The 56444-nt window shown below is 68.1% G+C and carries 51 protein-coding genes (2 of these 51 cut by a window edge); 27 read left to right on the top strand and 24 right to left on the bottom strand.

Annotation, left to right across the window (positions count from 1 at the left end; genetic code table 11):
* From IE209_RS21705 to IE209_RS21675, 7 genes are all read left to right on the top strand, one after another.
* A protein-coding gene (locus IE209_RS21705; RefSeq protein ID WP_189688993.1) for a TolC family protein crosses the window boundary here: on the top strand, positions 1-698 show its 3' portion. Its footprint begins 589 nt before the window's first position; only the last 698 of its 1287 coding nucleotides appear in the window; its start codon lies off the left edge, out of view; it ends in the stop codon at positions 696-698.
* Positions 699-706: 8 nt separating this feature from the next.
* Positions 707-2044, top strand: coding sequence for an efflux RND transporter periplasmic adaptor subunit (locus IE209_RS21700; RefSeq protein ID WP_189688992.1), 1338 nt, complete (start codon positions 707-709; stop codon positions 2042-2044).
* Between the two features lie 13 nt (positions 2045-2057).
* Positions 2058-5261: an efflux RND transporter permease subunit gene (locus IE209_RS21695; protein ID WP_189688991.1), complete on the top strand. Its 3204-nt coding sequence runs from the start codon at positions 2058-2060 to the stop codon at positions 5259-5261.
* A 48-nt stretch (positions 5262-5309) separates the two neighbouring features.
* A complete protein-coding gene (locus IE209_RS21690) occupies positions 5310-6335 on the top strand; it encodes a glycosyltransferase family 2 protein (protein ID WP_189688990.1) in 1026 nt (341 codons plus the stop codon).
* Complete coding sequence (locus IE209_RS21685) at positions 6322-7752, top strand: ArnT family glycosyltransferase (protein ID WP_229882988.1); 1431 nt, start codon at positions 6322-6324, stop codon at positions 7750-7752. The genes IE209_RS21690 and IE209_RS21685 overlap by 14 nt, the downstream gene beginning before the upstream one ends.
* Positions 7753-7975: 223 nt before the next feature.
* Positions 7976-9439 (top strand): phospholipase D-like domain-containing protein, encoded by a 1464-nt coding sequence (locus tag IE209_RS21680; protein ID WP_189688989.1) that lies wholly within the window; start codon positions 7976-7978, stop codon positions 9437-9439.
* A 36-nt stretch (positions 9440-9475) separates the two neighbouring features.
* On the top strand, positions 9476-10078 hold the full coding sequence (locus IE209_RS21675; RefSeq protein ID WP_189688988.1) for a DedA family protein: 603 nt from the start codon (positions 9476-9478) through the stop codon (positions 10076-10078).
* 284 nt (positions 10079-10362) lie between these two features.
* Here the strand turns inward: IE209_RS21675 and IE209_RS21670 are convergent, their stop codons facing one another.
* Both IE209_RS21670 and IE209_RS21665 read right to left on the bottom strand, forming a co-directional pair.
* Positions 10363-11037 (bottom strand): winged helix-turn-helix domain-containing protein, encoded by a 675-nt coding sequence (locus tag IE209_RS21670; RefSeq protein WP_189688987.1) that lies wholly within the window; start codon positions 11035-11037, stop codon positions 10363-10365.
* A 43-nt stretch (positions 11038-11080) separates the two neighbouring features.
* Entirely contained in the window at positions 11081-12601 is a 1521-nt protein-coding gene (locus IE209_RS21665; protein WP_189688986.1) for a tetratricopeptide repeat protein, read from the bottom strand.
* Between the two features lie 357 nt (positions 12602-12958).
* On the opposite strand from IE209_RS21665, the gene IE209_RS21660 reads away from it, so the two are divergent.
* The 5 genes from IE209_RS21660 (at position 12959) to IE209_RS21640 (ending at position 18404) form a co-directional block, all read left to right on the top strand.
* Positions 12959-14023 carry a porin gene (locus tag IE209_RS21660; RefSeq protein ID WP_189688985.1) on the top strand — a complete coding sequence of 355 codons (1065 nt, stop codon included), beginning with the start codon at positions 12959-12961 and terminating at the stop codon, positions 14021-14023.
* A gap of 391 nt (positions 14024-14414) precedes the next feature.
* Positions 14415-16079, top strand: a complete 1665-nt coding sequence (locus IE209_RS21655; RefSeq protein ID WP_189688984.1) for a phosphoethanolamine transferase — start codon at positions 14415-14417, stop codon at positions 16077-16079.
* 50 nt (positions 16080-16129) lie between these two features.
* Positions 16130-16675 carry a hypothetical protein gene (locus IE209_RS21650; RefSeq protein ID WP_189688983.1) on the top strand — a complete coding sequence of 182 codons (546 nt, stop codon included), beginning with the start codon at positions 16130-16132 and terminating at the stop codon, positions 16673-16675.
* A gap of 157 nt (positions 16676-16832) precedes the next feature.
* On the top strand, positions 16833-17324 hold the full coding sequence (locus tag IE209_RS21645) for an Rrf2 family transcriptional regulator (RefSeq protein ID WP_189688982.1): 492 nt from the start codon (positions 16833-16835) through the stop codon (positions 17322-17324).
* A 69-nt stretch (positions 17325-17393) separates the two neighbouring features.
* A complete protein-coding gene (locus IE209_RS21640; protein WP_189689026.1) occupies positions 17394-18404 on the top strand; it encodes a glycosyltransferase family 2 protein in 1011 nt (336 codons plus the stop codon).
* A 212-nt stretch (positions 18405-18616) separates the two neighbouring features.
* Here IE209_RS21640 and IE209_RS21635 read toward each other — a convergent pair whose 3' ends face one another.
* Positions 18617-18961: a four-helix bundle copper-binding protein gene (locus tag IE209_RS21635; RefSeq protein ID WP_189688981.1), complete on the bottom strand. Its 345-nt coding sequence runs from the start codon at positions 18959-18961 to the stop codon at positions 18617-18619.
* A 960-nt stretch (positions 18962-19921) separates the two neighbouring features.
* Between IE209_RS21635 and IE209_RS21630 the strand changes: the two genes are divergently transcribed.
* Together IE209_RS21630 and IE209_RS21625 are read left to right on the top strand one after the other, a co-directional pair.
* Complete coding sequence (locus tag IE209_RS21630) at positions 19922-20383, top strand: disulfide bond formation protein B (RefSeq protein ID WP_189688980.1); 462 nt, start codon at positions 19922-19924, stop codon at positions 20381-20383.
* Positions 20380-21039, top strand: coding sequence for a DsbA family protein (locus IE209_RS21625; protein WP_189688979.1), 660 nt, complete (start codon positions 20380-20382; stop codon positions 21037-21039). Before IE209_RS21630 ends, IE209_RS21625 begins: the two co-directional genes overlap by 4 nt.
* 147 nt (positions 21040-21186) lie before the next feature.
* On the opposite strand, the gene IE209_RS21620 is transcribed toward IE209_RS21625, so the two are convergent.
* A complete protein-coding gene (locus IE209_RS21620) occupies positions 21187-22563 on the bottom strand; it encodes a histidine kinase dimerization/phospho-acceptor domain-containing protein (RefSeq protein WP_189688978.1) in 1377 nt (458 codons plus the stop codon).
* A gap of 55 nt (positions 22564-22618) precedes the next feature.
* Between IE209_RS21620 and IE209_RS21615 the strand changes: the two genes are divergently transcribed.
* The 3 genes from IE209_RS21615 (at position 22619) to flgB (ending at position 25170) form a co-directional block, all read left to right on the top strand.
* Entirely contained in the window at positions 22619-22984 is a 366-nt protein-coding gene (locus IE209_RS21615; protein ID WP_189688977.1) for a hypothetical protein, read from the top strand.
* A gap of 726 nt (positions 22985-23710) precedes the next feature.
* Entirely contained in the window at positions 23711-24517 is an 807-nt protein-coding gene (locus IE209_RS21610) for an outer envelope protein (protein WP_373305397.1), read from the top strand.
* A 191-nt stretch (positions 24518-24708) separates the two neighbouring features.
* A complete protein-coding gene (gene flgB, locus IE209_RS21605) occupies positions 24709-25170 on the top strand; it encodes a flagellar basal body rod protein FlgB (protein WP_189688976.1) in 462 nt (153 codons plus the stop codon).
* Positions 25171-25179: 9 nt separating this feature from the next.
* Here flgB and IE209_RS21600 read toward each other — a convergent pair whose 3' ends face one another.
* The gene (locus IE209_RS21600) at positions 25180-25521 is read right to left on the bottom strand and encodes a nuclear transport factor 2 family protein (protein WP_189688975.1); all 342 of its coding nucleotides are present in this window, start codon (positions 25519-25521) and stop codon (positions 25180-25182) included.
* Positions 25522-25662: 141 nt separating this feature from the next.
* On the opposite strand from IE209_RS21600, the gene IE209_RS21595 reads away from it, so the two are divergent.
* Positions 25663-26565: a LysR substrate-binding domain-containing protein gene (locus tag IE209_RS21595; protein WP_189688974.1), complete on the top strand. Its 903-nt coding sequence runs from the start codon at positions 25663-25665 to the stop codon at positions 26563-26565.
* 42 nt (positions 26566-26607) lie between these two features.
* Here the strand turns inward: IE209_RS21595 and IE209_RS21590 are convergent, their stop codons facing one another.
* Entirely contained in the window at positions 26608-29226 is a 2619-nt protein-coding gene (locus IE209_RS21590) for a winged helix-turn-helix domain-containing protein (RefSeq protein ID WP_189688973.1), read from the bottom strand.
* Positions 29227-29448: 222 nt separating this feature from the next.
* Between IE209_RS21590 and IE209_RS21585 the strand changes: the two genes are divergently transcribed.
* A complete protein-coding gene (locus tag IE209_RS21585) occupies positions 29449-30120 on the top strand; it encodes a hemerythrin domain-containing protein (RefSeq protein WP_189688972.1) in 672 nt (223 codons plus the stop codon).
* Between the two features lie 6 nt (positions 30121-30126).
* Here IE209_RS21585 and IE209_RS34370 read toward each other — a convergent pair whose 3' ends face one another.
* The 8 genes from IE209_RS34370 to IE209_RS21545 form a co-directional block, all read right to left on the bottom strand.
* Positions 30127-31602: an ABC transporter permease gene (locus IE209_RS34370; RefSeq protein ID WP_189688971.1), complete on the bottom strand. Its 1476-nt coding sequence runs from the start codon at positions 31600-31602 to the stop codon at positions 30127-30129.
* A gap of 260 nt (positions 31603-31862) precedes the next feature.
* Positions 31863-32687 (bottom strand): formate dehydrogenase accessory sulfurtransferase FdhD, encoded by an 825-nt coding sequence (locus IE209_RS21575; RefSeq protein ID WP_189688970.1) that lies wholly within the window; start codon positions 32685-32687, stop codon positions 31863-31865.
* 65 nt (positions 32688-32752) lie between these two features.
* Positions 32753-33124 (bottom strand): hypothetical protein, encoded by a 372-nt coding sequence (locus tag IE209_RS21570; RefSeq protein WP_189688969.1) that lies wholly within the window; start codon positions 33122-33124, stop codon positions 32753-32755.
* A gap of 20 nt (positions 33125-33144) precedes the next feature.
* Complete coding sequence (locus IE209_RS21565; RefSeq protein ID WP_189688968.1) at positions 33145-34314, bottom strand: formate dehydrogenase subunit gamma; 1170 nt, start codon at positions 34312-34314, stop codon at positions 33145-33147.
* Positions 34315-34336: 22 nt separating this feature from the next.
* Positions 34337-34570, bottom strand: a complete 234-nt coding sequence (locus tag IE209_RS21560) for a hypothetical protein (RefSeq protein WP_189688967.1) — start codon at positions 34568-34570, stop codon at positions 34337-34339.
* The gene (gene fdh3B / locus IE209_RS21555; protein WP_189688966.1) at positions 34570-35163 is read right to left on the bottom strand and encodes a formate dehydrogenase FDH3 subunit beta; all 594 of its coding nucleotides are present in this window, start codon (positions 35161-35163) and stop codon (positions 34570-34572) included. The genes IE209_RS21560 and fdh3B overlap by 1 nt, the downstream gene beginning before the upstream one ends.
* A gap of 10 nt (positions 35164-35173) precedes the next feature.
* On the bottom strand, positions 35174-38149 hold the full coding sequence (locus IE209_RS21550) for a formate dehydrogenase subunit alpha (RefSeq protein ID WP_189688965.1): 2976 nt from the start codon (positions 38147-38149) through the stop codon (positions 35174-35176).
* Positions 38150-38168: 19 nt separating this feature from the next.
* Positions 38169-38393, bottom strand: a complete 225-nt coding sequence (locus IE209_RS21545; protein ID WP_189688964.1) for a formate dehydrogenase — start codon at positions 38391-38393, stop codon at positions 38169-38171.
* A 224-nt stretch (positions 38394-38617) separates the two neighbouring features.
* On the opposite strand from IE209_RS21545, the gene IE209_RS21540 reads away from it, so the two are divergent.
* The 5 genes from IE209_RS21540 to mobA are packed head-to-tail and all read left to right on the top strand — an operon-like array spanning position 38618 to position 42939.
* Positions 38618-39082 carry a DUF3305 domain-containing protein gene (locus IE209_RS21540; RefSeq protein WP_145547792.1) on the top strand — a complete coding sequence of 155 codons (465 nt, stop codon included), beginning with the start codon at positions 38618-38620 and terminating at the stop codon, positions 39080-39082.
* Between the two features lie 3 nt (positions 39083-39085).
* Positions 39086-39670: a DUF3306 domain-containing protein gene (locus IE209_RS21535; RefSeq protein ID WP_189688963.1), complete on the top strand. Its 585-nt coding sequence runs from the start codon at positions 39086-39088 to the stop codon at positions 39668-39670.
* Positions 39576-41741: a 4Fe-4S binding protein gene (locus tag IE209_RS21530; protein ID WP_189688962.1), complete on the top strand. Its 2166-nt coding sequence runs from the start codon at positions 39576-39578 to the stop codon at positions 41739-41741. The genes IE209_RS21535 and IE209_RS21530 overlap by 95 nt, the downstream gene beginning before the upstream one ends.
* A complete protein-coding gene (locus tag IE209_RS21525) occupies positions 41738-42343 on the top strand; it encodes a TorD/DmsD family molecular chaperone (RefSeq protein WP_189688961.1) in 606 nt (201 codons plus the stop codon). The genes IE209_RS21530 and IE209_RS21525 overlap by 4 nt, the downstream gene beginning before the upstream one ends.
* The gene (mobA, locus tag IE209_RS21520) at positions 42340-42939 is read left to right on the top strand and encodes a molybdenum cofactor guanylyltransferase MobA (protein WP_189688960.1); all 600 of its coding nucleotides are present in this window, start codon (positions 42340-42342) and stop codon (positions 42937-42939) included. The genes IE209_RS21525 and mobA overlap by 4 nt, the downstream gene beginning before the upstream one ends.
* Before the next feature lie 3 nt (positions 42940-42942).
* Here the strand turns inward: mobA and IE209_RS21515 are convergent, their stop codons facing one another.
* The 10 genes from IE209_RS21515 to IE209_RS21470 all read right to left on the bottom strand — a co-directional run bounded on the left by IE209_RS21515 (position 42943) and on the right by IE209_RS21470 (position 54450).
* Entirely contained in the window at positions 42943-44061 is a 1119-nt protein-coding gene (locus IE209_RS21515) for a substrate-binding domain-containing protein (protein ID WP_189688959.1), read from the bottom strand.
* A 47-nt stretch (positions 44062-44108) separates the two neighbouring features.
* Positions 44109-44927, bottom strand: a complete 819-nt coding sequence (locus IE209_RS21510; RefSeq protein WP_189688958.1) for an ABC transporter substrate-binding protein — start codon at positions 44925-44927, stop codon at positions 44109-44111.
* Between the two features lie 104 nt (positions 44928-45031).
* Positions 45032-46948 carry a molybdopterin biosynthesis protein gene (locus tag IE209_RS21505; RefSeq protein ID WP_189688957.1) on the bottom strand — a complete coding sequence of 639 codons (1917 nt, stop codon included), beginning with the start codon at positions 46946-46948 and terminating at the stop codon, positions 45032-45034.
* Complete coding sequence (locus tag IE209_RS21500; protein WP_229882984.1) at positions 46939-48192, bottom strand: molybdopterin molybdotransferase MoeA; 1254 nt, start codon at positions 48190-48192, stop codon at positions 46939-46941. Before IE209_RS21500 ends, IE209_RS21505 begins: the two co-directional genes overlap by 10 nt.
* Before the next feature lie 35 nt (positions 48193-48227).
* Entirely contained in the window at positions 48228-48782 is a 555-nt protein-coding gene (locus IE209_RS21495) for an NYN domain-containing protein (RefSeq protein ID WP_189688956.1), read from the bottom strand.
* Between the two features lie 23 nt (positions 48783-48805).
* Positions 48806-50401 (bottom strand): alpha,alpha-trehalase TreF, encoded by a 1596-nt coding sequence (gene treF / locus IE209_RS21490; protein ID WP_189688955.1) that lies wholly within the window; start codon positions 50399-50401, stop codon positions 48806-48808.
* A gap of 43 nt (positions 50402-50444) precedes the next feature.
* On the bottom strand, positions 50445-51359 hold the full coding sequence (locus IE209_RS21485) for an EamA family transporter (protein WP_189688954.1): 915 nt from the start codon (positions 51357-51359) through the stop codon (positions 50445-50447).
* A gap of 23 nt (positions 51360-51382) precedes the next feature.
* The gene (locus tag IE209_RS21480; protein ID WP_189688953.1) at positions 51383-51799 is read right to left on the bottom strand and encodes a GNAT family acetyltransferase; all 417 of its coding nucleotides are present in this window, start codon (positions 51797-51799) and stop codon (positions 51383-51385) included.
* Positions 51800-51804: 5 nt separating this feature from the next.
* Positions 51805-53433: a thiamine pyrophosphate-binding protein gene (locus IE209_RS21475; RefSeq protein WP_189688952.1), complete on the bottom strand. Its 1629-nt coding sequence runs from the start codon at positions 53431-53433 to the stop codon at positions 51805-51807.
* A gap of 111 nt (positions 53434-53544) precedes the next feature.
* Positions 53545-54450 (bottom strand): LysR family transcriptional regulator, encoded by a 906-nt coding sequence (locus IE209_RS21470; protein ID WP_189688951.1) that lies wholly within the window; start codon positions 54448-54450, stop codon positions 53545-53547.
* A 150-nt stretch (positions 54451-54600) separates the two neighbouring features.
* On the opposite strand from IE209_RS21470, the gene IE209_RS21465 reads away from it, so the two are divergent.
* The 3 genes in view from IE209_RS21465 to IE209_RS21455 are tightly spaced (at most 44 nt apart) and all read left to right on the top strand, a layout consistent with a single transcriptional unit that may run on beyond the window.
* Positions 54601-55809 carry a thiolase family protein gene (locus IE209_RS21465; RefSeq protein ID WP_189688950.1) on the top strand — a complete coding sequence of 403 codons (1209 nt, stop codon included), beginning with the start codon at positions 54601-54603 and terminating at the stop codon, positions 55807-55809.
* 8 nt (positions 55810-55817) lie between these two features.
* Positions 55818-56237, top strand: coding sequence for a Zn-ribbon domain-containing OB-fold protein (locus tag IE209_RS21460; protein WP_189688949.1), 420 nt, complete (start codon positions 55818-55820; stop codon positions 56235-56237).
* Between the two features lie 44 nt (positions 56238-56281).
* Positions 56282-56444, top strand: the beginning of a protein-coding gene (locus tag IE209_RS21455; protein WP_189689023.1) for an acyl-CoA dehydrogenase. Its footprint extends 1013 nt past the window's final position; the window shows 163 of its 1176 coding nt (coding positions 1-163); its start codon is at positions 56282-56284; its stop codon lies beyond the right edge, outside the window.

Raw genomic sequence — 56444 nt, 5'->3', positions numbered from 1 at the left:
CGAACGTGCGGCTTGAACTGGTCCAGGCCCAGGGCGAGCTTCGAGCCCAGCTGCAGGAACTACGTGCATTGACGACGGCAAACGTCCCGTTCGAGTCGCTCAACGGCGATGCATTGACGCTGCCAACATTGCCGAGCATCGAAGTCTTGCAGCAGACGGCGGTCGGTTCCCCCACGTTGCGCCAAGCTCGCTTGGAGACCCAAAGGCTGTCGGCGCTGGCCGATCTGGAGTTGGCCAAGAGAACCCCGGACATCACGGTCAGCGCTGGGTTTCAGCGCGCTCAGCAAGAAGGCAGGGGGAGCACGATCGCTGTCGTCGGAGTGTCCATCCCGCTGCCCGTCTTCGACACCAACCGCGGGAACATCGTCGAGGCCCTGCGCCGGCGAGACAAGTCCGAGGACGACACGCGCGCGTTGGAACTCCGCTTGCAAGCGGATCTCTCGATCGCACGACAACGGCTCACCGTCGCTTCTGAGGAAGTGTCGGCGGTCACGTCCGAGATCCTTCCCTCTGCGCAAACGGCTTTTGACGCAGCAGCCAGGGGATTCGAACTCGGCAAGTTCCAGTACCTCGATGTGCTCGACGCTCAACGCACCCTGCTGCAAGCGAGAGCCCAGTACCTACGTTCGCTTGGTGACGCCCACCGTGCGGTGGCGGACGTCGCTCGCGTCATCGGCCCCACCTTTACCCAACCCTGATTGCTGTCATGGCCAATTCGAAAAGCACGTCCGCCACGTCCGGACGCACCCAACTCATCGTGATCGTCTTGGTGCTGCTGCTCGGCGGTGCTGGTGCCTATCTGTTGCTCAGAGGTGGCGAAAGCCACGGCGAGGGCGACGGGCATGGTCACGGAGAAAAGACCAGTCAGTCTGAGGACGACGGACACGGTCATGGCGCCGAGGAAAAAGATGCGAGCAAGGGGGCGGGGAAGTCCGAACCCAAGGAAGCGCAGCCTTCGAAGTCGAGCGCGGCACCGGCCAAGGAAGAGTCGGGCGGCCATAAGGAGGAGGCCGAGAAGGTGCCCATGACCGATGCGCAGGTGAAGTCTGCAGGCATCAAGATCGAACGGAGCGGATCGGCAATCGTTCGCACTGCGTTGCAGCTGCCTGGTGAGATCCGATTCAACGAAGACCGGACGGCCCACATCGTTCCTCGTGTGGTTGGGGTCGTCGAAGGTGTCAGCGCCAACCTGGGCCAACAGGTGCGCAAGGGACAAGTCCTCGCCGTGGTGTCGAGTGCTGGCGTTTCGTCGATCCGATCGGACCTGCAAGCCGCGCAACGACGCCGCGAACTGGCGCAGACGACCTACGATCGCGAACGCACGCTCTGGGAGCAGAAAATTTCGCCCGAGCAGGACGTGCTGCAGGCACGCCAGGCTCTGCGCGAGGCGGAGATCGCCGTGGCGAACGCCACCCAGCAGCTCCGCACGTTGGGCGCGGCGCCGAGCAGTGGTGCCCTGGGCCGTGTCGAGTTGCGCGCTCCCTTCGATGGCATGGTGGTCGAGAAGCACATCGCCCTCGGCGAAGCCGTCCAAGAAAGCACGAACGTGTTCACCTTGTCCGATTTGTCCACCGTCTGGGCAGAGATGAGTGTGAGCGCGCGTGACCTCATGCAGGTTCGGGTTGGCGAGCGCGTGCGGGTGCGTGCCGCCGCCGCCGACATGGTGGCCGACGGAAAAATTTCCTATGTGGGCTCGCTGATCGGGGCGCAGACGCGCACGGCGCCTGCGCGGGTGGTTCTGGACAACCCGCGGGGCGCTTGGCGGCCCGGCCTGTTCGTCACCGTCGAGGTGCTGACCAACGACAACGAAACGCCGTCGCCGGTCACCGTCGCATCCGACGCGGTGCAGACCGTGGAGGACAAGCCGTCCGTGTTCGTGAAGGTGGAGGGCGGATTCGAGGCGAGGCCTGTTCGCATTGGCCGCTCCGACGGGCAGCGGGTGGAGATCCTCGAAGGCTTGCAGTCCGGCGAGTCCTACGCCGCCGATGGCAGCTTCGTCATCAAATCCGAGCAGGGCAAGAGTTCTGCAACGCATAGCCACTGAGGGTCGCGAAGCAATGTTTGAACGCATCATCCGCTTCGCCATCGAGCAGCGCTGGCTGGTCCTGCTGGCCGTGCTGGGCATGGTAGGCCTGGGCATTTACAACTACCAGCGGCTGTCGATCGAGGCCGTACCGGACATCACGAACGTCCAGGTCCAGATCAACACCGCTGCACCTGGCTACTCGCCGCTGGAGACCGAGCAGCGCGTGACCTTTCCGCTTGAGACGGTCATGGCAGGCCTTCCAGGCCTGCAGCAGACACGTTCCATGTCTCGCTATGGTCTTTCGCAGATCACCGTGATCTTCAAGGATGGCACAGATGTGTACTTCGCACGCCAGCTCGTGAACGAGCGGGTGCAAGGCGCAGCGTCTTCTCTGCCAGAAGGCGTTCGACCTGTCATCGGGCCAATCTCCACGGGGCTGGGGGAAATCTACCTCTGGACCGTGGAAGCCGAGGAGGGGGCCAAGAAGGAAGATGGGACGCCGTACACCCCGACCGACCTGCGGGTGGTCCAAGACTGGATCATCAAGCCGCAACTGCGCAACGTGCCCGGTGTGACCGAAATCAACACCATCGGCGGGTTTGAAAAGCAATACCAGATTGCTCCGCTGCCAGATCGTCTGCTTGCCTACGGTCTGAGTCTTGGCGATGTGGTCCAGGCCCTGGAGCGCAACAACGCCAACGTCGGCGCGGGCTACATCGAGCGGCGCGGCGAGCAGTATCTGATCCGTGCGCCCGGCCAGGCGACCGGGCTGGAGGATCTTCGCAACATCGTGCTCGCGAACAGCGGCGGCACGCCGGTGCGCGTGCGCGACGTGGCTGACGTTGAGATCGGCCGCGATCTGCGGTCGGGTGCCGCCACCGACAACGGCCGAGAGGTCGTCCTTGGCACGGTGTTCATGCTGATTGGCGAGAACAGCCGTACTGTGGCTCAGGCCGTGGCCAAGAAGATGGAGGAAATCAATCGCAACCTGCCCGAGGGGGTCAAGGCCGTCACAGTGTACGACCGCACGGTGCTCGTGGATAAGGCGATTGCCACCGTCAAGAAGAACTTGCTCGAAGGCGCTGTGCTGGTGATCGTGGTGTTGTTCCTGTTCCTGGGCAACATCCGAGCGGCGCTTCTGACAGCACTGGTGATTCCGCTGTCCATGCTGTTCACGTTCACGGGCATGGTCAATCAGAAGGTCAGCGCGAACCTCATGAGCTTGGGGGCGCTGGACTTCGGCATCATCATCGACGGTGCTGTCGTGATCGTCGAGAACTGCGTGCGTCGATTGGCCCATGCGCAGGAGCGTCTTGGCCGGCCACTGACGCGCAGCGAGCGCTTCCATGAAGTGTTCGCTGCATCTCAAGAGGCACGCCGCCCGCTTCTGTTCGGCCAGCTGATCATCATGGTGGTGTACCTGCCGATCTTTGCGCTCACCGGCGTCGAAGGCAAGATGTTCCATCCGATGGCGTTGACCGTCGTGATCGCACTGCTGGGCGCCATGATCCTGTCGGTGACGTTCATTCCCGCTGCCGTGGCGCTGTTCATCGGCAAGAAGGTTGGCGAGAAGGAGAACCGCCTGATGGGCTGGGCGCGCCGCGCGTACGAACCGCTGCTGGACCGTGCGATGGGCGCCAAAGCTGTGGTCCTGACCGTTGCTGGCGTCGCCATCGTGCTGTCCGGCCTGGTGGCCACGCGTCTTGGAAGCGAGTTCATTCCGAGCTTGAACGAGGGCGATTTCGCCATCCAGGCCCTGCGCATACCGGGCACGAGCCTCACGCAGTCGGTGCAGATGCAGCAGCAGCTCGAGCGCACGCTGAAGGAGGAGTTCCCGGAGATCGAGCGCGTGTTCGCGCGCACCGGCACGGCCGAGATCGCCTCGGACGCGATGCCGCCCAACATCTCGGACGCGTACGTGATGCTCAAGCCTGAAGACGATTGGCCTACTCCCAAGCGCACGCACCAGGAACTTGTGGCCGCCGTTCAAAAGCGCGTCGGCGAACTGCCTGGCAACAACTACGAGTTTTCGCAGCCGATTCAGCTTCGCTTCAACGAACTGATCTCCGGGGTCCGCGCCGACGTGGCTGTCAAAGTGTTCGGCGACGACATGGACCAGTTGAACAAGACCGCCCAAGAGATCGCAAAGGTCCTGGGCGACATCAGCGGCTCGTCCGAGGTCAACGTCGAGCAGACCACCGGGCTACCCATGCTCACCGTCAAGATCGACCGAACCAAGGCCGCGCGCTATGGCGTCAACATCGGCGACGTGCAGGACACCATCGCGACCGCAATCGGCGGGCGTAGTGCGGGCACCCTGTTCGAAGGCGATCGTCGCTTTGACATCGTGGTTCGTCTGCCCGAAAACCTGCGCGGCGACCTGGAGTCGATTCGACGTCTGCCGATCACGCTGCCCGCGGGCGAGCAGTCGGGGGGATCCGCTCGCGTGAGCTTCATCCCGCTGTCGGAACTGGCGACTCTCGAATTGGCTCCTGGTCCGAATCAGATCAGCCGAGAGGACGGCAAGCGCCGCATCGTGGTCAGCACCAACGTACGTGGCCGTGACATGGGCTCGTTCGTCCAGGAGGCCAGTTCGGCGATCCAGCAGCAAGTGACGATTCCCCCAGGATACTGGATGACCTGGGGCGGCCAGTTCGAGAACCTGCAATCTGCCACGCAGCGCCTTCAGATCGTGGTTCCGGTAGCACTGCTCATGGTGTTCACGCTGCTGTTCGCCATGTTCGGCAACATCCGTGACGGCCTGATCGTGTTCACCGGCATCCCGTTTGCGTTGACCGGCGGCATCGTGGCCCTGTGGCTGCGGGACATGCCGCTGTCGATCACGGCAGCCGTCGGCTTCATCGCGCTGTCTGGTGTCGCCGTGCTGAACGGCCTGGTCATGATTTCGTTCATCCGCAACCTGCGAGAAGGCGGAGCATCGGTTGACCATGCGGTGCGAGAGGGTGCTTTGACCCGCCTTCGCCCCGTGCTGATGACCGCGTTGGTTGCATCGCTCGGTTTCGTGCCGATGGCCATCGCCACCGGGACGGGTGCGGAGGTTCAACGCCCGCTCGCGACGGTCGTGATCGGCGGGATTCTGTCGTCGACCGCTCTGACGCTTTTGGTCTTGCCGGTACTGTACCGACTGGCATACCGCCGCGATCAGGAGGAAGACGAGGAGGGCGCGCAAGACCAACCGCCATCGCAGCGGCTTGCAGCGCCGCATGCTAGCTGAAGCCCGCGACCTGCTTACATCCATAGCGCTCTACCAAGGGCTCATGCCATGAATGCGACCACTCGCTTGCCCTTCGGCGCTGACGACGCCAGCGCCTGTCGCCTGTCGGTGGTCATCCCGTTCTTCAACGAACGGGATGTCCTGCCGATCTGCCATACGCGCGTTCGCGCGGTGCTGGATGCCCTCGACATGCCGACGGAGATCGTCTACGTGGACGATGGAAGCGGCGATGGCAGCGCCGACGTTCTTCGCCAATGCGCAGCTTGGTCCTCGCGCGCACGCTCGGTCACCCGCATCGTGCGGTTGAGCCGAAACTTTGGGAAGGAAGCCGCCATGATGGCGGGCATCGAGCATGCGCGCGGTGACGCCGTCGTGATCCTTGATGCTGACCTCCAGGATCCACCGGAGTTGATCCCCGCGATGATGAACGCTTGGGCTCAGGGCGCCGACGTCGTGTGCATGCAGCGCAGGCGACGTCACGGCGAATCGTGGATGAAGCGCGCCTCGGCGCATGTGTATTACCGGCTTCTTCAACGTTTGAGCCGGTCTCCCATTCCCGTGGATACCGGCGACTTCCGGCTCATGAGCCGACGAGCCGTCGACGCGCTCGGGCAACTGTCGGAAAGGTGCAGGTACATGAAGGGCCTGTACGCATGGGTGGGGCTTCCCACGGTGGTCCTGCAGTACGACCGCGCGCCTCGCGCAGCGGGCCGCTCCCGTTGGGGATACGGCGCGCTTTTGGGTCTCGCGATGGAGGGCATCACATCCTTCTCGGTTGCTCCGCTTCGGTGGGCAACCGGTATCGGTGCGGTCGCGGCTCTTGGCGGTGCCGGATTTGGTGCCGTGATCATCGGCAAGACGGTGATGTTCGGGTCGGACGTCGCTGGCTATCCTTCGCTGATCGCCATGGTGACGTTCCTCAGCGGTGTGCAGCTCATCACCGTAGGTCTCTTGGGCGAGTACGTGGGCAAGACTTACATGGAAGCCAAGCAACGGCCTCTCTACCTGGTTCGAGACGTGCTGACTCCGAACGTCTCTGCGGTTGAGCGTGCGCTTGTCCATGCCAGCACTTAGACTGATTTTGCTGGCTCTGGTGGCCGGTCAGGCCATCCGGCTTCTTGCCATGGCAACTGTGCCGTTCGCAGACACCTCTGAGCCGCGCTATGCGGAAATTGCGCGTCTTATGGCGGTGTCGGGCGACTGGGTCACGCCATGGTTTTCTGCGGGCGTCCCTTTTTGGGGAAAGCCTCCTCTTTCTTTCTGGACTCAGGCCGTCGCCATCGACTGGCTTGGACTTGCGGAGTTCAGTGCCCGTTTGCCCGGTTGGCTTGCCATGATCGGCGTCGCCGCGCTTTTGTTCCAATTCGGACGGCAAGCGATGGGGCCGGTGTCGGCTTGGTGGGCTCTGGTCATCTTTGCAACCAGCCTGCTTCCGTTCGTGGCGTCCGGCGCCGTGCTCACCGATCCCTTCCTGGCGCTTGGAACGACCCTGACCCTCGTGTCGTTCTGTCTTGCTGGAACTTCGTCGCATCCGTTCTGGCGATACGGCGTCTTCATTGGGATGGCTATCGGCCTGCTGGCAAAGGGCCCGATAGCAGCGGTCCTGTCGCTTGGTGTGCTCGTCGCCTGGATGGTTTGGAGCGCCGACGCGCGTGCCCGATGGAAACTGCTGCTCTGGCCGCCAGGACTTGCGACGACGGTCGTTCTCGTCGTTCCTTGGTACCTCCTGGCTGAGGCAAAGACCCCAGGATTCTTGCAATACTTCCTGGTTGGTGAGCACTTTCTTCGGTTCACGGATCCCGGTTGGAGTGGAGACCTCTACGGATCAGCCCATGAGCGTGCTTACGGCGCCATTTGGGTGGACACGCTGCTAGCTGGACTGCCGTGGAGCCTTGTGGGATGCGGTTGGCTGCTCCTTGCGCTTTACCGCGCACCCTCCCGTGCTCAGCTGTGGGCAGCTCTTCGCAGAGACGAGGTGCGCTTTCTGATGCTGTGGGCTTTGGCATCGCCGGTGCTTTTCACCCTGTCGGGAAACATCCTGTGGACGTACGTGCTGCCTTCGATGCCCGCCTTGGCGTTGCTTCTTGGGCGCGCGTTCGCATACAGCAGGCCAGCGTGGTCGCGAGTCGTCGTTGGCATCAGCGTTGCGCTCGTACCGACCTTGTTCGCTGCAATGATTCTCATCGTCGCCGTGCATCCCAATTACCTGAAAACTGAGAAGCTGCTTGTTCGCGAGGCTCAGGAAATGGCTGCCGCTGTCCCGATCTACTTTGTGGGTGGAGCCCCTTTTTCCGCGCGCTACTACAGCGAGGGCGCCGCCAAAGGAGTGGCGCTGGACGAGGTGTCGGCGCTCGTCAGGTCACGAAGTGGGCCGCTGTGGGTTGCAGTGCCTCGCGACCGCACGGCGCAGGTACTCGCCTCCTTGGGTGACGGCATGATCGAGCATCGATCCAGCCGCCGGTTCACCCTTTACGAGGTTCCCGCACCGTAGGCCTTGGGCGTGCGGAGCCTGTTGCGCCGTTGCGCCCTAAACCACTCATGTCGACCTTACCTCGAGCGCAAGCGCTGGGTGGCCAAAGATGCAGCCTGCACTTCGGGCCGGGCTGCTTTCAAGGGCCAGACCTCCTCGGCAGCGATGCTCGGTTGCGGTGCTGCTGCAAGGCGTCTCAAGAAACCACCATCTCATCGACCAAGCTCCGACGCTTGCGGCACCCATGAGCACTCAAGACTCTCCTTCTCTGACGGACCAAGGTGCGTTCTGGCGCACCGAGATCGCTTCGCGAGCCAGCGTGATCATCGATGCAGACGATTACTTCACCGCGTTGCGCTCGTCGATGCTCAAGGCCCGCTGCCGAATCATGCTCGTGGGATGGGACTTCGATGCCCGGATCCGCTTTGCTTCCAACGAGCACGACGGTGGTCCGGCCACCATCGGACGCTTCATCAGCTGGCTGGCCCGCCGCAATGCGGAGCTTCAGATCCACGTTCTGCGGTGGGACACGGGCGCGATCAAGTCGATGTTCCAAGCGAACACCTTGATGACACTTTTGCGATGGATCAAAGATCCGCAGATCCACATCAAGCTTGATGGGCATCACCCGTTCACGGGGGCTCATCACCAGAAGATCGTCGTCATCGACGACGAAGTTGCCTTTTGCGGTGGCATCGACATCACCCGTGGGCGGTGGGATACCCGCGACCACAAGTCAGAGGAACCGCGCAGACGCGATCCGGACGGAACGCACTACGGCCCATGGCACGACGCCACCACGGCCCTCCAAGGCGCCGCGGCACGTGCGCTCGGGGACATGTGCCGGGCGCGATGGGAAGCTGCAGGCGGAGCAGCCCTCGATCCAGTTGAAAGTGCGGTGGACTGCTGGCCCGACGGACTTGCGGCGCAATTTGCCGACGTGCCCGTCGGGATCGCTCGGACGCTGCCTCAGATGGATGATCACGACGGGATCCATGAGGTGGAGGCGCTCTATCTCGCACTGATCAAACGCGCGAAGCGCTGGATCTACGCTGAGAGTCAGTACTTCGCCTCCCGACACGTTGCCGAAGCCATTGCCGCGCGCCTGCACGAGTCCGACGGGCCCGAAATCGTGGTCGTGAACCCGACGACCGCGGAAGGATGGCTTGAGCCGGTGGCCATGGACACGGCGCGTGCGCGGCTGGTCGCTGCCCTGCGCGAGTGCGACGCTCACCGCCGCTTCCGGCTCTACCACCCCTTCACCGCAAACGGAGAGCCCATCTATGTCCACGCCAAGCTGATGATCGTGGATGATGAAATGATCAGAGTCGGTTCGTCCAACTTCAACAACCGATCGCTGCGATTGGATAGCGAATGCGATGTCATGATCGACGCGACGAGAGCTGGCTCGACCGAGCAGCGCCGAACCATCGCTGGCATCCGCACCTCGTTGCTTGCGGAACACCTGGGGTGCGAACCTGGGGAGGTGGAGGACGCGTTGGAGCGCACCGGCTCGCTGATCGCAACGATTTCAGACCTGCAGACGGCCGGCCGCTCTTTGCGTGAGTTCGAACCTTCCGACTTGAACGCCTTGGAGGAATGGCTGGCTGACAACAAGCTGCTGGACCCCGAGGGGCCTGACGAGATGTTCGAGCCGTTGTCTCAACGACCGGGTCTGCTGTCTCGCTTTCGCCATCGTCGTCGCTGAGCGTCCAAGTCTGGCGATCACCACTTCTCTCCACGCATGTTCGACGGCATCGTCTCGATACTGACCCAGCTCGGCGCCTTCGGCGTGTTCCTGATGATGTTGGCCGAGAACGTGTTCCCGCCGATACCTTCAGAGGTTGTGCTTCCGCTGGCCGGCTACACCGCGTTCAACGAGCGGGGTTCGATCTGGCTCACCGTCTTGGCCGGAACCCTTGGTTCCGTGGTCGGGGCATTGCTTTGGTATTGCTTGGGACTTTGGATCGGCATCGAACGCCTCAAGCACCTCGCCGCCCGGCACGGGCGCTGGCTCACGTTGACGCCCAAGCAGGTGGACGACGCGGACCGCTGGTTTCAGCGGCATGGGCGCTCGGCGGTTCTACTGGGACGCATGGTTCCGGGTGTGCGCACGTTGATCTCGGTGCCTGCAGGCGTCGTGGCAATGAAACTTGCCGTCTTTCTGTTCCTCACCACGGTCGGATCTGCGCTGTGGACCGCGCTGCTGGTTCTTGCCGGCTACAAGCTCGGCGCGCAGTACGACCAGGTCGCGCGTGTGATCGAGCCGGTCAGCAACGTTGTGCTGGGCCTCGCCATCGCCTGGTATGCGTGGCGGGTGGTGACGTTTGGAAAGTCGGCGAAATGAGCCAGCATGGGTCTCGTTTCGATCGATCAACGCCGTAGCGACGCGGTCGTGCTCGCACTCCTGCCGCACACCCAGTATTGTTCTCGAGCAGCTGTCGATGGCACGAGTGGGGCTTGGAAAGTGCGGCGTCTGGTTTCCCCTGCGTCACGCGTTACTCGGTGAACAAGACGTCGATGAGGAACATCATTGCGCCGAGCAACGCAAGCCAAATGGCGACGGAAACCGCACCATCGATGAGACGCTTCGCCTTCGGGCGCAGCGCGTTCGAGTCCTCTCGGTCCTTCTCAACGCTCTTCGAGGACATAGCCCAGACCCCGAACCGTGTGCAGAAGCTTCGACGCGTACGGATCGTCGAGCTTGCGGCGAAGGCGACGGATGGCCACGTCGATGATGTTGGTCGTTGCGTCGAATTGAACGTTCCAAACACGCTCGGCAATGACATCTCGCGAAACGACTTCGCCCGGGTGCTCGAGGAGAACCATCAACAGCGCGAACTCCTTGCGCGTGAGATCCAATCGCTGTCCAGACCGCTCGGCACGTTTGCGAGACAGGTCGAGCACCAGATCGGCGATTTCCAATCGCGCTCCGCTGCCAGAGGGGGCGCATCCTCGCCGAACATGCAGTCCGACTCTCGCAAGAAACTCCGACATGGCGATCGGCTTGATCAGGTAGTCGTCCGCGCCACTTTGCAGACAAGTGACCTTGTCGTCCAAGCTGTCGAGGCCCGTCACCACGATGACCGGGGTCGCCTTCTGCTGGCGAACGGCCTTGAGTACGGAGAATCCATCAAGTCCGGGCAAGCGAAGGTCCAGAACCACCAGACTGTAGTCTCGCCCAAGCGCCAAGTCTCGCCCTTGAACGCCATCGGCAGCGATGTCGACGCTGAAACCGTTGTGGACCAGTCCCTGAGCCAAATAGTCGGCATAGGAACGTTGGTCGTCGACAATCAAAACTCTCATGCATACGTGGCTGCGCCGCAGCCTTTCCGTGTGATCGGCGCTGTCAATCAGCCAACGCCATTTGCAGCGTCTGACGCTGTTTTTGAGCCCACTTCGTCCCGATTCTTAGGGAGTCGCGTTGCTGCGAAGTTGCGGAGGCGAAGAACAGATCCTCGCTGAGGTCCAGTCTTTCGAAGATGCGCCGTTGCTGGAGGGTGCGAGCGCGCAGCGGTGCCTCCGAGACCGTGCCCTCTGCGCCGTCGCGGCCAAACATCGCCGCAGCACGTTCCAAGCACTCCAGTGCGGCTTCGGACGTGGCAGGTACGGCTCGAGGCTCCGCCAAGCGCATCTTGAGCACGAAGGGATTCTTTCCAACCACAAGTCCCCACGGGCGTCGTCCGCTCGCAGGATTGACGGACATCGCCTCCAATTTCGTCAAGCCAAAGACCCGCGCGAGTCGCAAGCGCATGGCCAGCAGAGGCAACGAGCGTTCGATCTCTCGAATCGCGGCTTGAGCTTGCGCTTCGTCCTTCTGAACCGGGAGAACCAGCGATTGGAGCATGACGCGCGCGATGTGATCCCCTTTGCGAGACGCTCGAAAAAGCAGGCTCACAGCCTTCTCCATCGATTCGATCTCGGTAGCCTCACGCAGCTCCAACGCTCCCAGCCGACGTTGCGCTTCCGCGATGCCGTGCTGCACCGCCTTCTCGAGACAGAAACGCGCCATCATAGGATTGGCAACCGATCCGCGGTAGTCGGCGCAGATCCGATACAGGTGAAGCCATGCTTCGGAGATCCCGCCGTCAGCCGCGCGCAAAAGGTAGGCCGCCGCCTTTCGCAACTGCGGAGACGAGACCAGACGTTCCGCTGGAAGCTCACCACACCGCACGCCGGCAAGTGCTCGTCCGAGAGCATGGCTGGCGTAGACATCGCCGGATGAGGCACATCGGTCGAGAGCGCATTCGACCAAGCTGATTGGCAAGCTGCCCAGGGGCTTCGCGTTCTGCTCTGCGTGCCGGATCACTTCCACGATCAGCTGAGTGACGGGGACAGGGAGTGCGTCGTAAGGTTCGGGCAGCAGCCGGAGCATGCGGACCGCCACATCAAGTTGGTTTTCACCGAGTGCAGCTGCGGCAGTGCGTCTGATCACCTCGGGCACGTCCATCGGCTGGACCTCCTGAATGAAGGCCAAGACGCTGCCGACGGTCGATTCCGTCAGCGCCGCATGGGCCGACCGAATCGAATCGGCGCATCGGGACAACAGGCTCTTCGCCTCGGCAAGATCTCCGCAGACCAACCGCCACGCAGCGAGCTTCAGCCGCGACGCGTCTTCGTGTTCGGCGGCGGTCTTCAAGACCTGCAACTGATCGAACTCCAGGATCTCCTGCAATTCCAAGCCATTGGCGATGGTGCAGGCCGCTTCCTTGGGCGCTTGAGCGAGGGCGGCTTGCAGGTACGAAAGCGCGACAGGGACGTTGCGGACGAACCCTGAAGTGCCTTGCAGGTATGCCTCCCCAAGCTTGAGACGGGCGTCAGCATCGCCCTGTTTGGCAAGCAATCGCAGCTGAATGTCCTGGCGCCGCATGTAGACCCTTATGGGGCCACACGCGCCCCGAGAACTGGAGTTCTGCTGACACCCGAAGGGAATCTGCAAAGAACGCACATTCTCGAAACGGCAAGACGGCAATTCCTCGTCAAAGAGATGACAAATTTGATATTCGAAAGTCAGGTTTGACGGCGGATTGAAAAGCCGGTGAAAAACTGCGATCGCAAGCGTTGGCCTGAAGAAACGCCTGATATGGACTTTCTGGAAGATTGACTTGCGTTGATCCCTTCGATCCGTATCACACGCCCAAAGTCGAGGTGCGCACTCCTAGGATTTCGGTCGATGTCAGAAATAAGGCATCGAAACAACCGCAATTTCCACTCGCAAGGACCTCGCATGAAAATCAATCGCGCACTGGCACTCTCGCTCGCCGCCGCATCCCTCGGCGCAAGCGCGCAGTCTTCTGTGACCCTGTTCGGCGTCGTCGACGCGAACGTTCGCTACGTCAAGAACAGCGGCCTGAGCAGCAACTACGGCATGAGCAACAGCGGCTTGTCGTCCGGCCGTCTCGGCTTCCGTGGCGTGGAGGACCTCGGCGGCGGCCTGAAGGCCGGCTTCTGGCTGGAATCGGACGTCAATGCCGACACCGGAACCATCAGCCCCACGGGCAAGATGTTCCAGCGTCGTTCCACGGTGAGCCTGATGGGCAACTGGGGTGAGATCCGCCTGGGCCGCGATTTCTCGCCCGCCTCCGTGCATTCCTTCAAGTACGACCCGTTTGGTGTGATCGGTATCGGCGGCCAGAACGTGACCAGCCGCATCCCCGGCGCCATCGCCTCCTACTACCGCCACGACAACGCTGTCGGCTACTTCACCCCGAACTTCGGCGGTCTGCAGGCAGAGTTCATGTTCGCTCCTGACGAGCAGGCAACCAGCAACACCGGTCGCCACATGTCCGGTCGTTTGTCGTACGACAACGGCCCGGTGAGCGTTTCTCTCTCCTACGGCACCACCAACGTTGCTTACAACGGCACCAGCACCGGCAAGTACAAGCAGCTGGGCTTGGCTGGCTCGTACAACTTCGGCGTGGCGCAGCTGATCGCAAGCATGTACCGCGACGATCTGCCGTTCGGCACCTACGGCACCGCCGGAGTCACGGCCGGTTCCGAAGATCGCTGGCTGATTGGCGTCAACATCCCGATCGGCAACGACCAGATCCGCGCATCGTACGTTCGCACCAACGCTCGCAAGGGCACGGCCGGCTACAACGACAGCGATGCTGACAAGTGGGCGATCGGCTACGTCCACAACATGTCCAAGCGCACCTCCATCTACGGCACGGTCTCCCGCGTCAGCAACGACGGCGGCGCGAACTTCGCCATCGCCGGTGGTGCACCGACGCCGGGTGGCTGGTCCGGCAACTCCACCGGTGCCGAGGTGGGCATCAAGCACAGCTTCTGACGAATCGCCAGACCCCATAAACACTTTCAATGGGTGATGAGTCCGTAGCAATTACGGGCCATTGGCCATGGTCGCTCATAGAGGGCCATGGCCTCTTTTTTCAATAACGACAAAAAGTGCGTTCCGGTTAACTGCAAGATGACTGATTTGTCATTTTCATGATCGAAATATTGCGGATGGGTTTCTAAGAATGCCCTACCGTTCAAGATCAGTAGCAGTCGATGGTTCCAATTATCTGGCGGCCGGTAAAATCCGGGCGCTGTTTGCGCTTGCGCATTTGGCGCGGCATGCCCTCGCCCATTTCCGTGGGACAAGCGGAAGGTGTGGAAAGGGATTATTCACCCAGCGCCGGAGTAATCCGATCGTCCCCGAAGCACGGAGGGGAGACGCCGTGAGGGCGCGCAACCGCCCCGCAGCCGTCAGAGGGTCGGTGCTGAACCTGGCTGCAGCACTTTGGCTCCTGGCACTTCTGAACGAGCCATTCTGGGTATCTCTGTGGCAAGCGACCGGGGGATGGGACGCTGAGCACGCCGCCTATCTTCTGACGCTCCCAGTCTTCGCGTTGGCGTGGGTTTGGCTGACGTTGGAACTGCTGACATGGGGGCGCGCTGCCAAGCCCGTTCTCTGCACGATCCTTGTGCTGTCGGCTGCTGTGGCGTACTTCATGCACCGATACGGCATCGCTTTCGACCGGGGCATGCTCACCAACGTCATGGAGACGGACGTGGCAGAGGCGCGGGAGTTGCTGAGCCCATCGTTGGCATTCTGGATTGTTGGCTTCGGCGTGCTGCCCGCGCTCGCCGTGGCGTGGTGGCCGCGGCTTCCGAGAGGCCTGGTGGCAACGGTCACAGACAAGGTGATCGTCGTTTCGGCCATCGTGTTCGTCGCAGGAATGATTCTGGTGTTCCAAACTGCGGCCTACACCTCTCTGTTTCGCAACCACCGCGATCTTCGGTTGCAGCTGGTGCCAACCAACTACCTGTCAGCCGCACACGGCTACGTCAAAGCGCGCCTTAAGCCGAGCCAGCGACTCGAAGTCGTTTCGACAGGCGCTACACGGACCGAGAGCGCGGCGCAGTCGCGACGTCCGATGGTGTTCGTGATGGTTGTGGGCGAGACGATGCGTGCTGCGAATCTCCCGTGGAACGGCTACGACCGTCCTACGGCCCCGCTGCTGTCCAAACGAGCGAGCCTCGTGAACTTTGGCAAGGCGGCGTCTTGCGGAACGGCGACGGCGGTCTCGCTTCCGTGCATGTTCCTCGACGTGGGCCGACAAGGCTACGACGACGGTCTCGCGTACCGCCGCGAAAGTCTTTTGGATGTGCTCCAGGCGGCCGGATTGGACGTCTGGTGGTTGAGCAACAACTCCGGATGCAAAGGCGTTTGCGATCGCGTACAGGTCATCGATGTGCCCGCCGCCGCAGCCAAGGATTGCGGTGAAGGTGGCTGCACGGACGAAGTGCTCGTCGAAGCACTCAAGGCACGGCTTGCAAACGTCGAGCGCGACACGGTGATCGTCATGCACATGAAGGGTCAGCACGGTCCCGCGTACTACCTTCGTTACCCCACCGAGTTCGAAGCATTTGGCCCGGTATGTCGCGACAACGCCCTGAACCGGTGCTCGGTCGAGCAGGTCGTCAACGCCTACGACAACGCAGTACGCTATTCCGACTTCATCCTCGATCAGACGATCCGCGAGCTGGAAGCCCGATCGGATCGGCTGGACACAGCCATGGTCTTCGTTTCCGATCACGGCGAATCGTTGGGAGAGAAGGGGCTTTTCCTTCACGGAATGCCCTATGAGTTTGCTCCCCAGGTTCAGAAGGAAGTTCCCTTCGTCGCATGGCTCCCCGCAGCGACGAGGGTTCGCCTGCAATTGGATGTTGCCTGCTTGTCGCGTCGCAAGGACACGCTGTCTCACGACAACCTTTACCACTCGATGTTGGGGCTTACAGGCACACGCGCCGGCACGTATCGAGAGAACCTGGACGTGTTCGCGGGATGTCGTGCATCGGACGTGAACTCGGCAACCCGCAGTGCCAAAGGCCCTATCTGACGATGACCGCGGGCCCGTTGTGTAGAAGTGAGCAGGGAGCGGAGCACACTATGGTCAAGATCGGGCGTCGAACCGTGGTGGCAGCCTTACTCCCTGCAGTCACCACTCTATCTGGCTGCGCGACGTCGAAGGATGCGTCGGAGGAAGACGATCCGTTCTGCTACCGAAGCAAGCTGGAGCCGTACATCAAAGGGCCTTGTTTGGCCGGCCCCGTACCGTCTCAGGCGATGGACAGCGCCGCCAAGAGGTTCGAGGCCGATCCGGGGTTTCTGACGGTCTTCGTGGTGCGGCAGGGATGGGCGGACGGGGCCGTGGTGGTCCGTGTTCGTGCTGCCTCGCATCCGGCGGTCGAAACGCTTCCCGACACGTTGGTGCGTCTTCGGCTACGGCCAGGTGCGCACGTGCTTGCTTTGGAGTTCAGGGATCAAACAGATGAGATTGGCGTGCGAGGCGAGGCCGGCCAAGTGCGCTTTGTTCGTCTGCTGAGCTTTGGACTGTCTTGGCGGGGGCGGTACCGGTGGACCGACGAAGGTGCAGAAAGCCTTCGACGGCGGGCGGCAAAGACAAGGCTTGTAGCGGATGTTGTGCTTGGTTGACGGATCTTCGACCGTCAGCGTGGGCGAGGAGCTGATGGATCGTCTGTCCAGGGGTGGTCGCAGCGTCGTGGCATCGGAAGATCATGCGATGCAGTCGGAAAGAGGAAGGCCAATGGGAACCGCGGAACGCCAGCCGTTGTGAGGCACTGCAATGAGGATGACAACCAAGGGACGTCTTGCCGTGAACGCGGTGCTCGACATGGCGCTTCGCCAGCACCGGCATGCGGTTCCGTTGTCGTCCATCAGCAAGCGGCAGCTCATCTCCGTGTCGTACCTTGAACAAATGTTCTCGCGACTGAGACGCCAAGGCATCGTGGATGGCATACGTGGGCCCGGTGGCGGATACACGCTGGGGCGTAGCCCGAAGGACATCACGATCGCGCAGATCATCCTGGCGGTCGAAGAGCAAGCCGCGCACGACGCACGGTGTGCTGCAAAGGACCAAGAACGGGATTCGCGCGATGCCCCAGACTTGTGGAACGGTTTGTCCACCGAGGTGTTGCGATTCCTGAACGGAATCTCTCTGTGGTCGTTGATGTTGGCCAACCCCATCGACGAAGCAGAGCGGGACGCTGCGTCGCCAAACGGGCAGATTCTGCCTCCCACATCGGCGTTCACGTACGGCGACTACCTAGCACGGAAAGGATGACGTGTTGCCTCACAAAGTTGGCTTTTCGAACGTGACCACGTCGTGGTGTCCATGCGATCTTTGCGACTGATGGAAGCGGTGGAGGTGGTTCCTTCCGGGGATGGCGTCATCCCGTCCTGTCCCGAGGTGTCCATCGTCGTGCCGATGTTCGACGAGGCCGAGAGCGTGTCCGACCTGGTCGCACGCGTGGGCGAGGCCATGCAGGCCAGCGGCCGCAGCTTCGAGCTGCTCGCCGTGGACGACGGCTCGCGCGACGGCACGCCCGCGCTGCTGCGCCAGCTGGCCCGCGAGCGGCCCTGGCTGCGCCCGGTCTGCCTGGCACGCAACTACGGCCAGTCCTGCGCGCTGCAGGCCGGCTTCGACCGCGTGCGCGGCAGCTACGTGGTGACGCTGGACGCCGACCTGCAGAACGACCCGCTGGACATCCCCGGGCTGCTGGACCGGCTGGACGCCGAGCCCGAGCTCGACTCCCTGTCGGGCTGGCGCCAGAACCGCCAGGACAAGGCCTTGTCGCGCAAGCTGCCCTCGATGCTGGCCAACCGGCTGATCTCGCGCACCACTGGCCTGCAACTGCACGACTACGGCTGCGCGCTGAAGGCCTACCGGCGCCCCATCGTCGACCGCATCCGGCTCTACGGCGAGCTGCACCGCTTCCTGCCGCTGCTGGCGCACGACGCCGGCGCGCGCATCGCCGAGGTGCCCGTGCGCCACCATGCGCGCGCCAAGGGCCAGTCCAAGTACGGCATCGACCGCACCTTCCGTGTCGTGCTCGACCTGGTGCTGGTGCTGTTCTTCCTGCGCTACCGCCAGCGCCCGCTGCACGCCTTCGGCGGCCTGGGCCTGTGGCTGGCCACGCCGGGCGCGCTGATCCTGGCCTGGCTGTTCGCGCAGAAGCTGGCCGGCGAGGCCATCGGCGGCCGCCCGCTGCTGCTGGCCGGCGTGATGCTGGTGCTGGTGGGTCTGCAGCTGGTCGTCGCCGGGCTGATCGGCGAGGTCATGATGCGCATCTACTACGAGAGCGGTGGCGGCAGGCAGTACCACCTGCGCGAAGAGCCCGAGACCCCCGAAGCGAAGCTCTGAACCGATGCCCCGTCCGTGTTGCGCCCTGGTCGGCGGACCTAGGTCTGACGTCGCGCGACCATGGGAAGGTTGGTTCGCCGACGGCCGCGGCTACCAGGTGCTGCCCGAGCGTTTACAGCGCTCAAGCGGCTTGGTCGCGCCGTCTGTGCAAGACATCCTCGGCGCCTTTCCCTAGGAGGGGATGACAGGCGTCGAGGACACATGCCTACGAATCAGGCGCCCTTGTGAACGTGCCCGCACGAGGCGGCGCATTTGCGGCATGCTTCCGCACACTGCTTCATGACCCCGTCCGGGTCCGCGTGCTGCTCGCACAGGTCGGCGCAAGCATTGCAAACTTCGGCGCACTCGGCGCAAATGTGAGCGTGGTGCGGCGAGTTGCGCGTCATGAAGTCTGCGCAAAGAAGGCAGAGCTGCGAGCAGTCGAGCAGGGCGACGAGGTGCTTGCTTTCCGAATGGGAGGACTTGCCGTGCAGCACATGTGCGATCGCTTCGGTGCAGAGTCGATGGCACTCGAGGCAGTCCTTGATGGTGTCGGCGTGGCTTTGGTTCTGATGCATGGGCATCTCCGGTTGAGAGGTTTGTCGAGAGGCTTTTGGAGCCGGTGATGGGTTGGGCTTTGTGACCCACCACGACCATATCGCTGCCAGTTTCCAGAGTTGTAGGCGCAAGCGCTATCCCGAGGTGGGCTGCCCCTCCCGCGGCGTCATGGAACGCGTGTCGGTTTCAAGACCGGCTTGTCACCGTTGCACGATGCTTGCGCATGCGCAACCAAGCCAACTCCGCCGGCGGTGCAACTTCACGCCAACGCTCCCTGTCAGAACCGTGAAATCGGTGACGCCAACCTTTCCTCATTCGGTCAATGCTGTTTGAAAACTGTCATGCGCCGACGTCAATGTCTTTACCACTGTTGCGGTCGGTAGCGTGGAGAGATGCGTTCGAATCGAGTTGATTGATCTCGGTAGACGGGTGCAGGCTCAGGCGCTTGTCGCTGAGGCGCGCCTCCGATAGCGGGTTGTCGGTAGACTCGACGCGTGCGTCGCTTCTTCGTCCTCTTCATGCTTTGCCTGTTGTCCCTCCAGGGGGCTTGGACCGCAAGCATGTGCGAGCGCGAGAACGCCAGCTTTCGCTCCAGTTCCCAAGGTCAGGACGACGCTGTGCGTGTCGCCTTCGATTTGGGGTGCGACAGCTCGGCGGCAACCGTTGCCGAAGGCGCAGACCAAGGCGACTGCAGAGCCTGCTCAGGCGTCGGCACAGCCTTGGTCGGGCGGAACATGTCCTTGGGCTTCTGGCAGGATGTCCCACCGTTTGCCCTTGCAGGACCGTTCCTGCCCGAACCCCCGCTGGATGCTCTGTTGCGCCCGCCCTTGGTGGCCCGCACCTAGCCGACCCGCCGCCCCTCGGCCTGGCATCGGCAGGCCTGTCCTCCGTCCACGTGTGCTCACCGTGCACACCGACGGCTTTGCAATTCACGCAGGCAGCCCATTCGCTCGCGGTGAGGCTGCGCAACCGCGCACACCATGAAGATTGCCTCTGTCGGCAGCACCACGATTGCTGCGTCCCTGACGCGCTCCGCCTGGATCGCCATCGCGCTGTCCTGGACCGTTGCGCTCGTCGCTACCCTCGGTGCGCTGTTCTTCAGCGAGGTGATGCAACTTCAGCCCTGCGTGCTGTGCTGGTACCAGCGCATCGCCATGTTCCCGCTGGTGTTGATCCTGGGCATCGGTGCCTTCGCGCAGGACCGGAGCTGCATCCGTTACGCGCTGCCGCTGGCCGCAGCCGGTTGGTTGCTGGCCGGCTACCACTGGCTGGTCTACAGGGGCTTCGTTCCCGAGGCCTTGCAGCCTTGCGGCCAGGGTCCCTCGTGCACCGAGGTGAAGCTGGAGCTGGCCGGGTTCGTCACGATCCCGCTGCTCTCGCTCGCCGCCTTTTCCCTCATCCTGCTGTTCCTGGTGGCAGCACAACGTCCATCCCGACCATGACCCGCAAACGAATCGCGCTGGCGCTCATCGCCTCGCTCGCCCTGGCTGCCTTCGCCCTGGGCAGCTTTCTCTACCAACGAAGCCAGGCCGCTGCACAGCAAGAACTGGCTCGCAGCAACGAAGGGGTGTTCGCTCGTGCCCATTCGCCGACCTACGGCGACCCAGCGGCCAAGGTGCGGCTGACGGAGTTCTTCGACCCCGCCTGTGAGACGTGCCGTGCGTTCTATCCGGCCGTCAAGAAACTGGTCGACGACAGCCAGGGCCGGGTGCAGCTCGTGGTGCGCTTCGTGCCCTTCCACTATGGCGCCGACCTGGCCGCCAAGATTCTGGTGGCCGCGCACGACCAGCAGCTGTTCGTGCCCGTGGTCGAGGTCGTCCTGGCGACCCAGGACAGCTGGGCCTCGCACGCCAATCCGCGGCCCCAGCTGCTGTGGGGTTACCTGGCGCAAAGCGGCCTGGACATCGCCAAGGCGAAGGCCGCCGTCGACACAGCGCAGGTGAAGGCCGTCATCGCGCAGGACATGGCCGATGCGCGCAGCCTGAACGTGACGCGCACGCCGGGTTTTTTCGTCAACGGCAAGCCGCTGGAGCGCTTCGGCTACGAGCAGTTGCTGGAACTCGTGCAGCGCGAGGTCGAGCTTGCCTATGGCCAGTGAGAGGCGTGCAGACAGCACATATCGACCATGACAGGCCGCTACGTCAGCTTCGGGCGGTTGGAAGGGGGGCGTTCTATGGGCCGCCTGCCACTCGGCGCGAACCCATGTCTTAGATTCAGAACAATAGCCTCGCCAGCATCTCCGTGGTCAAGCTTCGGACGCCGCGTGGGCGAGCCGGCGCTCGGCTACGGCGTCGACGGAGCGGGATGGCTGCTCTTGCGCCGTGAGATTTCGCCCGAGTTCGATCGCGTACGTTCGCCACCCGTCGCTGTCGGGGCCGGTTGCACGGAAGGCGCCGTTGTGAGATCGCGCGACCTCTCGGATGAATCGATGGCCGAATCCAAGGCCGAGAAGATTTGTTCCGAAATCAACGGTCCCGCTCTGCGCCGCGCCGTTGTCGCGCACCTCGACGACGGCCGGTATGCCCTTGAGCCGCACCTCAATGGTCGCTCCGCTCGGTGCGTGGCCGATCGCGTTGGTGATGAGATTGCGAACCGCCAGGTCAAGGAGCCCTGGATGGCCGCTCGTGACGCACATCGATGGCGCAGCGATGACGAGTGTCTGCTGTTTGCTCTGCGCTTCCTTGCGGTGGTCGTCGACCAGTTTGCGGAGCAGGGCGGCAAGATCGAAGCTCCGCACTCCGCTCATGCTGTCGATGGACTTGCTCCTTGCGAGCGTGAGCAGATCGGCCAGCGTAGTCCCGGCTCTGCACGCGTCGATCTGGATCTGGTCAACGACAGTGGCTTGCTGGGCCGGCGTCATCGGACGACGCATCAGGTTGGCGTGCAGCTGAAGGGAAGTGAGGGGCGTTCGAAGTTCGTGCACGAACCCGTCGACCAGATCTCGTTCACGCCGAAGTGCCGCCTCGTGCGACTCGGCCAGCCGCACAAGCGTCTGCGTCAGCGGAACAAGCTCTTCGTGCGACGCCTTGAACGGTGTCTGTGAGCCAAAGCACGTTGCACGCATCTCGTGGCCCAGCTTGGAAACAGGATTCAGGCCGCGTTTCACGATCCATGCCAACGACAGCAGCAGTACGGGCAACAGCCACATGGCGACCGTGGCGATGTGCTCGGTGAGCTGGTCGACAGGATTGCCACGATCTGCCTGATCCATGAGCACCGACACCTTCGCGCCGTCTTCCGAGCGCGTGCGGGTGAAGACCCGCCATGCTCGACCGTCAGGACCTAGCGAAAGGGTTGCGAAGCCGTTCCCTACGTCCGCAGGCGGAAGAGGTGCTGAACCTGTGTGAAGAACGGTCCTACCCGCTGCGTCCGTGACCGACAGGGTCAGTGAGGTTTGCCGCATCGACGAGGCGCTTGCCTGGCCAATGTCCCGTGGGTTGAGCGCTGCCAGAAGTGCACCGACGTTGGCGAGGTGCGAGTCCACCAAGTCCTCCACGCTGGTCAGGGTGGCTTGATAGGCGATGGATCCAACGACGATGATCCAGGCTGTGACGGCAAACGAGAGTTGCGCGAGGAGTCGTCGTCGCAGCGATGGCAGAGATGCGCGGGAGTTGGAAACCATGGAGCAGTAAGCGAAACGCGACCGCCGAGCGGCGCAGATGCGGGGATCAGTGGACGTGCAAGTCCGCGACCAGTCGGGACTTCAACGCGCGTTGGCGAAGGTCGGCGTCGTCTTCCAGGGTCCACCGGTAGCGAACGCGCCAAGACAACCCGACGCCTTTGAGGCGTACGAACTGAACGTCGCCCGCGTTCCCCTGCACATGGATGAAGTCGCGCTGCTCTTCGAACGACAGCGCAAGAAGGTGCTTTCCGGGTGTGAATCGAATGCGCACGAAGGTGTCTGGAAGGGTCTGAACGCCTGGCTGTTGGTCGGCTCGGACGACGACGAGATCTTGTCCATCTGCCCAGCTGTGTCGGACGACGAAGACCGTCAGATGCTCTGGGTCGGCTTTGAAGCTCTTGGCATCGGCGTCGGCGTCTAGCGACGGCACGGGTTTGTCTATGCAGGGGCCCTTGATGTAGTGCTCCAGCTTGCTTCGATGGCAGTACAACGTGCTTTGGTCACGTGGCGGGCGAGGGGTGCTCGCGCAGCCAGCGATGCCGACAAGCATGGGAATTGCGCTGGCGACCAGCAATCGCCTGCCTGTGTCGACGGACCGGCGGGAAGCCGAAAGGTGGCTTGTGCGGCTTGCGTTCAGCATCGAGCACCTGCAGTAGAGCATTGAGGGGGGCGGAGACGTGGAACGTCGCGCGCTTGCCGTGGTTGCACTGGCATGGTCTGGTCATGTCCCCGCAGGAGTGGCCCATTGTTCAGGCCGGATCTGGCATTCGGCCTCAAATCAGATGACAAATGGGTCATCTTGGACGGCCTGACAGGTCGGACTTCTGACAGCGGCTGCGCATCCGGCCTCTGTCCAATTGACCGCCCCGTGATCGATGCGCCGATCGCCGCGAGATGGCACGCCACGCCGGGATCGGGTTTTGTACATGACGGGCGGATGACAAAGATGTCACCTTTTTGACGAAGAGATGCGCACTTGGCGTTCTGAGAATTCGCTCAGCGTCGTGCAGGGCCATGGGCCCTGTCGCCGCTCGCGCCCGGGTGCTAGGGGAAGGACGCTCGCTGGCGCACACCGGACTGGATAGGCGTAACCCTCATGACGGCGCGTCTTTCAATAACAGCGAACAAACCAGGAGGGACAGAAGTCATGATGAAGGCCATGGTTGCGTTGACGGCAGGGCTTGCGTTTGGAGGTGGTGCCGCGAGTGCCGCCGATTGGAGCGACACGTCGGTGGGGGTGCGGTACGGCACGAAGTTCGCCGAACCCTACAACCCGAACGACATCGAAAAGACGATCGTCAACCTCACCCATTCGAGCGGCTACAAGTACGGCACGAACTTCTTCAATGTCGACTTCTTGATGTCGGACAGCAAGGACAGCAACGCTCAGGAAATCTACCTGGTGTACCGGCACACGCTGGACCTGGGAAAGGTGACCGGGAGGTCGATGGCATTCGGACCAGTCCGTGGCGTTGGCGTGACTGCGGGCTTCGATGCGAACACGAAGAACGACCCAGGTTATGGCTCGCGCAAGCGGATGCTCGTCCTTGGGCCAACGTTCATGATGGACGTGCCTGGCTTCGTGAACGTGGGCGTCTACGCCTTGTGGGAGAGCAACAGGCCTCGCGCGATTTCGGAGAGGTATTCCTACGACGTTCATCCCATGCTCAACGTGGCGTGGGGCATTCCTGTGGGCGGCACCGGTCTGTCGTTCGAGGGCTATCTGAACTGGATCGCCGCCAAAGGCCGCAACGAATTTGGCGGGGGAACTTCCGCCGAGACGAATTTGGATGCGACGCTCTGGTACGACGTGTCGCCGCACATCAGCGCGGGCCCCAAGACGTTCCGTGTGGGGCTCGGGTATCAGTACTGGCGGAACAAGTTTGGCAACCTCAAGTCGGTTCCGGGGTCGTTCGCAAAGACGCCGATGCTCCGTGCAGACTTCCATTTCTGAGAGGCCCGCGCGCATGCGATCGACATGCCGATCAAGCTCATGCTCCCTTCGCTCATGCGCGCATGGTCGATCTGGCCTCGCCATTGCACCGAGGGGAACTGCCTATGCCCCCGGCCACCGTCGAGCCTGCGGCTCGGATGCATCGGACGGTTGCGCTGGGCGATTGATGTCCAACGTTAAGTGAGGTAGTCATGGAGCCTGCAAGCAGATTTCTTCGCATCGGATCGCTGTCCGACCGCATCGGCGCGACCGAGGAGTGGCGTGGCGATGCGGTGGTGATGCGTGGGCGCAGACAGGCGATCCTGGCAAGCAACATCGCGAACGTGGACACACCCGGCTACAAAGCGCGGGACCTGAGTTTTGCCGACACCATGGAGGATGCTTTGACCAGGGCGAACGGGCCGCAGCTGGATGCAAAGGCCGACAGGCATTTTGGCCCCGAATCCATGGTGCGGCCGCGGAGCACGCTCGAGCTGGCGGGCTACGAGCAGCCCGACCAGCCGCAACTGGACAACAACTCCGTGGACATGAACACCCAGACCGCCAAGATTGCAAAAAACTCGATCTTGTACGAACTTGCGATGCAGGTGTACGAGGACGAACTTAAGGAGTTCAAGGCGGCGGCTGGTGATCCACGAACGGCTTCGCGTTGAGGACGGAAATCACCCCCGCGAGGCTTGCGGAGGATCTTTGCACGTACCACGGCTGAACCACCATTCCGAGCGGATCATGCGCGTCAGAAATTGAGGGTGAAGGGTCTTCTGGGACTGAACGGTGACCTGCGTCTGCCCCTCGTCGGTGGCGACGGCGAACGGCTCCATCGTGTAGGTGTACTTCTGCGTGGTGCCGGCCTTCCATGCGCGGGTGGCGTCCCGGCCCTGGTGGGTCTTTCCTTCGTCTTTCACCACGCCGTCGGGGGTGAAGGCGGCGGCGACCGCGTCCGGGCCGCCGTGGCGGTCGGCTTCGAAATAGGCGGCGATGCTGCGCGGCAAGTTGACAGTCATTCAGTGCTCCAATGGGGTTGAACAGAACAGCCTTTGAGAGGCTTGCGGCCCCTTCGCAGAGCCGACGGGAGGAATTTAGGACCGAAGGATTGCCGCGACAATCTGGACAAAATAGGATGAGCTATTTCGAAAATCGGGACAATGACGCGCTCTGTACTGGCCGATCTGGATGCCGTCCTGGCGGTTGCGCGGCGCAACTCCTTCCGGGGTGCGGCGTTGGAGCTGGGCATGTCCACGACGGCCTTGAGCAACGCCATCGGCAAGCTCGAGCAGCGCCTGGGCATTCGCCTGTTCAACCGCACCACGCGCAGCGTTTCGCTCACCGACGCGGGCAAGGCCTTCGTCGAGCGGGTAGGGCCGGCGATGACCGACATCCACGACGCCATGCACGCGGCGCAGTCGCTGCAGGAGACGCCGAGCGGCATCTTGCGCATCAATGCCTTCGCATCGGCGGCGCGTGAGGTGATGGCGCCCCTCGTCCTGTCGTTCCTCCGCCGCCACCCCCAGGTGCATGTCGACCTGGTCACGGAGGGGCGCCTGGTGGACATCGTCGCGGCTGGCTTCGACATGGGGCTGAGGCCGGCCGATCTCGTGCCCAGCGACATGGTGTCCCTCTCGCTCGGCCTGCCGCGCAGCAATGCCGTCGTCGCATCGCCCGACTTTCTGCGCATGCACGGCAGACCGATCGTGCCGACCGACCTGCACCGCTTCCCTTGCATCCGGGCACGGCTGCCCAACCATGCCTTGTTCCGCTGGAGGTTCGAGAAGGAAGGGGAGACCGTCCAGATCGATGTGCAAGGCGCCCTCACGCTCGATGAGCCCAGCCTGGTCCGGATCGCCGCGCAAAGCGGCGTCGGGCTCGGCTACGTCATGGAGGCGGACGTGCGCGAGGACCTGGCGGCCGGCCGACTGGTGCGGGTGCTGGAGGACTGGACGCCGGCCCTGGCGCCGCTGTCGCTGTACTACCCCGGCAGGAAGAACCCGCCCGCCGCGTTCCGCGTCTTCGTGCAGAGCGCACGCGCGTTCGCGGAAGGCAACGGGTGAAGACGACGGCGCGGGCAGCGTGGTGCCGCCGCCCGCCGCTGCTCAGCGCCGGTGCCAGTACGCCGCCGCCTGCGTGCGGCTGTCCAGCGCCAGCTTGGTCAGGATGTTGGCCACATGGCGCTTGACCGTGTGCTGGCTCAGCTCCAGCGCGCGGGCGATGAGCTTGTTGCTCTGGCCCTCGGCCAGCAGGGCCAGCACCTCGCGCTCGCGTGTGGACAAGGGGTCGTCCGGTGGCATGGCGGCCTCGGGCGCATGCGGCGTCTGCCAGGCTGCGAGGCGGCGGCGCAGCGCGGCCTGTGCGCTGGCCGGGCAACGCAGGCGCGGGCCCACGGCCTGCCACAGCGCCTGCAGCCGGCCGGGTGGCTCCAGCACCAGGCCCAGGCCGGCGTCGTCGATGGCCTCGGCCAGCACCGCGTCCAACGCCGCGGCGGCGGCATCCAGCGCGCCCTGGGCCGCGCGGCACAGGGCCAGCGCACAACGCGCATCGCCCATGAAGGCCGGCAGCCGCCCGCCACGCTGCAAAACCACGGCCTGCTCCAGCAGGGCGCTGGCCGCCGGCAGGTCGCCGCACAGGAGCGCATGCTGGCCCTGCACCAGCGCGGCGCCGGTGTCCAGCACCGGCCATTCGCGCGGCGAGCGCGGCCGGGACAGCAGCGGCAGCAGCGCGGCCAGGCCCTCGGCGTCCTCGGCCCGCCAATGGATGCGGGCCTGCACGTGGACATAGGTGCGCCGCCAGCCCTGGCTGAAGCCCGGTGTCATGCGGTCGCCCACGGGCGCGATCACGGCCAGGGCTTCGGCGGCCCGGCCTTGGGCTGCGAGCTGCAGGCTGTGCAGGTGCAGCGCGCTGATGCCCAGCATCACGTCGCCGGGCAACTGGCGCTGCAGTTGCAGCAGTGCCTCCAGCGCCGCCCGGGCCGCGGCGGGGTCGCCGTGCCAGAAGGCCAGCCAGGCGTCCAGCGCCGGCACCTGGACCTCGTCCTGGCAGAGCCGGCGCAGCCGCTCCATGAGCGGCCGCGTGCCGGGCAGGCCGATGAAGTGGCCATAGCTCATGTCCACGATGTTGGGATAGCGCGCCGCCGGCGCCAGCGCCGCGTTGTCCGCCATCGCGGCCAGGCCGGCGACCACGGCCGCGCCATCGCCGCGCGCCACGCCGTGCCAAGCCGCCAGCGAGTCGAAGGGCACCTGCAGCGCGGCCGGCAGCGGCGCATCGGCCGCCATGGCCAGCACCTGGCCGGCCCGTTCCAGGTCGCCCAGCGCGTTGTGGCAGGCGCCCAGCATGCCCAGCGCCACGCAGCGCTCGCGCGGCTGGCCCTGCCGTGCGAAGGCATCGTGGCTGCGCTGGAACTCGTCGCGTGCCAGCACCCAGTCCCAGCGCGACCAGGCGCACAGGCCGCGCAGCAGGGCCGCATCGGGCTGTGTCTCGCGCCACTGCGGCGGCAACTGCTCCAGCCAGCGCTCGAGGCGGTGGGTGCCACCCACGGCCAGCAGCCCTTCGGCCATCTGGCGCAGCGCGGCCAGGGCCTCGGGCCAGCGGCCGGCGGCCAGCCAGTGCGGCACGGCGCGTTCGGCCCGGGTCTCGGCCGCGGCGGCGCGGGCGTGCAGTTCGGCGGCCAGGCCGGGTGCGCGGCGGTCGAGCTCGCCGCGCAGGAAGTCGCGGAACAGGTCGTGCAGGCGCAGCACCGGCACGGTCTCGTCCAGCGCGCTCAGGAAGAGCTGGCGGTCGAACAGATCGTCCAGCACGGCGCGGGCATCGCCGCGGCCGGTGACGGCCTCGCACAGCGGCGGGCTGAGCTCGGGCAGCACGCTGCTGTGCAACAGGAACTGCTGCAAGGGCGGTGGCAGCGCGGCCAGCACTTCCTGCGCGAAGTAGTCGAACAGATGGCGGTGGGCGGCCGGGCCCGCCAGCGTGGGCATGCCGCTGCCCTGGCGCGCGCTGCCCAGCACCAGGTGCAGGCCGGCGACCCAGCCGTGCGTGCGCGCCAGCACGGTTTGCAGTGCGTCGTCGGCAGGGGCCTGCAGGCCGCGCAGCCGGCACAGCGCCTGGGCGGCGTCCAGGTCGAACTGCAGGTCCTCCAGGCCCAGTTCCACGAGTTCGCCGCCGGCCCGCCAGCGCGCCAGCGACAAAGGCGGTGCAACGCGGCTGCCGATGAACAGGCACAGCTCGGGCGGTGCGCGGGCGATCAAGGTGTCCAGCAGCTGCAGCGCGGCCGCATCGCTGACATGGTGCAGGTCGTCCAGCACGATGGCGATGCGGGCCTGCGGCCGGCCGCCCAGCGCATCGAGCAGGGCACCGAGCGCGGTGCGCGCGGCGGGGCTGGCGTCCTGCAGCTGGGCCAGTACCGTGGCCGGAGGAACGGGCCAGGGCAGGTCCAGCGCCGCGAGCGCGCCGAACAGCGCGGCGAACAGGCGGTTGGCGTCGTTGTCCTCTGCATCGAGCGAGACCCAGACCACCTCGGTGCCGGGCGTGGCGGCCAGGGCGGTGGCCAGTTGCACGAGCAGCGTGGTCTTGCCGAAACCGGCCGGCGCCTGCACCAGCACCAGCCTGGCGTCGGCGGCACGCTCCAGCGCGCGCGCCAGCAGCGCCGGGCGTGGCACGGCATCACGCCGCGGGCGCGGGATGCGGTACTTGCTGGCCGGGGCGTTGGGTGTTCGGAGGTCCATGCGCGGGGCGGTGGGCCGGCCGATTCTAGGAAGGCCAGGCCCCGCGCGCGGCCCGCGCTCAGCGGGCCGGCGCAGCGGCGCGGCCATCGGCCGAACGGGCCACGGCCGTGGCCCGCAAGGAGCCATGCCGGTGGCTCCCGGCGATGGCCCGTCGGGGCGATGCCGGCGCCGCCGCCGGCCGCAACACTGGCGCCTCCTTCACCACCACGGCTTCACCCCACCATGCACACCCGCTACAACATCTACGCCCCCATCCACAAGGCCCTGCGCCTGTTCATGACCGACACGCTGCAAGGCCTGGGCCGGATGGACCTGGACGACGCCCAGGACCTGGCCGACGGCCTCGCCCGGCTCGACGCGCTGCTCGATGGCGCCAGCGCCCACCTGCGGCACGAGAACGACTTCATCCACCCGGCCATCGAGGCCCGCAGCAGCGGCGCCAGCGGCCGCGTCGCGGCCGAGCACCGCGAGCATCTGGACGCGATCGCCGCGCTGCGCGCCCAGGCCGCGGCCCTGCGCGCGCTGCCCGAGCCGGCGGCGGCGCACCGCCTGTATCGCCAGCTGGCGGCCTTCGTCGCCGAGAACTTCGAGCACATGGACGTGGAAGAGACGCGCCACAACCAGGCCCTGTGGGCCGCCTACAGCGATGCCGAGCTGGCCGCCATCGAGGGCCGCATCCTCGCCAGCATCGGGCCGCAGGAGATGGGCCAGTGGCTGCACTGGATGCTGCGCGCGTTCAGTCCCGCCGAGCGTGCGCAGCTGGTCGGCGGCTTGCCGCCCGAGGCCCGGCCGCCGGTGCTGGCGCAGGCGCAGGCACTGCTGGACGACCAGGACTGGGCCAAGCTGTGCCGGGCGCTGGCGCCGGTGTCCAGCCCCGCGGCCCTCGCGGCCTGAGCCGCTTCAGCGCCAGCCCAGCTCGCCCAGCAGGAACTGCGCCGCCGGCGGCGGCAGCGGTGCGCCGTCGAAGAACTGCGCCACGCCGCGCTCCACGACCAGCCGCCCGCCCTGCAGGTAGGCCACGCGCGTGGCCAGGCGCCGGGCCTGGCCCAGGTGGTGGGTGCTCATCACGAGCGTGACGCCGTCGGCGGCCAGGGCCTGCACCAGCGCCTCGATCTCGCGCTGCGCGCCCGGGTCCAGGCTGGCGGTGGGCTCGTCCAGGAACAGGATGTCCGGCTGCAGGCTCCAAGCCCTGGCCAGCCCCAGGCGCTGCTGCTGGCCGCCCGACAACGCCCGTGCCGGCCGGTGGGCCTGCGCGAGCAGCCCGACGCGCGCGAGCGCCGCATGGCAGCGTGCGTGGCGCTCGGCGGCGGGCACCCCGGCCAGCCACAGGCCGACCCAGACATTGCGCCAGACCGACAGGCGCAGCAGGAATGGCCGCTGGAACACCATGGCGGTGCGCGGCAGGCGGCCCTCGGGCTGCAGCGCCAGGCGTGTGCAGCGGCCCGCGCTGGGCAGCAGGCCGTGCAGGGCCTGCAGCAAGGTGGTCTTGCCGGAGCCGTTGGCGCCCACCAGCACGAGCCGGTCGCCGCGCTGCAGCGTGAGCGAGATGGCGTCCAGCGCCAGCACGGGCCCGAAACGCACCGAGAGCTGCTCGGCCACGATGAGTGGCGCGGCCGCCGCCATGGGGGCCGCCTGCCGCTGCAGGTCCACGGCCGGTGCAGGCTGGGGCGGCGGGCCTGGCGGCACCCGGCCGCCCAGCCAGTGCAGCAGGCCGATGGCGCCGTTGACGGCGCCGACCACGGCCAGCAGCACGCAGCCCAGCGCCAGCGCCAGCCCCAGGTCGCCCTTGCTGGTCTCCAGCGCGATGGTGGTGGTCATCACGCGCGTGACGCCGGCGATGTTGCCGCCCACGATCATCACCGCGCCGACCTCGGCAATGGCGCGGGCGAAAGCCGTCAGCAGCACGGTGGCCACGCCGAGGCGGTCGTGCACCAGCATCAGCAGTGCCGCGGCGAAGGGCCGCGCGCCCAGGGCGCGTAGCTGGTCGCCGCCCTCGGCCAGCGCCGCCAGCACGAGCCGGCGCGTCAGGGCCGCGATCAAGGGCGTGACGAGCACGCTCTGCGCCACCACCATGGCGGTCGGCGTGAAGAGGATGCCCAGCGCGCCCAGCGGCCCCGCGCGCGACAGCAGCAGGTAGACCAGCAGGCCCACCACCACCGCCGGCAGGGCTAGCAGCGTGTTGAGCAGCCAGACCAGCAGCCCCTGGCCGGGAAAGCGTGCCACCGCAAGCCAGGCGCCCAGCAACAGCCCGACCAGTGCGCCCACGGCTGTGGCGGTGCCGCTGATGCGCAGCGAGAGCGCCGTGATGCCCAGCAGTTCGGGGTCGGCCTGCACGAGGTGCCAGGCCAGTGCCCAGCTGTCGGTGAGGGTGTGCATCGCGGGGCTGCATTGTCGGTGCAGCCGCGCCGCCGCTCAGAACGTGTGAATGAACCGATCGCGCCCACGACGGGGTGCGGCGGGCCGCAGGCGTAGGCGCGGGCCGCAGCCCGGGCTCGTGCCCGGGCAAGGACCGCAACGCCCGCATGCGGCCTGGCGCGCCCCGGCCCGAAGGGCGAGGCCCCGAGCGCAACGCTCATGATGAAAACGGCAGCTCATCGGGGGCCTCGCGTGGGTGTGAGCGGCTCGTTCACACGTTCTCAGGTCAGGGCGGGGCCGGCCGCCTGGGGCTCGGCGTCGAAGCGTTCCAGGCCCGTGTAGCACAGGAAGTGCCGGTTGGCCGCGCGGCCGAACAGGCACATGCCCAGGCGCGTGGCCAGATCGTGGCCCATGGCCGTCACGCCGTTGCGCGAGACCACGATGGGCACGCCCATCTGCGCGGCCTTGATCACCATCTCGCTGGTCAGCCGGCCGGTGGTGAAGAAGACCTTGTCGGCGCCGTCCACGCCGTGCACCAGCATCCAGCCGGCAATGGTGTCGATGGCGTTGTGGCGGCCCACGTCCTCGGCGAAGACCAGCATGCGGCCCCCCTGGAACAGCGCGCAGCCGTGCACCGAGCCGGCCCGGCGGTGCACGGTGTCGCGCTGCTTCAGGTTGTCCAGCAGCGCGTAGAGCTGGCGCTGCGTGATGCGCGCGGCCTGGGCGTCGGGCAGCCGCAGGCCGTCGAGCGCGCCCATGGCCTCGCCGAACACCGTGCCCTGGCCGCAGCCCGTGGTGACGATGCGGTGGGCCGTGCGGGCCTCCAGATCGGCCAGCCCGGCGCGCGTGTGAACGGCCGCCGCATCGACCTCCCAGTCCACGCTGATGGACTGCACGTCGTCGAGCCCGGCGATGAGCCGCTGGTTGAGCAGATAGCCCAGCACCAGCAGTTCGGGCTGGGCGCCCAGCGTCATCAGCGTCACGAGTTCGCGCTTGTCGACGAACACGGTCAGCGGCCGTTCGGCCGGGATCTCGATCGCGCGGCGCGCGCCGTGCTGGTCGAGGATCTCGATGCTGCGCAACAGCGGCGCGCCCGCCTGCGTCATGCGCGGCGCGCCGGGCCGCGGTTGGTGCGCGGTGCTGGCTTCGAACCCGCGGGCGGCGGGCGTGTTCAGGGCTTGGTCCCCGCGGCCGCGGGCTGCGTGGTGTTGTGCGGCGTGGCGGCCGTCTGGGGCGGCGAGTGCGCACCGGCAGCCTCGATGGGCTTGGACTCGGGCGGAACGTAGGTGAACGCGCCCGGGTCGCTGCAGGGCGGCGTGGGCGTCGGCTGCACTGCCTTGCCCTCGGCGCGCGCATGCGCGAGGTAGCCGGCGGCCACCCGGTCCATGGCCTGGCACAGCTGGTAGGCCGCGACCTTGTCGGACCAGGCCGTGCGTGCCGCGGTCTCGGCGGCCTTGGCCTTGGCTTCGTCCGACAGCGGGGGCAGCTTGGCCGAGGCTGCGCCGGCGACGAGGGCGAGGGCCAGCAGGGCGGTGTGTCTCATCGGGGTCTCCAGAGGGCGGCTCATGCCTGGCGGGCCTGGGGCAGGGCGTCCTTGGCGGCCGGCTCGCCCGAGCGCTGCGCGGGAATCCTGCCGGCCCGGATATCTTCGTACCAGAGCGCGTGGTGTTCCTGGGCCCAGGCCTCGCTGACGTAGCCCTTGCGCATGGCCGTGTAGGCACCGCGCATGCCCAGCGTGCCCAGGTAGATGTGGCCGAAGAAGGCGCACAGCATCAGCACCGCGCCCGTGGCGTGGAACATGTGGGCGATCTGCATGGTGCCGCGCGTGTAGGGGAGGTTGGGCACGAGGTGGTCCAGCACCAGGCCGGAGAGCACCACGGTCAGGCCCAGCACGAACACCCCACCCCAGAAGATGCCCTTCTCGCCGGCGTTGAAGCGGTGCGAGGGCACCTCGTGGCCGGAGAACATGCCGCCGGCCTTCTTGACCCAGGTCCAGTCCTCGCGGCGCGGCAGGTTGTCCTTCACGAAGGTGAAGAAGATCACCAGCAGCGAGACGGCGAACAGCGGCCCGACGAAGTTGTGCAGCGTCTTGAGCCAGTAGGTGACGAGGCCGAAGACGGTGTGCCCCATCCACGGCAGCAGCAGGAACTTGCCGAAGGCCATGACGATGCCCGAGATGCCCAGCAGCACGAAGGCGATGGCGTTGAGCCAGTGCGCGGCGCGCTCGAAGGGCGTGAAGCGCTCGATGCGCCGGCCGCCTTCCGCGCTGGCGTGGCCCATGGTGCCGCGGCCGAAATAGAACAGCGCGATGGCCACCAGTGCGATCAGCATCAGCGCGCCACCGTAGGGAATGATGAAGCGGTTGCGCACCTGGCGCCAGGCTTCGCCGGCCGTGGCGTAGTCCACGCCCGGGTAGCGTTCGAAGCGCTGGATCAGCACGCCCGTCTCCAGGCCCTGCACCTGGGTCACGCCCGCGGTCTCGCCCGAGTTGCGCACGCCACGCCAGAACGGCGCGTTGTTGCCGGGCTGCGATTTGGCGCGCGCCGCGTTGCTGTCGTCGGCCTGCGGTTCGGCCGGTGCCACGAAGCCGGGCGGCGGGCCGTTCGAGGCCGTGGCGGCGGGGGCCGTGGCGGGTGCAGCAGCGGGGGGAGCGGCCGGGTCCGGTGCCTGGGCCCAGGCACTCGCCGCGCCCAGCAGGGCGACCGCGATCCAGCGGGAAAGCGCCTTGTTCATGGTCGGGGCCTTTGCATCGGGGTCACGGCAGCCGCAGGTACTCGTTCTGGCCGCGGTTGCGCTGCTTGATCTGCTCGTCCCAGCTGGCCTGGTCGCCGACCTTCCAGCCCGCGGCGGTGAAGCCGGTCTGCGGGCCGTTCCAGGCCGGCGTGCTGTTGCCGTGGCTGGTGCCCGCATGCTGGGGCTTTTCGCCGCAGCCACCGAGCAGCAGCGCGGCGGCGGCCAGCACGGTGCTGAGCAGGGTTGCGCGGGCCATCACTTGCTCGGCTTTCCGTAGGCCGTGCCCCAGCCCCACACTTCGCTGCCCTTGCCGCGGTGCAGCACGCGGGTGCGGAAGATCTCGGCCACCACGTCGCCGTCGCCGCCCAACAAGGCCTTGGTCGAGCACATCTCGGCGCAAGCCGGCAGCTTGCCTTCGGACAGCCGGTTGCGGCCGTACTTCTCGTTCTCGGCGGCGCTGCCGTGCTCCTCGGGGCCGCCGGCGCAGAAGGTGCACTTGTCCATCTTGCCGCGCAGGCCGAAGGTGCCGTTGCTCGGGAACTGCGGCGCGCCGAACGGGCAGGCGTAGCTGCAGTAGCCGCAGCCGATGCACACGTCCTTGTCGTGCAGCACCACGCCCTCGTCGGTGCGGTAGAAGCAGTCCACCGGGCACACTGCCATGCAGGGCGCGTCGCTGCAATGCATGCAGGCCACCGAGATGCTCTTCTCGCCGGGCTGGCCATCGCCCATGGTGACCACGCGGCGCCGGTTCACGCCCCAGGGCACATCGTTCTCGGCCTTGCAGGCCGTGACGCAGCCGTTGCACTCGATGCAGCGCTCCGAGTCGCAGATGAATTTCATGCGTGCCATGGTGGATTCCTTATGCGGCCTTCTCGATCTGGCACACGGTGGTCTTGGTTTCCTGCATCATCGTGACGCTGTCGTAGCCATAGGTGGTGGCGGTGTTGATGGCCTCGCCGCGCACGATGGGCATCGCGCCCTCGGGGTAGTACTTGGCCAGGTCGATGCCGCCCCAGCGGCCCGAGAAGTGGAAAGGCAGGAACACCGTGCCGGCGTCCACGCGCTCGGTGACCAGGGCCCGCACCTTCAGGCCCTTGAAGTCGGGCAGCGCGGCCATGGGCGGGGTCTTCACCCAGACGTGGTCGCCGTTGCGGATGCCGCGGTCGTTGGCGGCGCGCGGGTTGATCTCGACGAACATCTCCTGCTGCAGCTCGGCCAACCAGGGGTTGGAGCGGGTCTCCTCGCCGCCGCCCTCGTACTCGACGAGCCGGCCCGAGGTCATGACCAGCGGGAAGGTCTTGCCGATGTCCTTGTTCTGCTCCTGCACCGTCTTGTACAGCGTGGGCAGGCGCCAGAAAGCCTTCTTGTCGTCGTGCGTGGGGTACTTGGCGACGAGGTCGGCCCGCGTGCTGTACAGCGGCTCGCGGTGCTGCGGGATCGGGTCGGGGAAGTTCCAGACCACGGCGCGCGCCTTCGCGTTGCCGAAGGGGTGGCAGCCATGGTTCTTCATGGTCACGCGGATGATGGCGCCGGTCGGGTCGGTCTTCCAGTTCTTGCCCTCGGCCGCCTTCTGCTCGGCCTCGCTGAGCTCGCCCCACCAGCCCAGCTTCTTGAGCAGCAGGTGGTCGAACTCGGGGTAGCCGGTGGTGAGGTCCGCGCCCTTGCTGTAAGAGCCGTCGGCCGCGAGCAGCGAGACGCCCTCGCGCTCCACGCCGAAGTTCGCGCGGAAGTTGCCGCCGCCGTCCATCACGTGCAGGCTGGTGTCGTACAGGTTGGCGGTGCCGGGGTGCTTCATCTCCGGCGTGCCCCAGCACGGCCAGGGCAGGCCGAAGTAGTCGCCGTCCAGCGCGTAGCCGGTCTCCTTGTCGATGCCGCCCTTGGCGCGCAGCGTCTTCACGTCGAAGACGTTCATGTTGCGCATGTGGGCCTTCAGGCGCTCGGGGCTCTGCCCGGTGTAGCCGATGGTCCAGACGCACTTGTTGATCTCGCGCAGGATGTCCTCGGGCACGGGCTCGTCCATGCCCTTGACCTTCTGCATCTTGTAGTTCTTAACCAGCTCCTTGGCGAAGCCCAGCTTCTCGGCCAGCTGGTACATGATCATGTGGTCGCTGCGGCTTTCCCACAGCGGCTCGATCACCTTCTCTCGCCACTGGATGGAACGGTTGGACGCCGTGCACGAGCCGCTGGTCTCGAACTGCGTGGTGGCCGGCAGCAGGTACACGGCGCGGTTCGGGTTCAGGTCGCCGGCCTGGCCGGGCATGGCCGCCATCGCGGCCGTGGCGCTGGGGAACGGGTCGACGACGACCAGCAGGTCCAGCTTGTCCAGCGCCTTCTTCATCTCCAGGCCGCGCGTCTGCGAGTTCGGCGCGTGGCCCCAGAAGAACAGGCCGCGCAGGTTGCTGTCCTGGTCGATGAGTTCGTTCTTCTCGAGCACGCCGTCGATCCAGCGCGACACCGTCATGCCCGGCTTGGTCATCATGCCGGGCGCGTACTGCTGCTTGATCCACTCGAAGTCCACGCCCCAGGTGGCGGCGAAGTGCTTGAACGCACCCTCGGCCAGGCCGTAATAGCCGGGAAGGGAGTCGGGGTTGGGGCCGACGTCGGTCGCGCCCTGCACGTTGTCGTGGCCGCGGAAGATGTTGGCGCCGCCGCCGGACTTGCCGATGTTGCCCAGCGCCAGTTGCAAGATGCACGAGGCACGCACCATGGCGTTGCCGATGGTGTGCTGGGTCTGGCCCATGCACCAGACCAGCGTGCTGGGCCGGTTCTCGGCCATGATGCGCGCGACCTTGAGCGTGGTGGCCTCGTCCACGCCGCAGACCTCCTGCACCTTGTCGGGCGTCCACTTGGCCATGACCTCCTCGCGCACCTTGTCCAGGCCGTAGACGCGGTCCTCGACGTACTTCTTGTCCTCCCAGCCGTTCTTGAACACCTGGTAGAGCACGCCGAACAGGAAGGCGATGTCGGTGCCCGAGCGGATGCGCACGTACTCGTCGGCCTTGGCCGCCGTGCGTGTGAAGCGCGGGTCCACCACGATCACCTTGCAACCGGTCTCCTTGGCATGCAGCAGGTGCAGCATGGACACCGGATGCGCCTCCGCGGCGTTCGAGCCGATGTACAGCGCCGCCTTGGCGTTCTGCATGTCGTTGTAGGAGTTGGTCATCGCGCCATACCCCCAGGTGTTGGCGACGCCGGCCACCGTGGTGCTGTGGCAGATGCGCGCCTGGTGGTCGGTGTTGTTGCTGCCCCAGAACGACAGCCACTTGCGCAGCAGGTAGGCCTGCTCGTTGTTGTGCTTGGAGGAGCCGACGACGAAGATGGAGTCGGGGCCGCTGGCCTTCTTGAGCTCCAGCATCTTGGCGCTGATCTCGTTCAGGGCCTGATCCCAGCCGATGCGCTCGTACTTGCCGTTGACGAGCTTCATCGGGTACTTCAGCCGGAACTCGCCGTGCCCGTGCTCGCGCAGCGCCGCGCCCTTGGCGCAGTGCGCGCCCATGTTGATGGGCGAGTCGAACACCGGCTCCTGGCGCACCCAGACGCCGTTCTCGACCACCGCGTCCACCGCGCAGCCGACCGAGCAGTGGCCGCAGACCGTGCGCTTGACCTCGACCTTGCCCTTGCCGACGGCGGGCGCGTCGGCCGCCGCCTCGACCTTCTTGACCAGCGTGAGCTGCGAGGCCGCGATGCCGGCGCCCACGCCCAGCCCGGAGCGGCGCAGGAAGGCGCGGCGGTCGACCGTGGGCACCGCATGGGACAGCCCGCGTGCGAGCTGGGCCACCAAGCCCGAGGACAGGTGCACCGGGTGCGAGGAGGAAGACTTGCGGGTCAGCAACATGGCGGGCTCCTCGTGCGCCTCAGACCCGCGCGGTCTGGTAGTAGCGCTTCACGTGGTCCGTGAGCTGGTAGCCCGTGCTGGCAGGCCGCGGTGCCGCTGCGACGGCAGGTGCCGCACTGCGCACGGCACCGGGCAGCACGGTCGCGGCCGCCGCGGCGGCGCCCGCGACACCGACGCCCGCGAAGACCGTGCGGCGGGACAGGGCAGGCTGGCGCGTTTCGCGCGGAGGGTTTGGCTGGGACATCTGGCTTAACCTCTTTCCGGCGCGACCGCCGGCTCAGCAGTGCATATTACCGTTTGAGCATATGCGGCACCGTATATCCCGCATGCTGGGGATTGCCCCCATCTGCCTCTCTGGGGTAGCGAGGGCTACACTGCCGCGCTTCGGCCGCACAGCACCGGCCCCAACCGGCGCCGCTGCGGCGCGGAGTCCTTTCCACGGTGTTCTCGAACGAGCTTCCTCCCTGCATGCGCGTTGCGGTGCGCATCGATCGCCTGCGGCAACCCAGCCGCTGGGAGGATTGGCGCTTCAGCATCGCCGAGGTCGTGCCGGACGACGGCGGCTTCGGCAGCGCCCCGCGGCTGCTGCGCGACGATGGCCGCTGCGCGCAGTGGCTGTTCCCCGACCTGCCGGTCACGCTGCACCGCGACGAGGCCGAGGGCTACTACCTCAACCTCAGTTCCGGCGCCCCGGTCTGGTTCGTGATGTGGCGCACCGACCATGCCGACCCCGCGCGGGCCTGGCCCGAGATCGTGACCCTGTCGTACAACGAGGCCGGCCGCTGGCTCGACGCACAGGAGCGCGTGGACAACTGCCCGCTGGACGAGGGCGTACGCGCCGCGCTGCAGGACTTCGTCGACGCGCACTACCGGCCCGAGCCCAAGCGGCGCAAGCGCCCGGCCTCCTTCGTGGCGCCGCAGGAGCGGCGCTGAGCCATGGCGCCGGACAGCGGCTTCCTCTCGCGCTGGTCGCAGCGCAAGGTGCAGGCGCGCCAGGGGGCCGTGCTGCCCGAGGCACCGCCGCCCGTGCCCACGCCGGCCCCGGCCGTCACAGCGCCAGCCACCGAGGCCCCGGCTGCCACGCCCGCGCCCGCCGCGCCGCCGCTGCCCACGCTGGACGACGTGACGCAGCTGACGCGCGACTCCGACTTCTCGCGCTTCGTCGCGCCCGAGGTCAGCGGCGAGGTGCGCAACGCCGCGCTCAAGAAGCTGTTCAGCGATCCGCACTTCAACGTGATGGACGGGCTGGACACCTACATCGACGACTACAACACGCCCGACCCGCTGCCTGCGGCCATGCTGCGGCAGATGGCGCAGGCGGCCTACCTGGGCCTGGCCACCCCCGAGGCCGAGACGGAGCCCGCACGGACGGACCCGCCGGCAGCCGGCCCGCAGAACCCACCTGCGGCCGCGATGGAGCCCCACGATGAAGACCCTGATCTGCGACTGCAATCGCTCCATGACCCTGGACCGCCCGGCCCTGGCCCGGGCGCTGGCGGCCACGCCGGCGGCCAGTGCTGAAGGCATTGCCGATGTCCATTCCGTGCTGTGCCGGCGCGAGGCGCCGGCATTCCAACGCGCCGCCCGCTCGGGCGAGGAATTGCTGGTCGGCTGCACGCAGGAAAGCCGCCTGTTCCTGGAACTGGCCGAACAGACCGAAGGCGCGCCGCCGCTGGCCGAGCGGCCGATCCGTTTCGTCAACCTGCGCGAGACCGGCGGCTGGTCGCGCGACCGCGCGGCCGCCACGCCCAAGCTGGCGGCGCTGATCGCCGCAGCCCAGCTGCCGCCACCCGAGCCGGTCGCGACCGTGGGCTACCGCTCGGCCGGGCGATGCCTGGTGGTCGGCCCGGCCGAGCGTGCCGAGGCGGCCGCGGCCCTGCTCGGCGATGCGCTCGACCTCACGCTGCTGGTCGAGGGCGGCGCGCTGGCGCAGCGGCACGACCAGGTGGTGCTGCGCGGCCGGCTCACGCGCCTGTCGGGCTGGCTGGGCGCCTTCGAGGCCGGCTGGGACAGCAGCAACCCGATCGACCTGGACCTGTGCACGCGCTGCAATGCCTGCATCGCGGCCTGCCCCGAGGGCGCGATCGATTTCGGCTACCAGGTCGACATGGCGCGCTGCACGGCCCACCGCGACTGCGTGGCCGCCTGCCAGGCCGCCGGCGCGATCGATTTCGAGCGCGGCGCGCGCAGCGAAGAGGCGCGCTTCGACCTCGTGCTCGACCTCGGCGATGCGCCCGCCTTCGCCATGCACCAGCCGCCGCAGGGCTACATCCACGTGCCGCCCGGCGCAGCGCTCACACAGGCCGTGCTGCAGCTGCGCGGGCTGGTCGGCGAGTTCGACAAGCCGCGCTTCTTCCGCTACGAGCAGCGGCTGTGCGCGCACACGCGCAACCAGCAGATCGGCTGCTCGGCCTGCATCGATGTGTGCTCGGCCCAGGCCATCCGTTCCGACGCCTCGCTCAAGGGCAAGACGGCGGCGCGCGGGCGCGGCAGCGTGGGGCATCCGACGGCCGGCATCGTGGTGGAGCCGCACCTGTGCGTGGGCTGCGGCGCCTGCGGCACGGTCTGTCCCAGCGGCGCGCTGGGCTTCGCCTACCCCACGCCGGCCGACCTGGGCAAGCGCGTGCGCACGCTGCTGCGCACCTATGCCGCCGCCGGTGGCCGCGATGCGGCGCTGCTGCTGCACAGCCAGGAGGAGGGCGCGGCCGCCATCGAGGCCCTGGGCCGCGCGGCCAGCACCGGCCGGGCCCATGGCGTGCCGGCCCGCGTGCTGCCGCTGGCGCTGTGGCACAGCGCCAGCGTGGGGCTGGACCTGTGGCTGGCCGCGCTGGCGCAAGGCGCCAGCCAGGTCTGGGTGCTGACCGGCGGCACCGAGGCGCCGCAGTACCTCGAAGCGCTGGCCGCGCAGATGGCGCAGGCCCAGGCCATCGTGACGGGACTGGGCTATGCCGGCCAGCATTTCCGGCTGATCCCCGCGGGCGACACCGCCGCGCTCGACGCGGCCCTGCGCGCGCCGCCGGCCCAGGGCGTGGCCCAGGCCGCCAGCTTCGCGGTGCAGGCCGACAAGCGCAACACGCTGGAGCTCGCGCTGACCCATCTGCTGGCCCACAGTCCGCAGGCCGTGCCCGAGGCCATCGCGCTGCCCGGGCCCGGGGCGCTGTACGGCAGCCTGCAGGTCGACGCGGCCAAGTGCACGCTGTGCCTGGCCTGCGTGGGCGCCTGCCCGTCCCAGGCCCTGTCGGACAACCCCGACCGGCCGCAGCTGCGCTTCACCGAGAAAAGCTGCGTGCAGTGCGGCCTGTGCGCCACCACCTGCCCGGAGGACGCCATCCGGCTCGAACCGCGCCTGCTGCTGGCCGACGGCGGCCGCGCGCGCGCCCAGGCCCGGGTGCTGCACGAGGCCCAGCCCTTCCATTGCGTGCGTTGCGCCAAGCCCTTCGGCACGCTGCGCGCCATCGAGACCATGGTCACCAAGCTGGCCGGCCACGCCGCCTTCCAGGGCGCCGCGGCCGAGCGGCTCAAGATGTGCAGCGACTGCCGCGTCGTCGACATGTACTCCAACCCCCAAGAACTCCGCATCACCGACCTGTGACCACCGAGACCTTCAGCGAAGAAATCGCGCGGGCCGAGCTCTACGGCCTGCTCGCGCGCCTGTGGCTGGCGCCCCCCGATGCGGCCCTGTTGGCGCAGTTCCGGCTGGCCGTGACCGAGGCGCCCGAGCCCGGCAGCTTCCTCGAAGCGCCATGGCAGTCGCTCGTGGCGCAGATGCGCGCCGCCACGCCGGCCTCCGCCCAGGACGAGTTCGCCGCGCTGTTCCAGGGCGTGGGCAAGCCCGAGGTCTTCCCCTACGCCTCGTTCTTTCTCGCGGGCTTCGTTAACGAGAAGCCGCTGGCGCGCCTGCGCGAGGACTTGGCGGCCCTGGGTCTCACGCGCGATGCCGCGCAGTTCGAGACCGAGGACCACGTGTCCTACGTGCTCGAGGTCATGCGCTACCTGATCGCGGGCGAGGGCGTGGCGCAGGGCAACCTGGCGCAGCAGCGCGACTTCTTCCGGGCCCACGTGCAGCCGTGGATCGCGCCGTTGTGCGAGGCGGTCGAGGCGCAACCCGCCGCGCAGCTGTGGCGTGCCATCGCGGCCATGACACTGGCCTTCGTCGACGTGGAGACGCAGGCCTTCGACCTCATCGACACATGAACACCATCGCACGCGAAGACATCACCGGCCTGGTGCTGGCCGGCGGCCGCGGCAGCCGCATGGGCGGCGTCGACAAGGGCCTGCAGAACCACCGCGGCATGCCGCTGGCCCTGCATGCGCTGCTGCGCCTGCAGCCGCAGGTGGGCAACAGCATGCTGAGCGCCAACCGCAACCTGTCGGCCTACGAGGCCATGGGCGTGCCGGTCTGGCCCGATTCGGTGGAGGGCTACGCGGGCCCGCTGGCCGGCCTGCTGACGGGCCTGGAGCATGCCGAGACGCCCTGGCTCGTCACCGTGCCCTGCGACACGCCGGACTTCCCGACCGACCTGGTCGAACGCCTGGCCGCGGCCGCCGCCGCGCAGGACGCCGAGATCGCCATGGCGGCCACGCTGGAAGACGGCCAGAGGCGTGCCCAGCCCGTGTTCTGCCTGCTGCGCACCGACCTGGTCGAGAGCCTGGTGGCCTTCCTGCACACGGGCGAGCGCAAGTTCGGCCTGTGGGCCGGCCGCCACCGCAAGACCGAGGTGGTGTTCGACGATGCGGCGGCCTTCTTCAACGCCAACACGCCGCAGGAACTGCAGCAGCTGCAGCGCTGAGGCTCACTTCTTCGGCCGCATGTCGGGCCACCAGGGCAGCGCCCCGGTGAGCGACAGCACGTCGCCCGGCTGCTGCACGCCGTAGCCCGGCAACCGGGCCAGCGCCTCGGCCCAGGCTGGCGAAGCCAGGCGCGCGCGCAGTGCCAGCAGCGGCGGCGTTTCCAGGTCGTCCTGGTGGCACAGCAGGTAGTAGTTCTCGTCGACCAGCGGCGCGAACGCGAGGCCCGCCTCGGCGGCCGCCGCCTCGATGCCGATGCCCACGTCGGCGGCGCCGCTGGCGATCGCCGCCGCCACGGCCACGTGCGTGTCTTCCATGTGGGTGGTGTAGCCCGGCACCTGCTCGGGTGCCACGCCGGCTTGGGCGAGCAGGTGGTCCGTCAACAGCCGCGTGCCCGAGGCCGGCTGGCGCGCGACGAAGCGCCAGCGGCCGCTGCCCAGCGCGGCGATGCCCGCGGGCCGCTCCTCGCCGGGACGCCAGATCCAGCCCTTGCGCCGCCAGTGGCTGCCGATCAGCTGGTGCGCGCCGGGCTGCAGCAGCTGGCGCAGCGCGCGCACCATCACGCTGTCCGGCGCGGCGCCCTGCGCCACATGGAAGCCGGCGACGCGGCAGCGGCCCTCGCCCAGCGCGCGCAGCGCCTCCTGGCTGCCGGCGAAGCGCAGGGCGATGTGCAGCCCGTCGTGCTCCTCGGCCAGGGCCTGCAGCTGCGGCAGGCCCAGGTCGTGGCTGGCGAAGATCTCCAGCACCTGCAGTGCCGCATCGTCGGCGAGTGCGAACACGCGCGCGAGTTCGGCGCGCAGCGCCTCCACGTGCGGCCTCATGCGCACGCGGGCCTGGCGCTCGGCCCACAGCAGGCGCTGCGCGAACGGCGTCAGCCGCGCGTGGCGGCCCTGGCCCCAGAGCACCAATGGCGCGCCCAGCACCTCCTCCCAATGCTTGAGCGCGCCCCAGGCATGCCGGTAGGAACTGTCCAGCGCCCGCGCGGCGCCGCTGATGGAGCCTTCGGCCTGCACGGCCGAGAGCAGGTCGAACAAGGGGTTCTCGATCTCGGCGCGTTGCTGGCCCGGCGTCGCGGCGGTCTCGAAGGTGTAGCGCAGGTGGATGCCGCGGCGGGTGGTAGGCATGGGCGGAGCGGGCTGAGGGGGGCGCAGTGTCCCATGGCCACCCGCGTTCACTGCGTCGCGTTCGGGAAGAACAGCTGCTCGCCGCCGATGGTGTAGGAGGCGATGGCGGCCTGCCCCGCCGGCGAGACCACCCAGTCGGCGAAGCCCTGGGCCAGCTCCTTCTTCACATGCGGATGCCTGGCTGGGTTGACCACGATCACGCCGTACTGGTTGAACAGCTGCTTGTCGCCTTCGACCAGGATGCCCAGGTCGGCGCGGTTCTTGAAGCTGAGCCAGGTGCCCCGGTCGGCCAGCACGTAGGCGCCCGTGGAGGCCGCGATGTTGAGCGCCTGGCCCATGCCGCAGCCGCATTCCTTGTAGCCGGCGGGCTTGGCGGCGGCCAGGTCGACGCCGGCCAGCTTCCACTGGCGCAGCTCCGCCGCATGGGTGCCGCTGTTGTCGCCGCGCGAGACGAAGTCCGCGCCCGTGTCGGCCAGCCGCTGGAGCGCGGCGGCGATGGCGTTGCCGCGCGTGCCGGCCGGGTCGGCACGGGGGCCGATCAGCACGAAGTCGTTGTACATGACGGCGCGGCGCTCCTGGCCGAAGCCCTCGGCCACGAACTTCTGCTCGGCCGGCTGGTCGTGCACGAACAGCGCGTCTGCATCCCCGCGGCGCGCCATGTCCAGCGCCTGGCCGGTGCCCACGGCCACCACGCGCACGGCCGTGCCGCTGGCCTGCGTGAACTGCGGCAGCAGGTGCTTGAACAGGCCGGACTGCTCGGTCGAGGTGGTCGAGGCCAGCACGATGAACTTCTCCTGCGCCTGGGCGGCGCAGGCGAGCAGGGCGGCGGGCAGGGCGAGGAGCAGGAGGCGTTGGCGCAGCAGCATCGGGTCGGGTGCCTTGGAAGGGAAGAGGAGGGCCGATTCTGGTGGCCCGCCTCGCGCTGCGCGATAGGAACGGCGCTGCATAGGCGCCGCCATGTCAGCCCCTCTTAATCGACGCGAAAGCCCCGTTCGCGCAGCGCGGCGCGTGCCGCGTCCGAGCGCAGCAGCGCGAGGAAGGCCTGCACGGGCGCGCGCGCCAGCCGGTCCCGGGGCAGCACGAAGTCGTAGCGCTCCTCCTGCACGGGAATGAAGCCCAGCCCGTACTGGCGCGCCACCGTGTCGATGGCCAGGCCCCAGTCGGCGCGGCCCTGCGCCACGGCCACCGCCACGGCGTTGTGCGACTTGGTCTGCACGCCGTAGCCGGCCGGCTGCGCGCCGCCGAGCAGCCGGTCGATCAGGATGCGCGTGCCGCTGCCGGCATTGCGGTTGACCATCACGCAGCCGGCGTCGCCAAGCGCCGCGGCGATGGCCGTGGCCGCATCAAAGCCTTCGAAGCGCGCGTCGCTTTGGCGGTAGACGATGCCCTGCATGCGGCCATAGCCCGGCACCAGCTCCAGCGCGGGCGTCAGCAGATGGGTGTTGTAGTGGCCCGTGGCCGGGTCCATCAGGTGGATGCCGCCCAGGTCGCACTCGCCGCGCCGGGCCGCCATCAGGCCGCCCGTGCTGCCCACGCTCATGCTCTTGATGCGCAAGCCCTGGCGCACGAGCTGGCCGGCCAGCCAGTCCAGGCCCACGCAGTGGCTGCCGACCAGGATCAGGTCGGCCGCCTGCAAGCCCTGGCCCAGCAGCTGCACCTGCACGGCCGCGCCCGCGTCGAGGATCTCGGTGTGCTGCCCGATGGTGATGAAACCGTCGGCACCGCTGAAGGTGGTGACCGAGCCCGAGCCCTTGCCCATGGGGTAGGCCGCCAGGCCCTGCTCGCCGGGCACCAGGCCGACCAGCAGGTATTCGGTGCGGCCGCGTTCAGAGTTCACGCGCAGGGGCAGCGTCGCGTCCACCAGCTGGCGCTGCTCGGGCGGCCGGCCGGCGAAGGCGCGCAGCACGGGCGCCATGAACTCGTGGAAGGTGAACACCGCAGAGGTTGGAAAACCCGGCAGGACCACCACCGGCTTGCCCTGGGTCACGGCCAGGCAGACCGGCTTGCCGGGCTTGAGCGCCACGCCGTGCGCGACGATGCCGGGGTCCTGCAGCGCGGCCACGATGCGGTAGGACAGGTCGCCCTCGCCCTTGGAGGTGCCGCCCGAGAACACCACCGCATCGCATTCCAGGCCCTGGCGCAACGCTTGCGAGAGGCGGGCCTCGTCGTCGGGCACCACACCCAGCCGCACGGGCTCGCCACCCAGCTCCTGGACCGCGGCCGCGAGGATGGCGGCGTTGGAGTCGTACACCGCGCCCACGGGCAGCGGCGCGCCGGGCGCCACGATCTCGTTGCCGGTGGAGAAGATGGCCACGCGCGGCCTGCGGTGCACGGGCACCTGGTCCAGTCCCAGCGCCGCGAGCACGCCGATCTCGCGCGAGCTGAGCGGCTGGCCCGCGCGCAGCACGGTCTCGCCGCGCGCGATGTCGGTGCCGGCGTAGCTCACGTTCTCGCCCGCGGTGGCGGCGCGGCGCAGCAGCAGCCGGCCGCCTTCCAGGTCGGTGTGTTCCACCATCACCACCGCGTCGGCGCCGCGCGGCAGCATGCCGCCGGTGGCGATCGCCGTGGCCAGCCCCGCGACCACTTCGGCCTGCGGCACCGTGCCGGGCGCCAGCGTCTCGGCCGTGAGGGCCAGCCGGCGCGGTTCTTCCTCCATCGCGCCCCAGGTGTCGGCGGCCTGCACGGCGAAGCCGTCCACGTTGGAGCGGTCGAAGCCGGGCACGTCGACGGTGGCCACCACGTCCTCGGCCAGCACCCTGCCCAGTGCGGCGTGCAGCGCCACGGTCTCGGCGCCCAGCGGCGTGAGTGTCAGGTGTTCGCGGAAGCGGCGCTCCGCCTCGTCGCGCGTGAGCACATGGAGAAACTGCGATTGGGCTGTCAAGGGCATGCGTAGAGATGGACGGTCACGTCGCTGCCGGCGCCCTGGCCCTCGCTCTCGGCCGGCACGACGACGAAGCCGTCGGCCCGCACCGTGGAGCTCAGCACCGAGGCGCCCGACAGCGCGAGGGGCTCCACGCCGTCGGCGCCGAGCTTCACGCGCACGTAGTCGAGGCGGCCGACCTGCGAGACGATCTTGCGCGTGAGCCGGGCCTGCACGCGCGGGTAGGGCCAGTCGTCCGGCCGGCCGCCCAGGCGGCGGATGGCGCGGCCGGCGAAGAAGTCGTAGGCGCAGAGGCAGGAGACCGGGTTGCCCGGCAGCAGGAACACCAGCGCCGTGCCGATGCGGCCCATGCCGGCCGGGCTCGAAGGGCGCATGGCGACACCGTGGATGGCCAGTTCGCCCAACTGGGCCAGCAGCCGCGGCGCATGGTCTTCGGCGCCCACGCTGGAGCCGCCCGAAACCAGCACCACGTCCGCCCCCGGCGCGGCCAGCGCCTCGCCGATGCGCTCCGGGTCGTCGCCCAGGCGCTGGTGCGATGCGAGCAGGCCGCCGTCGCGCGCCACCAGGCCGCGCAGCGTGACCGAGTTCGCGTCGTAGATCTCGTGCGGGCCCTTGGCCTGGCCCGGCGCGCGCACCTCGTTGCCGGTGACCAGCAGGCGCACGCGCGGCTGGCGCAGCACCTGCACCCAGGCCAGGCCCAGCGAGGCGATGAGGCCCGCATCCTGCGGCCGCAGCCGCCGGCCCGCGGCCAGCGCCGGGCTGCCGCGCGCGATGTCCTCGCCCACGCGGCCCACGTGCTGGCCGGGCGCGACGGGCTGGGCCACGGCCACGCGGCCGTGTTCCTCGCGCGCGTACTCGGCGGGCAGCACGGCGTCCAGCCCCGCGGGCACGGGGGCCCCGGTCATGATGCGCACGGCCGCGCCGGCGGGCACGGCGCCCTCGAACGGCCGGCCGGGGAAGGCCTGGCCCACGACCGTGAACTCCAGCGGGTTGTAGTTGCCCGCACCGGTGGTTTCGCCGCCGCGCAGCGCGTAGCCGTCCATGGCCGCGCGGTCGAACTCGGGCACGGCGATGGGGGCGACGAGATCCTCTGCGAGCACGCGGCCGGTGGCGTCTTCGGTGGCCACGGACTCGCTGGCGAGGCGGGGCGTGTGGGCGTCGATCCAGGCCAGTGCGGTGGGCACTTCGGCGCGCTGCGTGAAGCCGCGCATGCGCACGTCGGGCGTGGAGACGGGGGCGGTCGTCTGCATCCGGGCCAGTATAGGAGCCGTGTTTGCGTCCCCGTTCAGCCGCCTGGTGCCGGTTCGGCGGCCACGCCGCCGACCAGGTCCTCGTACCAGAGGAAGGCATCGCAGCTGCCGGCCCAGTGGCGGTTGGTGTTGGGCCGCGTGCCCACGCCCACCAGCCGGCGGCCGGCCGCGTGGACCTTCTGCGCCAGCGGCAGGAAGTCGCTGTCGCCGCCCACCACCACCACGGTGCGGATGTGCGGGAAGCGCCCGAGGTCCTCCAGCACGTCCAGGCTGAGCCGGATGTCGGCGCCGTTCTTGGCCGCGCCGCCGGGCGGGAACATCTGCACCAAGTCCATGCCGGCCTGCATCAGCGCGTCGCGGTAGCGGCTGAAGAACTGCCAGTTGCAGTAGGCGCGGTGGATGGCCAGCGGGCCCTGCGTGGTGGCCGCAGCGGTGACGGCCGCCACGTCCACGAGCGGCTCCTGCAGCTTGAAGCGCACGTCGGGTTTGGCATAGTGGCCTTCGCCCGCGCGGGCCTCGACCAGGCCGGCGTGCAGGTTCTCGAAATCCCAGTACAGGGCGACGCAGGGCGGTTCATGGGAATGCGGCATGGGCCGCGATCGTAGCCGCGGCCTCAAAGCCATTGGCGCGTGACGCCATTGGTCCAGCCGAAGCCGTCCTGCAGCGGGTACTCGCCGCCGCTGCCGCCCTGGGCCTCGGGATGGGCCCGCAGCGCGTACTTCTCGACCAGCCGGTGCTCGCGGCCGTACACCGCTTGCACGGTGCGCAGCCAGCGCGTGCGGATCTCGCCGGCCAGTGCGTCCAGGCCGTAGGCGGCCAGGCCTTCGACGGCGATCCATTGCAGCGGCGCCCAGCCGTTGGGCCGGTCCCATTGCTCGGCGCTGCATTGCTCGGTCGTGGCCAGGCCGCCTGGCACGAGCAGGCGGCGCGCCAGCGTGTCGGCCAGCCGGCGCGCCTGCGCGGCACTGGCCGTGCGCGTGAACAGCGGTGTGGCGGTGGCGGCATTGAGGGCCGGGCGCGGCCGCTGCGCGGGCCAGTCCAGGTCGAGCCAGGCGCCTGCGTCCTCGTTCCAGAGCCAGCGGTCCATGGCCGCGTGGCGCGCGTCGGCCAGGGCCTGGTGCCCGCGCGCCGTGGCGTGGTCGCCGGCCTGCGCGGCCAGGTGGGCGATGCGGCTTTCCAGCTTGTGCAGCAGCGCATTGAGGTCCACCGGCAGGATGCGTGTGGTGCGGATGCTGGCCAGGGCCTGCAGCCGGTCGCTGCCGGGCGCCGGGGCGTCCAGCCAGCGGCTGCTGAAGTCCCAGCCCGACTCGGCGGCGGCGCGCAGGTCGCGGAACACCTCGGCCGCCGGCCGCTGCGGCGCCGCCGCGGCGGTGGCCACGTCCTCGCGCCAGGCCTCCTCGCGCGGCTGGTCGCGGTCGTCCCAGTAGCGGTTGAGCAGCGTGCCATCGGCCAGCCGCACCACGCGCCGGTGGGCCTGGCCCGGGGCCAGCCGGTCGGCGCCGTCCATCCAGAAGGCGTGTTCGCGCAGCAGCTGGGGCAGGTAGCGCAGCGCGCCCTGGCCGCCGCAGCCCTCGCAGAGCTCGGCCATGCAGGCGAACAGCGGCGGCTGCGAGCGGCTCAGGTAGTAGGTGCGCGTGCCGTTGGGCACATGGCCGAAGCGCTCGATCAGGTAGGCGAAGTTGTCGGTCATCGCATGCAGCAGCTGCGTGCGGCCGCTGGCCGCCAGGCCCAGCATGGTGAAGTACGAATCCCAGTAGTACATCTCGACGAAGCGCCCGCCCGGCACCACGTAGGGATGCGGCAGCGCCAGCAGCGAGCCGCGGTGCGGGTGCCGGTCGGGGTGGCGCGTCAGCGCGTCCCACAGTGCGTCGATGTGGCCGCGCAGGTCCTGCGCCGGCGCGCCGGCATGGCTGGCCAGCGCCGGCCGCTGGGGCTCGAAATGCGCGGCCACGAAGGCGGCGAGGTCGAAGCCCGGCGCCGTGCAGTCTCGGCGGTAGGCCGCGAGGATCTGTTCGGGCGCACCGCGCGGCGCGCAGTCGGGAAAGGTCTTGCTGTCGGCGAACACACCTGCGCGCTGCACCGCCTCGAAGAGTTCCGCGTAGCGGTCGGCCGGTGTCAGCGTGTCCGGCGGCGGGTGGCGTTGGGCCGCGGCGTGGCGTGTGGCGGGCTCGGTGTGGATGCCGCGGGGGGCGGGCGGTGCGGGGTGCATGGACGCGCCGATCTTGCCCGCTTCGGCCGCCGCACGCTGTCGGTCAACGCCGATCGCGCGAGAGCAGCACGATGCCGGCCAGCACCACCAGCGTGCCCGCGATCTGGATCGGCGCCAGCCACTGGCCCAGCACGGCCCAGCCGATGAACAGCGTGGCGATGGGCTCCACGTTCATCATGGGCGCGTTGCGCGCCATGTCCAGCCGCGGCACCGTCACGAACAGCAGCGTGAAGCCCGTGGTGTAGAGCAGCATCAGCACCACCAGGCCGGCCCAGCCCTGGCTGTGCTGGGGCCAGGCCATGCCGCCAGGAATGGCGCCGGCCGCGCCGGCGATGGCCAGGCTGCAGCAGACCGTGAGCATGGTGTAGAAGCTGCGCACCGTGCCCGGCAGCGCGGCGAGCTTGCGGTCGGTGACCCACAGCGCGCAGGCGAACACCGAGGCCGCCGTCAGCGCGAAGGCCACGCCGGCGCCCCAGGCGATGCCGCCCGTGCCGGTGCGCGCCTCCTCCAGGCGCGCCGGCACGTTCAGCGCGAGCAGCAGGCCCAGCAGCACCACGCCCATGACCGCGCAGGCGCGCCGCGTCGGCGGCTGGCCGCCGCTGGCCCAGTTCAGCAGCGCCAGCAGCACCGGGAAGGTATTGCCCAGCAGCAGCGCCAACGCCACCGGGATGCGCGCCACAGCCGAGTACAGGCACAGGCTCTGCACGGCGATCAACAAGCCCAGCAGCAGCTGCCAGCGGCGCGTGGCGGCCGGCAACGCCAGCCGCTCATGCCGCACCAGCACCAGCGTGCCGAGCACCAGCAGCGCGGTGCCGGCGCGGCACAGCACGGCCGTCAGCACGCCGGCGCCGTCGTCGAACGCGAGCCGCGCGGCCACGTGGTTGCCGGCGAAGCAGCAGGCGATGGCCGACAGCAGCAGCAGGGCGGTCGGGCGGGGAAGCAGTGCGGGTGCGGGCATGGGGCGCGGATTGTGCCCCCTGGTCAGTCCGGAATCAGCCGCTTGCCCAGGGGCACGGCCTCGTCCACCGCATAGCCCAGGCGGCGGTAGAAGGCCAGCACGGCGCTGTTGCTCGAGCGCACGAGCAGGCTGATCTTGGGGCAGCCGCGCGCGCGCAGCGCCTGCTCGACGTGCTGCATCAGCGCGGCGCCATGGCCCTGGCCCCGCAGTTCGGGCGCTACGGCCAGGTAGTTGACCCAGCCGCGGTGGCCCTCGTAGCCGGCCATCACGCTGGCGACGATGCGGGCGTCGCGTTCGCCGACCAGGAACAGCTCGCGCTGCACCGTGAGCTTGCGCGCGATGTCCTTGTGCGGGTCGTTCCAGGGGCGGGTCAGGCCGCAGGCCTGCCAGAGCGCGACGACGGCGGCCTCGTCGGCCTCCAGGTAGGGACGGATCTGCATGGCGCTCAGTGTCCAGTGGTCTGCGCTGCGCCGAACACCGGCGCGGGTTGGCCGTCGATGGCCACGTCGATGCAGGCCGGCAGCCCGCTGGCCTGGGCCTGGCGCAGGGCGGTGGCGAGGTCCGCTTCCGCGTGCACCGCAGCGCCGAAGCCGCCCAGCGCCTGCGCCACCGCGTGGTAGCGCGCGCTTTCGGCCAGCTGGCAGCCGACCAGGCGCTGCGGCCCGTAGTTGCGCAGCTGGATCTGGTGCTCGGTGTTCCAGCGCAGGTCGTTGCCGATGACGGCAATCACGGGCGCGGCCTCGCGCACGGCCGTGTCCAGCTCCATGAGGTGAAAGCCCGCCGTGCCGTCGCCCATCAGCACGACCACCGTGGCCTCGGGCCGCGCGATCTTGGCCGCGATGGCCTGGGGCAGCCCGCCGCCGATGGCGCCCGCCACGCCGTTGACGATGCGCACCGGGGCCTGGCAGAAGGCCTGCGCCCACTGGCCGAACTCGCCGCCATCGCAGACCACGATGGGCGCGTGCGCGCTGGCCAGGAACTGCTGCACCTGCTCGCACAGCGCGCGCGAGCCCATGCGGCCGGGCGCCACGGGCGCCGGCTTGGGCTGGCTGCGCGTTTGCAGCGCGGTGGCCACGGTGCGCCGCCAGTCGCTGCGGTCGGGCGGGGGCATGGCGCGGGCGATGGCCGCGTCCAGCGCCGCGCCGCTCTCGCAGACGCAGGCCAGGGCCAGCCGGTCGCCGAGCTGTCGGCGCGCACGTGCGACCAGCGCTGGGTCCGGGTCCAGCACGACGACGCGGGCCTGCGGCCCGAACACGCTGCTGCGGCCGAAGCCCAGCGTGAAGTCCAGCGGCTTGCCGGCCAGCACCAGCAGGTCGGCGCCGGCCAGGCATTCGGCGGCCGCGCCCAGCGAAGGATCGCGCAGGCCGCGCGGGCTCTCCAGACATAGCAGCGGGGTGGCCAGGGCCTCGCTGCGTGCCTGCCAGGCGGCGCGCTGGTGCACGCGGGCCGCGCTGGGGCCGGCCAGCAGCAGCGGGCGCTGTGCCTGGGCCAGCAGCGCGGCCAGCGTGTCGGTGGTGGCGCCGTCCGCGGCCGGTGCGGCCGCGGCCGCGGGCAGGGGCGGCAGGTCGGCCAGGCCCGTCCTGGCCGTCAGCAGGTCGAACGGCAGCGCCAGATGCACCGGGCCGCGGCGCGGCGCCAGCGCCTGCGCCATGGCGGTGTCGATGGCGCCGGCCAGCTCGTCCAGCGTGCGCACGCGGCGGGCCGCCTTGGTGACGGGCCGGGTCATGCCGGCCTGGTCGAGTTCCTGGAACGCGCCCAGGCCGTCCTCGGCCAGCGGCGTGTCGCCGGACAGCAGCAGCACCGGGCTTTCGGCGTGCAGCGCCGACATCAGCGGCGCCAGGCCGTTGGCCAGGCCCGGGCCGGCCGTCAGCAGGGCGACGCCGACATGGCCCGTGACCTGGGCCCAGGCGTCGGCCATGGCCACGGCCGCGGCCTCGTGGCGCACGTGGACGATGCGGAGGCCGGCGTCCAGGCAGGCGTCGTAGACCGGCATGATCTGGTTGCCGGGCAGGCTGAAGACGGTGGTGACGCCCTGGCGCGCGAGCGCGCGGACGATGAGCTGGGCTCCGAGCATGGGGACCTTGTGGGAGGGCGCGGCAGCGGGCCGCGGGGAGGGCTTTCTACCCCAATCCGGCGTCCGGCCTGCCGGCCGCAGCCGCCAGGGTGCGCCGCGCGCCGCACGGCGTCACAGCCGCTGGCAGAACTCCACCAGGTGCTCGCGGAACCAGCGGTGCCCGGTGTCCTGCTCGGCGTTGCGGTGCCACAGCAGGTAGACCGGGAACTGCGGCGTGCGCAGCGGCACCGCATGCGCCTTGAGCCGGAAATGGTCGGCGTAGAGCTGGCCCATGCGGCGCGGCAGCGTGCAGACCAGGTCGCTGGTCTGCACCAGCAGCGGCATCGACAGGAAGTGCGGCACCGTCACCGCGATGTGGCGCGACAGCCCGCGCTTGGCCAGCGCCAGGTCGATCATGGGGCGCGAATGGCCCTGGTGCGCCAGCACCACGTGGCGCAGCGCGAGGTAGGTCTCCAGGCCCAGGCGTTCGCCCACCAGCGGGTGGTCGCGCCGGGCCAGCGTGAGCAGGCTCTCGGTCAGCACGCAGCTGCTGAGCACCGCGGGGTCCTGTGGGGCGAAGTAGTCGAGCGCGAGGTCCACCGTGCCTTCGCGCAGCTCGGCCTGCAGCTGCGCGCCGGGCTCGGGCCGGATGCGGATGCGGATGCCGGGTGCGACCTGCCCCAGCCAGTCGATGAAGCGCGGCAGCACCACGGTCTCGCCGTAGTCCTCGGCCGCCACGACGAACTCGCGTTCGGCGTGTGCGTAGTCGAAGTCGTCGCCGCCGCGCAGCCCGCGCTCGAGCAGGGCCAGCGCCTGGCGGATCGGTTCGGCCAGCGTCTTGGCGCGCGGCGTCGGCGCCATGCCCTGGGCGCTGCGCTCGAACAGCGCGTCGCCCAGGCGCTCGCGCAGGCGCGCCAGTGCGTTGCTGACCGTGGGCTGCGACAGGTGCAGTTTGAAGGCGGCGCGCGAGATGCTGCGCTCGGTATAGACCGCGTCGAACACCAGCAGCAGGTTCAGGTCCAGCGTGCGCAGGTTCATGCGTCTCCTCTATTTGGAATCTGAATATTCTGCATTTGCTATCAAAAGTTGTCGAATAGTCGCGCCGTTTTGAGAATGGGGCGAACGGACCAAGGTGCGCCGGCCGCGACCGGCCGCTGAACCTTCCACTCCCACCAGAGGACGCAATCGATGCTCCAAGACGTTGCCATCGTCGGCTATGGCCGCACGCCCTACAGCCGCGCCAAACCCGGCGAGACGCTCTACACGGTCGACGAATACATCGCCTGGGCGGCCGACCTGGCGCTGCAACAGGCCGGCCTGTCCAAGAACGACTTCGACGGCCAGGGCCTGGGCGTGGCCCATGCCGAGACCGCGCACACGGTGAACTGGTCGGCCGCGACGGCCGAGAACCTGGGGCTGAGCCCGCAGATCCTGCTGCGCGCGGACCAGGGCGGCGCCTCGGCGGCGGCCATGCTGGTGCGCGCGGCCGGCATGATCCGCGCCGGCATCGTCGACCGCGTGCTCGTGGTGGGGGCCGACACGCCGCTGAACATCCCGTCCGCGGCGCCGGGGCTGCCGCTGTCGCCCGAGCGCACGCGCGGCGTCTACTGGGATTTCCAGGGGCCCTTCGGCGTGATGGGCGCCACCGCGCAGTTCGCGCTGGTGCTCACCCGCTACATGCACCAGTTCCCGGGCCTGCGTTTCGAGACGCTGGGCAAGATCGCCGCGAGCAACCGCTTCCACGCCTCGCTGCACGAGGGCGCGATCTACCGCCAGCCCTTCAGCGTGGACGACTACATGGCCTCGCGCATGCTGTCCGACCCGATCCGCCTGCTCGACTGCGTCCCCATCGTCAACGGCGGCCTGGCCTATGTGGTCACCTCGGGCGCCACCGCGCGCAGCCTGACCGACCGGCCGGTGTGGCTGCGCGGCTTCGGCGAAGCCAACAACTACTACCAAGGGCCGCGCGCGCTGCCCGACATCACCACCACGGGCTTCGCCGTCGCCGGCCCGGCAGCGCTGGCGATGGCTGGCGTCGCGCATGCCGACATCGACTTCTTCCAGCCCTACGACGACTACCCCTTCATCTCGATGCTGACGGTGGAGGACTGGGGCTTTTGCAGGAAGGGCGAGGGCGCGCGCTTCATCGAGGAGCGTGACCTGCGCTTCGACGGCGACTTCCCGCTCTCCACCGACGGCGGCCAGCTCTCGGGCGGCCAGCCCGGCGGGGCCATCGGCGGCTTCATGCCACTGGTCGAGGCGGTGGCGCAGCTGCGCGGCGAAGCCGGCGCGCGCCAGGTGAAGAACGCGCGCATCGGCGCGGCCTGCGGCTTCGGCGGCATCCCCTATGGACGCCCCGGCCGCAGCTGCGTGTCCATCGTCCTGTCCAACGAATGAGCTCCACCATGTCCGACGCCAGCTTGCACAAGCCGCTGCCCACGCTCACCGACCAGACCCGCCCGTTCTGGACCGCCGCCAGGGAGGGGCGCCTGGTGCTGCAGAAATGCGGGCGCTGCGCCACCTTCAACTTCCATCCCAAACCCTGGTGCATCGAATGCGGCGCGCGCGAACTGCAGTGGGCCGACGCGCGCCCCACCGGCACCGTCTACGCGCACACCGTGTCGCGCTCGGTGGCCATGAACTACCCCGGCTGGCAGGCCGACCTGCCGATCGTGCTGTGCCTGATCGACCTGGACGATGGTGCGCGGCTGTACGCCCAGCTGACCGATTGCAGGCCCGAGGACGTGCGCGTCGGCATGCGGGTCGGGGTGCACTTCGAGGCCATCTCAGAAGAGGCCGGCATTCCCAAGTTCCATCCGCTATGACGCGCACGGACGAACCCGACCGCCAGACCCTGCGCCGCGCCGCCATGCAGGGCGTGGCCTTCGACTGGCAGGACCCGCTGTGCCTGGATGCGCTGCTCAGCGCGGAGGAGCGCATGGTGCGCGACAGCGCACGCGCCTATGCGCAAGAGCGGCTCATGCCGCGCATCCTGATGGCGCACCGCCACGAAGAGTTCGACCTGGACGTCA

This window comes from Pseudorhodoferax aquiterrae, from assembly GCF_014652235.1.
GTDB lineage: Bacteria > Pseudomonadota > Gammaproteobacteria > Burkholderiales > Burkholderiaceae_C > Pseudorhodoferax > Pseudorhodoferax aquiterrae.
The sequence above is the reverse complement of the archived record's forward strand: the minus strand, read 5'-3'. Positions and strand labels throughout refer to the sequence as shown.

What these genes read in the sequence shown, in the direction of transcription:
- IE209_RS21670 (WP_189688987.1), bottom strand. Translation starts at nt 11,037, where the DNA reads ATGAGAGTTTTGATTGTCGACGACCAACGTTCCTATGCCGACTATTTG.
- IE209_RS21575 (WP_189688970.1), bottom strand. Translation starts at nt 32,687, where the DNA reads ATGACGCAGGCGGGCGCGCCGCTGTTGCGCAGCATCGAGATCCTCGAC.
- IE209_RS21645 (WP_189688982.1), top strand. Translation starts at nt 16,833, where the DNA reads ATGACAACCAAGGGACGTCTTGCCGTGAACGCGGTGCTCGACATGGCG.
- IE209_RS21660 (WP_189688985.1), top strand. Translation starts at nt 12,959, where the DNA reads ATGAAAATCAATCGCGCACTGGCACTCTCGCTCGCCGCCGCATCCCTC.
- IE209_RS21500 (WP_229882984.1), bottom strand. Translation starts at nt 48,192, where the DNA reads ATGCAGACGACCGCCCCCGTCTCCACGCCCGACGTGCGCATGCGCGGC.
- IE209_RS21535 (WP_189688963.1), top strand. Translation starts at nt 39,086, where the DNA reads ATGGCGCCGGACAGCGGCTTCCTCTCGCGCTGGTCGCAGCGCAAGGTG.
- IE209_RS21610 (WP_373305397.1), top strand. Translation starts at nt 23,711, where the DNA reads ATGATGAAGGCCATGGTTGCGTTGACGGCAGGGCTTGCGTTTGGAGGT.
- IE209_RS21465 (WP_189688950.1), top strand. Translation starts at nt 54,601, where the DNA reads ATGCTCCAAGACGTTGCCATCGTCGGCTATGGCCGCACGCCCTACAGC.
- IE209_RS21695 (WP_189688991.1), top strand. Translation starts at nt 2,058, where the DNA reads ATGTTTGAACGCATCATCCGCTTCGCCATCGAGCAGCGCTGGCTGGTC.
- IE209_RS21600 (WP_189688975.1), bottom strand. Translation starts at nt 25,521, where the DNA reads ATGACTGTCAACTTGCCGCGCAGCATCGCCGCCTATTTCGAAGCCGAC.
- IE209_RS21685 (WP_229882988.1), top strand. Translation starts at nt 6,322, where the DNA reads ATGCCAGCACTTAGACTGATTTTGCTGGCTCTGGTGGCCGGTCAGGCC.
- IE209_RS21650 (WP_189688983.1), top strand. Translation starts at nt 16,130, where the DNA reads ATGGTCAAGATCGGGCGTCGAACCGTGGTGGCAGCCTTACTCCCTGCA.
- IE209_RS21595 (WP_189688974.1), top strand. Translation starts at nt 25,663, where the DNA reads ATGACGCGCTCTGTACTGGCCGATCTGGATGCCGTCCTGGCGGTTGCG.
- treF (WP_189688955.1), bottom strand. Translation starts at nt 50,401, where the DNA reads ATGCACCCCGCACCGCCCGCCCCCCGCGGCATCCACACCGAGCCCGCC.
- IE209_RS21550 (WP_189688965.1), bottom strand. Translation starts at nt 38,149, where the DNA reads ATGTTGCTGACCCGCAAGTCTTCCTCCTCGCACCCGGTGCACCTGTCC.
- IE209_RS21585 (WP_189688972.1), top strand. Translation starts at nt 29,449, where the DNA reads ATGCACACCCGCTACAACATCTACGCCCCCATCCACAAGGCCCTGCGC.
- IE209_RS21530 (WP_189688962.1), top strand. Translation starts at nt 39,576, where the DNA reads ATGAAGACCCTGATCTGCGACTGCAATCGCTCCATGACCCTGGACCGC.
- IE209_RS21495 (WP_189688956.1), bottom strand. Translation starts at nt 48,782, where the DNA reads ATGCCGCATTCCCATGAACCGCCCTGCGTCGCCCTGTACTGGGATTTC.
- IE209_RS21485 (WP_189688954.1), bottom strand. Translation starts at nt 51,359, where the DNA reads ATGCCCGCACCCGCACTGCTTCCCCGCCCGACCGCCCTGCTGCTGCTG.
- IE209_RS21620 (WP_189688978.1), bottom strand. Translation starts at nt 22,563, where the DNA reads ATGGTTTCCAACTCCCGCGCATCTCTGCCATCGCTGCGACGACGACTC.
- IE209_RS21515 (WP_189688959.1), bottom strand. Translation starts at nt 44,061, where the DNA reads ATGCCTACCACCCGCCGCGGCATCCACCTGCGCTACACCTTCGAGACC.
- IE209_RS21635 (WP_189688981.1), bottom strand. Translation starts at nt 18,961, where the DNA reads ATGCATCAGAACCAAAGCCACGCCGACACCATCAAGGACTGCCTCGAG.
- IE209_RS21690 (WP_189688990.1), top strand. Translation starts at nt 5,310, where the DNA reads ATGAATGCGACCACTCGCTTGCCCTTCGGCGCTGACGACGCCAGCGCC.
- mobA (WP_189688960.1), top strand. Translation starts at nt 42,340, where the DNA reads ATGAACACCATCGCACGCGAAGACATCACCGGCCTGGTGCTGGCCGGC.
- IE209_RS21545 (WP_189688964.1), bottom strand. Translation starts at nt 38,393, where the DNA reads ATGTCCCAGCCAAACCCTCCGCGCGAAACGCGCCAGCCTGCCCTGTCC.
- IE209_RS21475 (WP_189688952.1), bottom strand. Translation starts at nt 53,433, where the DNA reads ATGCTCGGAGCCCAGCTCATCGTCCGCGCGCTCGCGCGCCAGGGCGTC.
- IE209_RS21630 (WP_189688980.1), top strand. Translation starts at nt 19,922, where the DNA reads ATGAAGATTGCCTCTGTCGGCAGCACCACGATTGCTGCGTCCCTGACG.
- IE209_RS21590 (WP_189688973.1), bottom strand. Translation starts at nt 29,226, where the DNA reads ATGGACCTCCGAACACCCAACGCCCCGGCCAGCAAGTACCGCATCCCG.
- IE209_RS21460 (WP_189688949.1), top strand. Translation starts at nt 55,818, where the DNA reads ATGTCCGACGCCAGCTTGCACAAGCCGCTGCCCACGCTCACCGACCAG.
- fdh3B (WP_189688966.1), bottom strand. Translation starts at nt 35,163, where the DNA reads ATGGCACGCATGAAATTCATCTGCGACTCGGAGCGCTGCATCGAGTGC.
- IE209_RS21470 (WP_189688951.1), bottom strand. Translation starts at nt 54,450, where the DNA reads ATGAACCTGCGCACGCTGGACCTGAACCTGCTGCTGGTGTTCGACGCG.
- IE209_RS21570 (WP_189688969.1), bottom strand. Translation starts at nt 33,124, where the DNA reads ATGAGACACACCGCCCTGCTGGCCCTCGCCCTCGTCGCCGGCGCAGCC.
- IE209_RS21565 (WP_189688968.1), bottom strand. Translation starts at nt 34,314, where the DNA reads ATGAACAAGGCGCTTTCCCGCTGGATCGCGGTCGCCCTGCTGGGCGCG.
- IE209_RS21640 (WP_189689026.1), top strand. Translation starts at nt 17,394, where the DNA reads ATGGAAGCGGTGGAGGTGGTTCCTTCCGGGGATGGCGTCATCCCGTCC.
- IE209_RS21680 (WP_189688989.1), top strand. Translation starts at nt 7,976, where the DNA reads ATGAGCACTCAAGACTCTCCTTCTCTGACGGACCAAGGTGCGTTCTGG.
- IE209_RS21510 (WP_189688958.1), bottom strand. Translation starts at nt 44,927, where the DNA reads ATGCTGCTGCGCCAACGCCTCCTGCTCCTCGCCCTGCCCGCCGCCCTG.
- IE209_RS21700 (WP_189688992.1), top strand. Translation starts at nt 707, where the DNA reads ATGGCCAATTCGAAAAGCACGTCCGCCACGTCCGGACGCACCCAACTC.
- IE209_RS21540 (WP_145547792.1), top strand. Translation starts at nt 38,618, where the DNA reads ATGCGCGTTGCGGTGCGCATCGATCGCCTGCGGCAACCCAGCCGCTGG.
- IE209_RS21665 (WP_189688986.1), bottom strand. Translation starts at nt 12,601, where the DNA reads ATGCGGCGCCAGGACATTCAGCTGCGATTGCTTGCCAAACAGGGCGAT.
- IE209_RS21675 (WP_189688988.1), top strand. Translation starts at nt 9,476, where the DNA reads ATGTTCGACGGCATCGTCTCGATACTGACCCAGCTCGGCGCCTTCGGC.
- IE209_RS21505 (WP_189688957.1), bottom strand. Translation starts at nt 46,948, where the DNA reads ATGCCCTTGACAGCCCAATCGCAGTTTCTCCATGTGCTCACGCGCGAC.
- flgB (WP_189688976.1), top strand. Translation starts at nt 24,709, where the DNA reads ATGGAGCCTGCAAGCAGATTTCTTCGCATCGGATCGCTGTCCGACCGC.
- IE209_RS21480 (WP_189688953.1), bottom strand. Translation starts at nt 51,799, where the DNA reads ATGCAGATCCGTCCCTACCTGGAGGCCGACGAGGCCGCCGTCGTCGCG.
- IE209_RS34370 (WP_189688971.1), bottom strand. Translation starts at nt 31,602, where the DNA reads ATGCACACCCTCACCGACAGCTGGGCACTGGCCTGGCACCTCGTGCAG.
- IE209_RS21625 (WP_189688979.1), top strand. Translation starts at nt 20,380, where the DNA reads ATGACCCGCAAACGAATCGCGCTGGCGCTCATCGCCTCGCTCGCCCTG.
- IE209_RS21560 (WP_189688967.1), bottom strand. Translation starts at nt 34,570, where the DNA reads ATGGCCCGCGCAACCCTGCTCAGCACCGTGCTGGCCGCCGCCGCGCTG.